At 44.0% G+C, this 56,908-nt stretch carries 62 protein-coding genes and 1 riboswitch; of the genes, 35 read left to right on the top strand and 27 right to left on the bottom strand.

Annotated elements, in window-relative coordinates; translation table 11 throughout:
• Nucleotides 1–121 precede the first annotated feature (121 nt).
• Both motY and L4D12_RS01490 read left to right on the top strand, forming a co-directional pair.
• The gene (gene motY, locus L4D12_RS01495; RefSeq protein ID WP_428446133.1) at nucleotides 122–976 is read left to right on the top strand and encodes a flagellar protein MotY; all 855 of its coding nucleotides are present in this window, start codon (nucleotides 122–124) and stop codon (nucleotides 974–976) included.
• A gap of 254 nt (nucleotides 977–1,230) precedes the next feature.
• Nucleotides 1,231–1,578, top strand: coding sequence for a hypothetical protein (locus L4D12_RS01490; protein ID WP_428446041.1), 348 nt, complete (start codon nucleotides 1,231–1,233; stop codon nucleotides 1,576–1,578).
• A gap of 77 nt (nucleotides 1,579–1,655) precedes the next feature.
• Here the strand turns inward: L4D12_RS01490 and nth are convergent, their stop codons facing one another.
• From nth to rsxA, 7 genes are all read right to left on the bottom strand, one after another.
• Nucleotides 1,656–2,297, bottom strand: a complete 642-nt coding sequence (gene nth / locus L4D12_RS01485) for an endonuclease III (protein ID WP_428446040.1) — start codon at nucleotides 2,295–2,297, stop codon at nucleotides 1,656–1,658.
• 82 nt (nucleotides 2,298–2,379) lie between these two features.
• Nucleotides 2,380–3,075 carry an electron transport complex subunit E gene (locus L4D12_RS01480; RefSeq protein ID WP_428446039.1) on the bottom strand — a complete coding sequence of 232 codons (696 nt, stop codon included), beginning with the start codon at nucleotides 3,073–3,075 and terminating at the stop codon, nucleotides 2,380–2,382.
• A 1-nt stretch (nucleotide 3,076) separates the two neighbouring features.
• A complete protein-coding gene (gene rsxG / locus L4D12_RS01475) occupies nucleotides 3,077–3,709 on the bottom strand; it encodes an electron transport complex subunit RsxG (RefSeq protein WP_428446038.1) in 633 nt (210 codons plus the stop codon).
• A gap of 12 nt (nucleotides 3,710–3,721) precedes the next feature.
• Nucleotides 3,722–4,768, bottom strand: a complete 1,047-nt coding sequence (rsxD, locus tag L4D12_RS01470) for an electron transport complex subunit RsxD (RefSeq protein WP_428446037.1) — start codon at nucleotides 4,766–4,768, stop codon at nucleotides 3,722–3,724.
• Between the two features lie 2 nt (nucleotides 4,769–4,770).
• Nucleotides 4,771–7,317 (bottom strand): electron transport complex subunit RsxC, encoded by a 2,547-nt coding sequence (rsxC, locus tag L4D12_RS01465; protein ID WP_428446036.1) that lies wholly within the window; start codon nucleotides 7,315–7,317, stop codon nucleotides 4,771–4,773.
• Between the two features lies 1 nt (nucleotide 7,318).
• Nucleotides 7,319–7,900 (bottom strand): electron transport complex subunit RsxB, encoded by a 582-nt coding sequence (rsxB, locus tag L4D12_RS01460; RefSeq protein WP_428446035.1) that lies wholly within the window; start codon nucleotides 7,898–7,900, stop codon nucleotides 7,319–7,321.
• Nucleotide 7,901: 1 nt separating this feature from the next.
• Nucleotides 7,902–8,483, bottom strand: a complete 582-nt coding sequence (rsxA, locus tag L4D12_RS01455; protein WP_428446034.1) for an electron transport complex subunit RsxA — start codon at nucleotides 8,481–8,483, stop codon at nucleotides 7,902–7,904.
• 405 nt (nucleotides 8,484–8,888) lie between these two features.
• On the opposite strand from rsxA, the gene cspE reads away from it, so the two are divergent.
• Entirely contained in the window at nucleotides 8,889–9,101 is a 213-nt protein-coding gene (gene cspE, locus L4D12_RS01450) for a transcription antiterminator/RNA stability regulator CspE (RefSeq protein ID WP_428446033.1), read from the top strand.
• Nucleotides 9,102–9,432: 331 nt separating this feature from the next.
• Entirely contained in the window at nucleotides 9,433–9,642 is a 210-nt protein-coding gene (locus L4D12_RS01445; RefSeq protein ID WP_428446032.1) for a hypothetical protein, read from the top strand.
• A gap of 238 nt (nucleotides 9,643–9,880) precedes the next feature.
• Here L4D12_RS01445 and L4D12_RS01440 read toward each other — a convergent pair whose 3' ends face one another.
• The 5 genes from L4D12_RS01440 to L4D12_RS01420 form a co-directional block, all read right to left on the bottom strand.
• Nucleotides 9,881–10,141, bottom strand: coding sequence for a DNA polymerase III subunit epsilon (locus tag L4D12_RS01440; RefSeq protein ID WP_428446031.1), 261 nt, complete (start codon nucleotides 10,139–10,141; stop codon nucleotides 9,881–9,883).
• Nucleotides 10,142–10,446: 305 nt separating this feature from the next.
• Nucleotides 10,447–10,863, bottom strand: coding sequence for a MarR family winged helix-turn-helix transcriptional regulator (locus L4D12_RS01435; protein WP_428446030.1), 417 nt, complete (start codon nucleotides 10,861–10,863; stop codon nucleotides 10,447–10,449).
• Entirely contained in the window at nucleotides 10,860–11,747 is an 888-nt protein-coding gene (gene dmeF / locus L4D12_RS01430) for a CDF family Co(II)/Ni(II) efflux transporter DmeF (protein WP_428446029.1), read from the bottom strand. The genes L4D12_RS01435 and dmeF overlap by 4 nt, the downstream gene beginning before the upstream one ends.
• A gap of 644 nt (nucleotides 11,748–12,391) precedes the next feature.
• Nucleotides 12,392–13,678, bottom strand: coding sequence for a hypothetical protein (locus tag L4D12_RS01425; RefSeq protein WP_428446028.1), 1,287 nt, complete (start codon nucleotides 13,676–13,678; stop codon nucleotides 12,392–12,394).
• 21 nt (nucleotides 13,679–13,699) lie between these two features.
• Nucleotides 13,700–14,890, bottom strand: a complete 1,191-nt coding sequence (locus L4D12_RS01420; protein WP_428446027.1) for a TolB-like translocation protein — start codon at nucleotides 14,888–14,890, stop codon at nucleotides 13,700–13,702.
• Between the two features lie 1,388 nt (nucleotides 14,891–16,278).
• Here L4D12_RS01420 and L4D12_RS01415 point away from each other — a divergent pair.
• A complete protein-coding gene (locus L4D12_RS01415; protein WP_428446026.1) occupies nucleotides 16,279–16,488 on the top strand; it encodes a hypothetical protein in 210 nt (69 codons plus the stop codon).
• A 194-nt stretch (nucleotides 16,489–16,682) separates the two neighbouring features.
• Here the strand turns inward: L4D12_RS01415 and L4D12_RS01410 are convergent, their stop codons facing one another.
• The 3 genes from L4D12_RS01410 to L4D12_RS01400 all read right to left on the bottom strand — a co-directional run bounded on the left by L4D12_RS01410 (nucleotide 16,683) and on the right by L4D12_RS01400 (nucleotide 19,391).
• Complete coding sequence (locus L4D12_RS01410; protein WP_428446025.1) at nucleotides 16,683–17,045, bottom strand: hypothetical protein; 363 nt, start codon at nucleotides 17,043–17,045, stop codon at nucleotides 16,683–16,685.
• Nucleotides 17,046–17,589: 544 nt separating this feature from the next.
• Nucleotides 17,590–18,540, bottom strand: coding sequence for a hypothetical protein (locus L4D12_RS01405; RefSeq protein WP_428446024.1), 951 nt, complete (start codon nucleotides 18,538–18,540; stop codon nucleotides 17,590–17,592).
• A 410-nt stretch (nucleotides 18,541–18,950) separates the two neighbouring features.
• A complete protein-coding gene (locus L4D12_RS01400) occupies nucleotides 18,951–19,391 on the bottom strand; it encodes a Mor transcription activator family protein (protein ID WP_428446023.1) in 441 nt (146 codons plus the stop codon).
• Nucleotides 19,392–19,447: 56 nt separating this feature from the next.
• Between L4D12_RS01400 and L4D12_RS01395 the strand changes: the two genes are divergently transcribed.
• Genes L4D12_RS01395 through L4D12_RS01385 form a run of 3 tightly spaced genes read left to right on the top strand, consistent with a single transcriptional unit; the run spans nucleotide 19,448 to nucleotide 21,289 of the window.
• On the top strand, nucleotides 19,448–20,020 hold the full coding sequence (locus L4D12_RS01395) for a hypothetical protein (RefSeq protein ID WP_428446022.1): 573 nt from the start codon (nucleotides 19,448–19,450) through the stop codon (nucleotides 20,018–20,020).
• Between the two features lie 8 nt (nucleotides 20,021–20,028).
• Nucleotides 20,029–20,640: an AHH domain-containing protein gene (locus tag L4D12_RS01390; RefSeq protein ID WP_428446021.1), complete on the top strand. Its 612-nt coding sequence runs from the start codon at nucleotides 20,029–20,031 to the stop codon at nucleotides 20,638–20,640.
• A gap of 16 nt (nucleotides 20,641–20,656) precedes the next feature.
• On the top strand, nucleotides 20,657–21,289 hold the full coding sequence (locus L4D12_RS01385) for an imm11 family protein (RefSeq protein WP_428446020.1): 633 nt from the start codon (nucleotides 20,657–20,659) through the stop codon (nucleotides 21,287–21,289).
• 401 nt (nucleotides 21,290–21,690) lie between these two features.
• Here L4D12_RS01385 and L4D12_RS01380 read toward each other — a convergent pair whose 3' ends face one another.
• Both L4D12_RS01380 and L4D12_RS01375 read right to left on the bottom strand, forming a co-directional pair.
• Nucleotides 21,691–22,158, bottom strand: coding sequence for a P-loop nucleotide/nucleoside kinase family protein (locus tag L4D12_RS01380; RefSeq protein WP_428446019.1), 468 nt, complete (start codon nucleotides 22,156–22,158; stop codon nucleotides 21,691–21,693).
• Nucleotides 22,159–22,289: 131 nt separating this feature from the next.
• Nucleotides 22,290–22,625 carry a hypothetical protein gene (locus L4D12_RS01375; RefSeq protein WP_428446018.1) on the bottom strand — a complete coding sequence of 112 codons (336 nt, stop codon included), beginning with the start codon at nucleotides 22,623–22,625 and terminating at the stop codon, nucleotides 22,290–22,292.
• A 214-nt stretch (nucleotides 22,626–22,839) separates the two neighbouring features.
• Between L4D12_RS01375 and L4D12_RS01370 the strand changes: the two genes are divergently transcribed.
• On the top strand, nucleotides 22,840–23,181 hold the full coding sequence (locus L4D12_RS01370; RefSeq protein ID WP_428446132.1) for a group II intron maturase-specific domain-containing protein: 342 nt from the start codon (nucleotides 22,840–22,842) through the stop codon (nucleotides 23,179–23,181).
• 86 nt (nucleotides 23,182–23,267) lie between these two features.
• Here L4D12_RS01370 and L4D12_RS01365 read toward each other — a convergent pair whose 3' ends face one another.
• Nucleotides 23,268–23,747, bottom strand: a complete 480-nt coding sequence (locus L4D12_RS01365) for a hypothetical protein (protein ID WP_428446017.1) — start codon at nucleotides 23,745–23,747, stop codon at nucleotides 23,268–23,270.
• Between the two features lie 266 nt (nucleotides 23,748–24,013).
• Nucleotides 24,014–24,775, bottom strand: coding sequence for a LexA family transcriptional regulator (locus L4D12_RS01360; protein ID WP_428446016.1), 762 nt, complete (start codon nucleotides 24,773–24,775; stop codon nucleotides 24,014–24,016).
• 174 nt (nucleotides 24,776–24,949) lie between these two features.
• Here L4D12_RS01360 and L4D12_RS01355 point away from each other — a divergent pair, with 174 nt between their 5' ends.
• The 12 genes from L4D12_RS01355 (at nucleotide 24,950) to L4D12_RS01300 (ending at nucleotide 35,101) form a co-directional block, all read left to right on the top strand.
• Nucleotides 24,950–25,177: a helix-turn-helix domain-containing protein gene (locus L4D12_RS01355; RefSeq protein WP_428446015.1), complete on the top strand. Its 228-nt coding sequence runs from the start codon at nucleotides 24,950–24,952 to the stop codon at nucleotides 25,175–25,177.
• Entirely contained in the window at nucleotides 25,170–26,789 is a 1,620-nt protein-coding gene (locus L4D12_RS01350; protein WP_428446014.1) for a DNA-binding protein, read from the top strand. Before L4D12_RS01355 ends, L4D12_RS01350 begins: the two co-directional genes overlap by 8 nt.
• Nucleotides 26,790–26,801: 12 nt before the next feature.
• Nucleotides 26,802–27,392, top strand: a complete 591-nt coding sequence (locus L4D12_RS01345) for a hypothetical protein (protein ID WP_428446013.1) — start codon at nucleotides 26,802–26,804, stop codon at nucleotides 27,390–27,392.
• Nucleotides 27,393–27,433: 41 nt separating this feature from the next.
• Nucleotides 27,434–28,150 (top strand): AAA family ATPase, encoded by a 717-nt coding sequence (locus L4D12_RS01340; RefSeq protein WP_428446012.1) that lies wholly within the window; start codon nucleotides 27,434–27,436, stop codon nucleotides 28,148–28,150.
• 83 nt (nucleotides 28,151–28,233) lie between these two features.
• Nucleotides 28,234–28,677, top strand: coding sequence for a hypothetical protein (locus tag L4D12_RS01335; RefSeq protein WP_428446011.1), 444 nt, complete (start codon nucleotides 28,234–28,236; stop codon nucleotides 28,675–28,677).
• Complete coding sequence (locus tag L4D12_RS01330; protein ID WP_428446010.1) at nucleotides 28,674–28,979, top strand: helix-turn-helix domain-containing protein; 306 nt, start codon at nucleotides 28,674–28,676, stop codon at nucleotides 28,977–28,979. Before L4D12_RS01335 ends, L4D12_RS01330 begins: the two co-directional genes overlap by 4 nt.
• Nucleotides 28,980–29,048: 69 nt before the next feature.
• The gene (locus L4D12_RS01325; RefSeq protein ID WP_428446009.1) at nucleotides 29,049–29,204 is read left to right on the top strand and encodes a hypothetical protein; all 156 of its coding nucleotides are present in this window, start codon (nucleotides 29,049–29,051) and stop codon (nucleotides 29,202–29,204) included.
• The gene (locus tag L4D12_RS01320) at nucleotides 29,201–29,437 is read left to right on the top strand and encodes a hypothetical protein (RefSeq protein ID WP_428446008.1); all 237 of its coding nucleotides are present in this window, start codon (nucleotides 29,201–29,203) and stop codon (nucleotides 29,435–29,437) included. The genes L4D12_RS01325 and L4D12_RS01320 overlap by 4 nt, the downstream gene beginning before the upstream one ends.
• A gap of 2 nt (nucleotides 29,438–29,439) precedes the next feature.
• Nucleotides 29,440–29,826: a hypothetical protein gene (locus L4D12_RS01315; protein WP_428446007.1), complete on the top strand. Its 387-nt coding sequence runs from the start codon at nucleotides 29,440–29,442 to the stop codon at nucleotides 29,824–29,826.
• 355 nt (nucleotides 29,827–30,181) lie between these two features.
• Nucleotides 30,182–30,496, top strand: a complete 315-nt coding sequence (locus L4D12_RS01310) for a hypothetical protein (RefSeq protein WP_428446006.1) — start codon at nucleotides 30,182–30,184, stop codon at nucleotides 30,494–30,496.
• Between the two features lie 3 nt (nucleotides 30,497–30,499).
• Entirely contained in the window at nucleotides 30,500–31,942 is a 1,443-nt protein-coding gene (locus tag L4D12_RS01305; RefSeq protein WP_428446005.1) for an SNIPE associated domain-containing protein, read from the top strand.
• A gap of 510 nt (nucleotides 31,943–32,452) precedes the next feature.
• A complete protein-coding gene (locus L4D12_RS01300) occupies nucleotides 32,453–35,101 on the top strand; it encodes a hypothetical protein (RefSeq protein ID WP_428446004.1) in 2,649 nt (882 codons plus the stop codon).
• A gap of 279 nt (nucleotides 35,102–35,380) precedes the next feature.
• On the opposite strand, the gene L4D12_RS01295 is transcribed toward L4D12_RS01300, so the two are convergent.
• The 3 genes from L4D12_RS01295 to L4D12_RS01285 all read right to left on the bottom strand — a co-directional run bounded on the left by L4D12_RS01295 (nucleotide 35,381) and on the right by L4D12_RS01285 (nucleotide 36,808).
• Entirely contained in the window at nucleotides 35,381–35,926 is a 546-nt protein-coding gene (locus tag L4D12_RS01295; protein ID WP_428446003.1) for a hypothetical protein, read from the bottom strand.
• Nucleotides 35,927–36,106: 180 nt separating this feature from the next.
• Entirely contained in the window at nucleotides 36,107–36,436 is a 330-nt protein-coding gene (locus L4D12_RS01290; RefSeq protein ID WP_428446002.1) for a Mor transcription activator family protein, read from the bottom strand.
• A 96-nt stretch (nucleotides 36,437–36,532) separates the two neighbouring features.
• Entirely contained in the window at nucleotides 36,533–36,808 is a 276-nt protein-coding gene (locus L4D12_RS01285; RefSeq protein ID WP_428446001.1) for a Mor transcription activator family protein, read from the bottom strand.
• A gap of 1,059 nt (nucleotides 36,809–37,867) precedes the next feature.
• Between L4D12_RS01285 and uvrB the strand changes: the two genes are divergently transcribed.
• From uvrB to L4D12_RS01270, 3 genes are all read left to right on the top strand, one after another.
• On the top strand, nucleotides 37,868–39,904 hold the full coding sequence (gene uvrB / locus L4D12_RS01280) for an excinuclease ABC subunit UvrB (protein WP_428446000.1): 2,037 nt from the start codon (nucleotides 37,868–37,870) through the stop codon (nucleotides 39,902–39,904).
• Nucleotides 39,905–40,270: 366 nt separating this feature from the next.
• Nucleotides 40,271–41,704, top strand: a complete 1,434-nt coding sequence (gene luxO, locus L4D12_RS01275) for a quorum-sensing sigma-54 dependent transcriptional regulator LuxO (protein ID WP_428445999.1) — start codon at nucleotides 40,271–40,273, stop codon at nucleotides 41,702–41,704.
• Between the two features lie 18 nt (nucleotides 41,705–41,722).
• Entirely contained in the window at nucleotides 41,723–42,082 is a 360-nt protein-coding gene (locus L4D12_RS01270) for an Hpt domain-containing protein (protein ID WP_428445998.1), read from the top strand.
• Here L4D12_RS01270 and yvcK read toward each other — a convergent pair.
• The 3 genes from yvcK to L4D12_RS01255 all read right to left on the bottom strand — a co-directional run bounded on the left by yvcK (nucleotide 42,044) and on the right by L4D12_RS01255 (nucleotide 44,090).
• Entirely contained in the window at nucleotides 42,044–42,949 is a 906-nt protein-coding gene (gene yvcK, locus L4D12_RS01265; RefSeq protein WP_428445997.1) for a uridine diphosphate-N-acetylglucosamine-binding protein YvcK, read from the bottom strand. The two genes, L4D12_RS01270 and yvcK, sit on opposite strands and share 39 nt — an antisense overlap.
• Before the next feature lie 176 nt (nucleotides 42,950–43,125).
• Nucleotides 43,126–43,707: an LON peptidase substrate-binding domain-containing protein gene (locus L4D12_RS01260; RefSeq protein WP_428445996.1), complete on the bottom strand. Its 582-nt coding sequence runs from the start codon at nucleotides 43,705–43,707 to the stop codon at nucleotides 43,126–43,128.
• A gap of 155 nt (nucleotides 43,708–43,862) precedes the next feature.
• Entirely contained in the window at nucleotides 43,863–44,090 is a 228-nt protein-coding gene (locus tag L4D12_RS01255; RefSeq protein ID WP_428445995.1) for a hypothetical protein, read from the bottom strand.
• Between the two features lie 226 nt (nucleotides 44,091–44,316).
• Nucleotides 44,317–44,458: riboswitch (molybdenum cofactor riboswitch) on the top strand.
• Here L4D12_RS01255 and moaA point away from each other — a divergent pair.
• The 4 genes from moaA (at nucleotide 44,432) to moaE (ending at nucleotide 46,656) form a co-directional block, all read left to right on the top strand.
• Nucleotides 44,432–45,439, top strand: a complete 1,008-nt coding sequence (gene moaA / locus L4D12_RS01250) for a GTP 3',8-cyclase MoaA (protein ID WP_428445994.1) — start codon at nucleotides 44,432–44,434, stop codon at nucleotides 45,437–45,439. (Overlaps the previous riboswitch by 27 nt.)
• A gap of 43 nt (nucleotides 45,440–45,482) precedes the next feature.
• Entirely contained in the window at nucleotides 45,483–45,962 is a 480-nt protein-coding gene (gene moaC / locus L4D12_RS01245) for a cyclic pyranopterin monophosphate synthase MoaC (protein WP_428445993.1), read from the top strand.
• On the top strand, nucleotides 45,959–46,204 hold the full coding sequence (gene moaD, locus L4D12_RS01240; protein WP_428445992.1) for a molybdopterin synthase sulfur carrier subunit: 246 nt from the start codon (nucleotides 45,959–45,961) through the stop codon (nucleotides 46,202–46,204). Before moaC ends, moaD begins: the two co-directional genes overlap by 4 nt.
• Before the next feature lie 2 nt (nucleotides 46,205–46,206).
• On the top strand, nucleotides 46,207–46,656 hold the full coding sequence (moaE, locus tag L4D12_RS01235) for a molybdopterin synthase catalytic subunit MoaE (RefSeq protein ID WP_428446131.1): 450 nt from the start codon (nucleotides 46,207–46,209) through the stop codon (nucleotides 46,654–46,656).
• Nucleotides 46,657–46,715: 59 nt separating this feature from the next.
• Here moaE and L4D12_RS01230 read toward each other — a convergent pair whose 3' ends face one another.
• Entirely contained in the window at nucleotides 46,716–47,360 is a 645-nt protein-coding gene (locus L4D12_RS01230) for an SGNH/GDSL hydrolase family protein (RefSeq protein WP_428445991.1), read from the bottom strand.
• A 55-nt stretch (nucleotides 47,361–47,415) separates the two neighbouring features.
• Nucleotides 47,416–48,306 carry a dihydrodipicolinate synthase family protein gene (locus L4D12_RS01225; protein WP_428445990.1) on the bottom strand — a complete coding sequence of 297 codons (891 nt, stop codon included), beginning with the start codon at nucleotides 48,304–48,306 and terminating at the stop codon, nucleotides 47,416–47,418.
• Between the two features lie 237 nt (nucleotides 48,307–48,543).
• Here L4D12_RS01225 and L4D12_RS01220 point away from each other — a divergent pair, with 237 nt between their 5' ends.
• The 7 genes from L4D12_RS01220 (at nucleotide 48,544) to L4D12_RS01190 (ending at nucleotide 56,291) form a co-directional block, all read left to right on the top strand.
• The gene (locus tag L4D12_RS01220; RefSeq protein ID WP_428445989.1) at nucleotides 48,544–49,413 is read left to right on the top strand and encodes a MurR/RpiR family transcriptional regulator; all 870 of its coding nucleotides are present in this window, start codon (nucleotides 48,544–48,546) and stop codon (nucleotides 49,411–49,413) included.
• Between the two features lie 210 nt (nucleotides 49,414–49,623).
• Nucleotides 49,624–50,337: an N-acetylmannosamine-6-phosphate 2-epimerase gene (locus tag L4D12_RS01215; RefSeq protein WP_428445988.1), complete on the top strand. Its 714-nt coding sequence runs from the start codon at nucleotides 49,624–49,626 to the stop codon at nucleotides 50,335–50,337.
• A complete protein-coding gene (locus tag L4D12_RS01210) occupies nucleotides 50,315–51,199 on the top strand; it encodes an N-acetylmannosamine kinase (RefSeq protein ID WP_428445987.1) in 885 nt (294 codons plus the stop codon). The genes L4D12_RS01215 and L4D12_RS01210 overlap by 23 nt, the downstream gene beginning before the upstream one ends.
• A gap of 8 nt (nucleotides 51,200–51,207) precedes the next feature.
• On the top strand, nucleotides 51,208–51,681 hold the full coding sequence (locus tag L4D12_RS01205) for a YhcH/YjgK/YiaL family protein (RefSeq protein ID WP_428445986.1): 474 nt from the start codon (nucleotides 51,208–51,210) through the stop codon (nucleotides 51,679–51,681).
• A 14-nt stretch (nucleotides 51,682–51,695) separates the two neighbouring features.
• Complete coding sequence (locus tag L4D12_RS01200) at nucleotides 51,696–53,012, top strand: MFS transporter (protein ID WP_428445985.1); 1,317 nt, start codon at nucleotides 51,696–51,698, stop codon at nucleotides 53,010–53,012.
• Between the two features lie 15 nt (nucleotides 53,013–53,027).
• Nucleotides 53,028–54,128, top strand: coding sequence for a Gfo/Idh/MocA family protein (locus L4D12_RS01195; protein ID WP_428445984.1), 1,101 nt, complete (start codon nucleotides 53,028–53,030; stop codon nucleotides 54,126–54,128).
• Between the two features lie 99 nt (nucleotides 54,129–54,227).
• The gene (locus L4D12_RS01190) at nucleotides 54,228–56,291 is read left to right on the top strand and encodes a sialidase domain-containing protein (protein ID WP_428445983.1); all 2,064 of its coding nucleotides are present in this window, start codon (nucleotides 54,228–54,230) and stop codon (nucleotides 56,289–56,291) included.
• The last annotated feature ends 617 nt before the right edge of the window (nucleotides 56,292–56,908 follow it).

Genomic DNA, 56,908 nt, shown 5'->3' with positions numbered 1-56,908 from the left:
TGTTAAGCAGATACAATACTCTCAAATCAATAAATGCTGCCGCCAACGTTCGGCGGTCTGACCTTGGGCTGTAGTGGGCTGATAAAATATGGCTAATACAACAATGACATTTTACGGTGTAATGGCGATATTGAGCATGACACTAAGCACAAGTGCTGTCGCTCGGCAGTTGTATGTCGCTGAACCGGCTCAATCAAGCTGGAAGGTGGCCGTCGATACGCCCTTAGAATGTAGAATGCTACACGCTATTCCTAATTATGGTGAAGCGCAATTTACGTCTCGTGCCAGTAAGAAAATCAACCTTGATTTTGAATTGAAAATGCGCCGTCCGATGGGTGAAACTCGGGATGTTAATTTGGTGTCGATGCCACCACGCTGGATGCCAGGGGATGCTGCCGAGCGGATTACCAAGCTGACATTCTTCAAACAGTTTGATGGCTATGTTGGCGGTCAGATTGCTTGGGCGATGTTGTCAGAGCTAGAAGATGGTCGTTACCCAACATTCAGTTACCAAGATTGGCAGCAACGGAATAAGTGGGTTGAGGTTTCGTTGTCAGCCGTCGCGTTTCAAACACCTTACAATCAGTTCAGCCAGTGTATTGATAATTTATTGCCTTACAGTTTTGATGACATTGCTTTTACTGTTTTGCATTACGAACAAGACAGTGAAGATCTGAACAAAGCCTCGCAACAACGTCTTGCCCAGATCTCGGATTTTGTCCGCTATAGTGATGATGTCGATCTGGTGTTGGTGGCAACCTATACCGATTCGACCGGGGGAAAGAATACTAACCAAGCATTGTCTGAACGCCGAGCGAAAAAATTGGAAGCATATTTTATGGCGATGGGATTGCCAAAAGATCGGATTCAGGTTGAAGCTTACGGAAAGCGTCGTCCAGTTGCGGATAACAGTACCCCGATCGGGCGGAATAAAAACCGCCGCGTTGTGATTTCTCTTGGTCGAACCTTGCTCTAATGTTGAGCAACGGGTTGGTGGATATCGCAAGAGGTCATGACATTCTGCTGTAGAGTCAGACCGTTCTGTACTGAAATGCATCTGCCATTGCGCTACCGCGATGGCAGTCTTAATTCTGCGGCGGCTGAAATAGCTGCGAGAGCTACATTTATACCCAAGCCACCTCAGTTGCTGATATAGCAAGAGTGTATTAGCTTCTCATTTGGATGTGGACGTGTAGACATTAACCAGAATTAATGTGAAGGGTAGTGGATATGAAAAGAACAGCTTGGTTACTCATGTGCCTGTTAGGCTCAACGATGGCGGTGGCCGCAAATAGTGATGTGGTTGTTAACAGTGATGTGACGAATATCGAGAAAGGACTGGCTGAAGGCGTTAAAGCTAAGATGATCACTGTGGAGCAAGCCAAGGAGATGGGGTTGAATCGTGCGGAAAGTTACAATGTATCGAGTACGGTGAGTGTTGATAACCTTGAGATCCTGATTAAGAAAAAACTGCAAGATAGCAAGATGCCGTATTACTCCATACAGTATAACAATCCAATTAATAATGATGAGGCTTACACTGCCGTGATCACTGAGTATTTCAGTAAGGTTGATTAGTCTTATGTTTTAAAAAACCCGCTACATTAGCGGGTTTTTTATTATTTACCGTGTCTGGAGTGTGCGTGGTAGTTGCATTACTCGTCAGGGTAAACCTTGTCTTTATACTCACATAAATCTTCAATAATACAGCTACCACAGCGCGGTTTACGGGCGACACAGGTATAGCGACCGTGGAGGATGAGCCAGTGGTGAACATCAACCTTGAATTCAGCGGGTACCACTTTCAGTAGTTTTTGCTCGACTTGGTCGACATCTTTACCCACCGCAAATTTGGTACGATTTGAGACGCGGAATATATGGGTATCTACGGCAATCGTCGGCCAGCCAAACGCGGTATTGAGAACGACGTTTGCGGTTTTTCGGCCCACACCGGGTAGTGCTTCCAGGGCTTCACGGCTCTCTGGAATTTCACCTCCGTGCTGCTCAAGCAGGATCTTACAGGTCTTGATTACATTTTCTGCTTTAGAGTTAAAGAGACCAATTGTCTTGATATACTCTTTAACGCCTTCAACACCCAGATCAAGTATGGCCTGTGGGGTGTTAGCCACTGGGTAAAGCTTGTCAGTGGCCTTGTTAACACTGACATCAGTGGCTTGTGCCGAGAGCAATACCGCAATTAACAGCTCGAAAGGGGAGCTCCAGTTCAGCTCTGTTTTGGGATGAGGGTTCTCAGCGCGTAAACGTTCGAGGATCTGAACACGCTTTTCATTGTTCATAGTGACTTCCTGTTTAAAGCTAACCGGGATTATTGTTGTTATAAGGGGCAGTAAGCGCTGATCCGTCAGCGCTCACAAAAAATCAGTTTGTTGTCGTTACTCGCGCTCGCTCAATAACAGGTTTCTCCGGCGTGCTATTGGCGATTTTTTGTTCGCGCTTCTTATCAATAACATTTTTCAGTGCAATCATAAAGCCTACCCCAATAAATGCACCTGGCGGTAAGATGGCGAGCAGAAAGCTACTGTCAAAACTGAAGACTTCAATACGCAGAGATGAAGCCCAGCTTCCGAGCAGTCGATCTGCACCATCAAATAAGGTGCCATTCCCCAGAACTTCGCGCATTGCCCCCAGTACAACCAGTGCGGCTGTCATACCCAGCCCCATCCAAAGCCCATCAAGAACGGCGGGAACAGGGGCATTTTTTGAGGCAAAGGCTTCGGCTCGGCCGATGATAATACAGTTAGTTACAATCAGAGGAATGAAGATCCCTAAAGATTGATACAGGCCATAAGTGTATGCGTTCATTAGCAATTGCACGCAGGTTACCAAGGCCGCAATGATCATCACGAAAACAGGAATACGTACTTCTGACGGTACCCACTGGCGAACCAGAGAGACAATCAGGTTTGATCCAATCAGTACCGCTGTGGTTGCTAAACCCAATCCTAACGCATTGGTGACCGTGGCAGATACCGCCAGTAAGGGACAAAGTCCCAACAGTTGGACGACGGCCGGGTTGTTGTTCCACAAGCCATTTTTCATTAATTCTTTATTCATCTCACTCACCCTGGCAATTCAGTGGCTGCTCGAAAAGTTGCTGTTGGTGTGACTGGAAGTATAGCGAGACATTTTTAACGGATCCCACTACCGCACGAGGTGTAATGGTTGCCCCTGTAAACTGGTCAAATTCCCCCCCATCTTTGCGCACGGCCCAGCGGCTGTCATTCTCGCCGTTGACTTTTTTCCCAGTGAAACTATCAATCCAGTTACTGATCCGCTTTTCGATTTTATCACCTAACCCCGGTGTTTCGTTGTGGCTTAGGATACGTACACCCGTGACGACGCCGTCTGTATTCAGACCAACAATCAGTTTTATCGCACCGCTATAGCCATTAGGGGCAATGGCTTCAATCGCCACACCGGTTTTCTTCCCCCCTTTCTCCGCGATATACGCGGGCATCGGGCTGGTTGTTCCCAAAAACTGCTCATTGGTAACAAGGGTACAGCTCTTATATAGCTCGTTATCATGGCTAGCGGGTGGGATTACTTGATTGAGCACTTTAAGCAATTCTTGCTGCTGCTGTTGTTCAATTTTGTTGGCGGTCAGTAAATGTGTGACGGAGACTAACCCCGTCGCAAGCAGTGCGAAGAGCGCAAGTATGCCACCATTTTTTTTCATTGCGTTTAACATGGTCGTTCCTAATTAGTGGCCAAAAGTGCGTGGACGGGTGTAGTAGTCAATTAAAGGCACACACATATTGGCGATTAGCACACCAAACGCCACCCCATCAGGGAAGCCGCCAAAGGAGCGGATCAAAAAGACCAGCACACCAATTAGCGCCCCGAATACGAGCCGACCTTTCACCGTGGTTGCCGCAGACACCGGATCGGTTGCAATAAAGAATGCACCAAGCATGGTTGCACCAGAGAATAACTGGAAGATCGGCGAGGCCGAGTTATCCGGGTTGATCAGAAACGCGATTGAGCTGCAAACGAACAGTGCGGCGAGCATTCCCGCGGGAATATGCCACTGGATAACCCGCATTTTAAGCATGATTAAGCCACCGATCAGAAAGCCGATGTTAACCCATTCCCAGCCAACCCCAGCAAGTGTGCCAAACACGGGGCCTGACAGGATTTCCGTGGTGGTATGGCCGGTCGTCAATGAGGTTTTGAGCGTATCAAGTGGTGTCGCCATGGTCACGCCATCCACTGACATACGGAGTTGATAGACACTGAAACCGTCGTGAGTAAACCCCGTCATGATGGCCGACAAACTATCCATAAAGCTGACAGGTTCGGCGCTGAGCGATGACGGCGGTAGCCAAGTTGTCATCTGCAACGGGAATGAGATCAGCAGTACCACGTAGGCGATCATAGCGGGATTAAACAGATTCTGCCCCAGTCCACCATAAAGGTGCTTGGCGATAACAATGGCAAAAAGAACCCCGATAACACTGATCCACCATGGTGCTAGCGGTGGAATAGAGACCCCGATCAAAACCCCGGTAAGTAATGCGCTGTTATCTTTCAGATAGGGTATCAGTGGACGATGACGCAACCTCAAAATAGCCGCTTCGGCGATCACTGCGACAAGTCCGGACAAGGCGACTTGGATCAAGACGCCCCAGCCAAAAAAGTACCATTGGGCAGCAATACCGAAGGCTGTACAGAGAATAACCGTTCGCATCAGGCTACTGGTGTTACGGCGACTGTGGGCATGGGGTGAACTGGTGATATTAAAAGCCACAGTTAGTTTTCCTCATTATTTTCTTGGGCATGATTGGCTTGCTGGGCCGCTTTACGGGCCTTAGCTCGTGCGACGGCAGCGGCAACCGCGGCTTTCTTCGGGTCAACCTCAGAAGCTGGTTCCGGCTGTGATTCAGCGGGTGCTTCATCGGCATCATTAGCGGGCGCAGACTCAGCCTGTTGGGCGGCTTTGCGGGCCTTAGCTCGTGCGACGGCAGCGGCAACCGCGGCTTTCTTCGGGTCAACCTCAGAAGCTGGTTCCGGCTGTGATTCAGCGACTGCCTTATCAGCAGCGGGCGCAGACTCAGCCTGCTGGACGGCTTTGCGGGCCTTGGCACGCGCTACCGCAGCAGCAACCGCGGCTTTCTTCGGGTCAACCTCAGTAGCTGGTTCCGGTTGTGATTCAGCGGGTGCCTTATCGGCATCATCAGCGGGCGCAGATTCTGCCTGCTGGGCGGCTTTGCGGGCCTTGGCACGCGCGATAGCAGCGGCAACCGCGGCTTTCTTCGGGTCAACCTCAGATGCTGGTTCCGGCTGTGATTCAGCGACTGCCTTATCAGCAGCGGGCGCAGACTCAGCCTGCTGGACGGCTTTGCGGGCCTTGGCACGCGCGATAGCAGCGGCAACCGCGGCTTTCTTCGGATCTGCGTCAGTGGCCGGTTCCGGCTGTGATTCAGCGACTGCCTTATCAGCAGTGGGCGCAGACTCAGCCTGCTGGGCGGCTTTGCGGGCCTTGGCACGCGCGATAGCAGCGGCAACGGCATCCTTTTTCGCATCTGTAGCGAATTCGACCTTATTGGTCGGAACCGTGATGATACCTTCTTCTGCCAGCTTCGCCGCTTTACGTTCACGTGCTTGGCGTTTACGTTCTTCACGTAATGCCGCCATTTCGCGGTTATCGGGTTCAGACGAGGTGGATGGGGTAGCGTGTGCCGCTTCAGCTTGCTTGGCTTTTGCCCGAGCAATCGCAGCGGCAACGGCTGGCTTTTTATCTACATCCTGACCTGCAGCCGCGGCTTGTTTAGCTTTTACTCGCGCGATGGCGGCTGCCACTGCATCATTACCACCTGATGACGCCATTTCTTGACGGCGATCTTCGGCGGCTTGCTTGAAGCGGTTTTCTCGTGCCGCCTTGTCACGCTCAAAGCGTGCTTGCTTGGCTTCAAAGCGCTGTTTTGCGCGCTCGGCATTGGCTTCATCTTGGCGGCGCGCATAAATTTCAGCTTTTGCCTGGCGGTAGTAATTAACCAGCGGGATTTCACTTGGGCAAACATAAGCACAGGCACCACATTCGATACAGTCGAACAGGTTGTACTCTTCACACTTGTCGTAGTCTTGATCTTTGGCGTACCACTGCAACTGTTGCGGTAGCAGTGAACTAGGACAAGCATCGGCACAGGCGCTACAACGGATACAAGCCATCTCATGGTTATAGAGTGGGAGTTCACGTCGCTTAGGGGCCAGAATACAGTTCGTCATTTTGGTGATGGGCACATTGGCATGCGGTAAGGTAAAGCCCATTAATGAGCCACCCACAATCACCCGAGGGTATTTTTTATCTGGCTGGTAGCCGTAGTTATCCAGTAAATAGGCAATGGGTGTTCCAAGGCGCGCAAAGACATTTCCGCGGTGCTGGAATGCTTCACCCGTCAAGGTAACAACACGCTCAATCAGTGGCTCGCCATCGATGATCGCGCGTTTAACCGCAAAGGCGGTTCCCACGTTCTGTACCACAACACCAACGGCGGATGAGCGAGCTTGACTCGGGACTTCACGGCCAGTGAGGATCTTGACTAGCTGCTTTGAACTGCCGGACGGGTATTTGGTCGGGATCACCCGGATCAGGATGTTATCTTCCGTCGAAATACACTGTTCCAGTGCCTTGATCGCGTCGGGTTTGTTGTCTTCAATACCAATCAATGTCAGTTTAGGTTGCACAATATGGCGAAGGATACGTATTCCTTCAACCACGTCCTCTGCGCAGTCTTGCATTAAGCGATCATCGGCCGTGATATAGGGTTCACACTCGGCAGCATTGATGATCATGATATCGGTCAGACCCAGGCTACCTTGCAGTTTTCGGCCTGTCGGGAATCCGGCACCACCCAGTCCTGCTATCCCGCTTAAGCGAATAGCGTCAATGAGATCAGCGGGATCTTTCGATTCATAATCAGGGATTTTATGCTGCGATCCCCATAAGTCTTCACCATCGCTTTGGATAACAATGCAGAGATCACTCAAACCAGAAGGATGGGCAGTTGTTCGCGGTTCAATGGCCGTAACCGTGCCAGAGGTTGGAGCATGAATGGGTACACACATGCTCATATCGCTCTGGGTTAATGGCTGGCCTTTGAGGACGCTATCGCCAACCGCAACTAAAATATCACCTTTGGTACCAATGTGCTGTTTTAGCGGCAATACCAGCTCATCAGGGACACCTGCATCGGTAATCTCGCTTTGGTTTGACAAGCTTTTGTTTTCGGGTGGATGGACGCCACCGGGGAAGTCCCATAGCTGGCCTTGCTTGATTTGTTCGATTATTGACAGCATGTTACTTCACCGCGCTTTCGTTATTGTTCACTGGAATATTGATGACAGGGATCTGGTTCAGGTCCCATTTCCAGCTTTCTGGTGTCGTTTCAACCGGTACCATTTCAATACAGTCAGTCGGGCACGGTGCAACACAGAGATCGCACCCAGTACATTCATCTTTGATCACGGTATGCAGCGCTTTGGTACCGCCGACAATGGCATCGACCGGACATGCCTGAATGCATTTTGTACAGCCAATGCACATATCTTCATGGATAAATGCGACTCTTTTAATGCTCTTTTCAGCATCGTGTGCCGACTCTTGAACGTCAACTCCCATTAAGTCAGCCAGTTTTTCAATGGTCTGTTGACCGCCAGGCGGGCATTTATTAATACTGTCGCCATTGGCAATCGCTTCTGCGTAAGGTCGGCAGCCCGGGTAGCCACATTGGCCACATTGCGTCTGTGGCAAAATGGCATCAATCTGCTCGACGATAGGGTCAGCGTCCACTTTAAAGCGAATAGACGCAAAACCCAAAATCAGGCCAAAGATGGCAGCAAGGGCAGCGATAGCAATCACGGCTATGATTAATCCGCTCATCTTATAGTTTCACCAATCCAGTAAAGCCCATGAAGGCCAGAGACATCAAGCCAGCCGTGATCATCGCAATTGACGCCCCTTTAAATGGCGCAGGCACGTCAGCCGCCGCAATACGTTCACGCATTGACGCAAACAATACCAACACGAGCGAGAAGCCAACCGCAGCCCCAAAGCCATAAATAACCGACTCAATAAAATTGTGGTGTTCATTAATATTAAGCAGAGCCACACCCAGTACGGCGCAGTTAGTTGTAATTAATGGTAGGAAGATACCCAGCAGGCGGTAGAGTGTCGGGCTGGTTTTGTGCACGACCATCTCAGTAAACTGCACCACAACGGCAATAACCAAAATGAAGCTCAGAGTGCGAAGATATTGAATGCCAAGCGGAACAAGAATATATGTTTCAACAAGATACGCGCACACTGAAGCCAGTGTTAGCACGAATGTAGTTGCTAAGCCCATACCGATAGCGGTTTCCAACTTTTTGGAAACACCCATAAAGGGACACAGGCCCAAAAATTTCACCAGTACAAAGTTGTTTACCAACACTGTACCTACAAGGAGGAGGAGGTATTCAGTCATGCTGCCGAAATACTGTTTGCAAAAGATCTTTGTATTATCATCCTTTGTTGAGGCTATAACAACTCCCAACGAGCAGGGTTTTTGTGGTAAAAGGCCATTTCTTCGCCGAATAGCGCTTTGATGAGATGAATATTCTGACTGTTGAACAAACCCCTTATGTTCATATGGTGAAATTTATTTTCAAAAAAAACTTTACAACAATCGAAACTAAGGTATTATTCATCTCGCTCTGTTGTTCAGAGTTATTAATGAAACATCAAGTAAAAGTAAGCCTTAGAATTTCTTCGTTATTGTCGTTATCCTCAGTGTTTCCCTTAGCTTTATCGTCACATTCAATAATTCAAGCTTTGAGCGCATCGCAATATTGCGAAAATTTTATGAATTTAACTAATTAAGGGACATCACATGTCTAACAAAACAACTGGTATCGTTAAGTGGTTCAACGAAGAGAAAGGTTTCGGTTTCATCACTCAAGACAACGGCGGTGCTGACGTATTCGTTCACTTCCGTGCAATCGCTTCAGAAGGCTTCAAAACTCTTGCTGAAGGCCAGAAAGTATCTTTCGAAGTAGAGCAAGGCCAAAAAGGCCCTCAAGCAGCTAACGTTGTAGCGCTTTAATTTCGAAAGTTGACGTAAATGGTATGATTACCATTTACGTCAATCTTTAATCACATTTGTCATTCATTTATACCGTATCTTCGAAAAAAATTAACATTTCACACATCTGCTTTTGTATTTGTCGTAACATTTTTAATTCCCTTCGTTATATCACTATAAATTAAATCACAACATTACATTTCAGCACCTATAAATTATAGATAAATAGAAATTTATTATGGTTTAGATTGGGTGTAAATAAGGATAAACATGTCTCGTTCAGTCGGTCGTAAACGCTTTTGGTTCCAACAGTCTCGTGAAGAAAATAATACAACAAAAAAAGAGGTAATAAATGGTAGTAAACTTTAATATTTTTAAAAATGCAGTGTCTTGGAATGCAATTATTCATCAGCTAAATGGTGATATATTATTGCGACATGTTTTAATGAAAGGCAACGTTGATAATCTCGATATTAACTTTTCCTATTGTGAAGAGTCAGGAGAAGGTAAGATCACTAATAGCGATGATACCCTTATCGGAAATTTCTTAGTTTCTTTCTAATCCGCCTTTAACTGCTCGCATTATTTAATCGTCTCATTTCTTAATGACATGCTATCTAATTATTATTAGAGGCAAGCGTTATTACATGTTTATAATCTCATTATATTGTTGATTGAATACAGAGAATTATCTGGATATCAGCGAAGTTATAAAGAATGAGAAATAAATAGTGAGCTGAGAGATTACATCATGAATTTTAATGATAAAATCCCTACCTATATTAGGCAGGGATTATAAATTACTGCGCGTCTTCCTCATCGCTAAACGCCGCTTCAATTCTTTCTAGCTCTTGCTCTTCTTTACGTTTGATTTCTTCTTGAAGTGCCGCTCGTCTTTCTTTGAGAGCACGTCGCTCAGATTTAGTCAGAAATTTAACCGCTTTCTTATTACCAAGCGCATAGGCGACGACGTCTTCACCTTTTTCCCGACGCTCATTCACACGCTGTGAAAAACGTTCATCATCACGTGCTTTACGCTGCTCAGCATTTAACTTGCTCATATCTCTCTCCTCATCAGTTAATCATGGTAGGCATTCCCTACGCTCAGTCAAACAAATGAGATGTATTGCACATTCATATCGCTGAGACGGGTATTTTAGCATAATAGTCGGAGCTCACAGCATGGTATATAACCGCAGATAACTTTATTTGAAGTGAAATATGGCTTCAGCTATCGAAATGGTGAGCACAATTACCTAACGAATAACACGCCATTAATAGCGACTTGCGCTTGATGCATGCTACCCATTTTAACCCGATGAAAGGTCAAAAAGGGCAGGGAATGCTGTCAGCCAAGAAATAGGCTTTAAAACTCTTGATTCATTTTTGTTAGAGATTGAATCAACAGAGTTTGCTCACCTTCTTCAATGTTAGCGGTAATATCAGCGATTAATTCAAGGTGAAGCTGGTTATGATGCTTATGAATAGCCTGTCCCTCTCGCGTTAGCGCCACGACAATCGCTCTACGATCATCGGGATGAGGAAGACGTTCGATCAAACCCGCTTTAACTAACTTATCCACCTGAATGGTCAATGTACCCGTTGTAATACTCAGTTTATTGGCTAGTTCCTTCATTCGGAGCTGACCACTAACGCCAAGCACTTCTATAGTATGTACTTGTGCGAGCGAGTAACCCGTTTCTTTTACGACAGACTGCTCCCAAGAGGACATTTTGTCATAAAATTCAGTGAGCAATTGATTCAATGTTTCGAGATTATTCATACATAATGTACTTCTAACGTTAGATGGCTGATCTTATGGAACTTACTTAGCTTCTCTTTAAACTGCTCGACCGTCAACTCAGAATTTGACATCAGTGTTATCGCTGCACTGTAATGATGCCCACTCACCTTCCATACGTGTAAGTCCGTCACTTCCGCTTCATCGGAAAGCGCGCTAGTGATTTGCTCACGGTAAGAGTCTTCAATATTTTCATCCAACAATATTGGGCTAGTTTGTCGAAGGAGGTTAAACGTCCATTTCGCGATAACCAATGCGCCAACCATTCCCATGATTGCGTCTAGCCAATGCCATCCTAAGAACTTACCGAGGAAAAGCGCGGCAATCGCTAACACTGACGTTAAGGCGTCAGCCAACACATGGAGGTATGCCGCTCTGAGATTATGGTCATGGTTGTGTGAATGAGCATGATTGTGATCGTGGTGATGATCATCTAACAAAAACATACTCGCAACGTTAACGGCTAGCCCAATAAAAGCAACGAGTATGGCCTCATTAAACTGAATCGAATGTGGATTAAATAGTCGCCCCAGAGATTCAACGAACATCAATAATGCAACGATACCCAATACGATTGCACTCGTGTAACCCCCTAATACACTGACTTTGCCTGTTCCAAAAGAGAACTGTTCACTGTTTTGATGCTTTTGTGCGTAATGGTAAGCAAATATAGTGATACAAAATGCCGCAGCATGAGTTCCCATATGCCAACCATCGGCCAATAATGCCATTGAGCCGTAGACGGTACCTGCTGTAATCTCGACGACCATCGTCACGAGAGTGAGCAAGAGGACATAATAAGTGCGTCTTTTCCCTGTTGTATTGTGTGAAGAAAAATCATGGTTATGTTTAAGTTGATGTTTCATTGTGGCGCTCTTTTAGTTTGATACTCAAACTAAATATAGGTACAAATATTTTGATAATCAAACTATTTATGTGTGCAAAATATTTAAGAAGAAACTAAACATGAAAGCTTCTATTTCTGATGCATTATGGTAAGGTGTTGATTTTAAAGTGATAGTCTCATTGGTTGGGACGGTGTGAAATCAGTGACTAGGTATAAAAAAGTTGCCCTATGGTGGGATTGATCGGGAAAGATCGTACGTTTGTAAAAACGATACGATGATCATTTTCTAGTCGCTTTACTGTGTATTAAGCAGTAAGCAGTAAGCAGTAAGCAGTGAGTAACTATTACTACATTAGGCAAGCGAGATGATTCTCACTGAAAGACGGATAGGGCGCTGTTTATTCTCGAAACAAAGAAGCTAACACTTAAAACGAGTAAGTTAAGTGCATGCTAGCCGGGAAATCCACGAGTAGAGCTCATAATTCATTCCCTTTAACAAAATCACCATTGTTGGCAAAAGCGTTATAAAGAGAAGCGCCCTGTACCCAATTGTTCCTATTTTAGGCATGTACTCTGTGTGGATCCGCATGCAGGGGTAGCTGGAGGGTAAATACCTCCGGCTACCCGGTTAGCTTACTTTACTTGGTTTGTATTTTATTCAATCTATCTAATGTTTTTATACTTTTGGTTGTATTCATTAACCTGATCATCGTTGGTAAATATCTTATCCATATTATATTCACGCACACAGGATTTATATGAATACCGATTTTTACTACATTTTATCCGTAGTTTTTCTCTAACTCTATGAAAAGAATCAATATACTCTTGATCAGTAATACTTTTCGGTAAAAATAAAGCGTAATCAATAGAGTCTAGGTCATGATTTATATTGCTAGAAAAGTATAGGTTGGTCGATACTGAAGAGTAGTCATAATTACCATTAGCTCTTCGAGGTGATACCACACTATATCCATACCTATATCCACTTTTCTTGCTGTAGATAGCATTGTGGCTATTTTTACTGCTATTTATATTAATGTATAAATCATTATTTTTTAAATTAAACTCTATTGGTTGTTCTAATTTTGCTTTGTAGCATTGAGGGTGACTATTGGAAATATAGTTATTTAAGCAAGATGCATTTATTGATAGATCGTCTTTATTGCTGTGGCTCAAATATTCCATATTTGATAAATTAAATTTCGCAATTATATGCTTGTATTCTTCATCATTATAGGAGTACCCTACGGAACCTAACTCTCGAATCATAAGATCCCAGTATAGGTAGTTATTGAGAACATCAACGTAAAATTTACCTGTTGGTTCGATAGCTTTACCATCAGGAACCTTAATATCATCAAAAATTTGTTTCCCTCCTATCTTTATTTGTTCACCAGTGCCTAAATCAGTCTTTACAATATGGTAAATATTATCATGGTTATAACTGTAGACTTTATTATCAGAGGCTGAAAATACACCACATCTATCAATATCTATAGTTTGTCGGGTAAGTAGGTCAAAAGTTATACATTTCCCATAAACATTTAAATAGATATAACGTCCATCGTTTGAACGTGAAATTCGAGCACTATATGAGTCATGGGAATTTAACTCTGGTAATTCAAAGTTAAATATTAAAATACGGGCATTACTACCATCCATATTTGCAATATAATAATTACCTCTAAATCCAAACATCTGTTGTGGTTGACTATGTTGTGCATGCCAAATTTCCAAATCTGGTTTTTCTGGTATAATAATGTAAATCTCTAAAAAAGGAGTGTAGGAATAATGGCTATTTTTTGAAAACTCGCTGTTTGTAACCATAAAATCAATATCTGTGTTTCTATGTATACCAGAGTATTTTATTATATTAGGTACAATCCATATTGTTGTTATCATCATTGAAATTAAAGCTATTATTATAATAATAAAGTATTTTTTCATTTTAAATTTCTCGCTACTTTATCATTCAGCTGCTGAAAAGCTTGGTGATTTAAGTAGGTCAATATAATGTTTAAATTGTCGATTATAAGAAGCCCAGTAATCATCTATGGTAGGAATTGGTGGAAAGTAGGGGCCAAATTTACTTTCATCAAGCTTTCCCTGTAGAGACTCTGAAACATAACCCTGAGGGTCAATACTATCAAGTGTTGTTGTATCGTTTTTATTATGCAAAACGTAGTTATAGTGTAATGTGTCAAATAATCCATTCTCATCTGAAGTACGATGACGGGCGATAACCCAATCCCAAGAATACGCGCTCATATACCATATGTCTTTTTGGATAGTGTAATTGTCAACACGATTCCCATAGTGATTTGTCAGGTCATATTCATTTCGAATTGCTATATTTTTACCTTCACCACAAAAAAGGAACTTAGAATAGGAGTTTGACAATAACCGTCCTTTATATTTACACTCGCTATTATCGCTTTGGGGAATCTTGTTAGGAGAGGAAAGACTTATCGTATGGACTGAGTCATCCTGAGACCAAAAAATGCGATCGTTTTTTTCATCTAATTTAAAATAAAGCTTTAAATTTGTATCAAGCCCTTCAATATGAATAGCTTTCTCTTCTAAGTTGTATAGGTTTAGTTGGTAAAGTGTGCCTTCACGCATGATATAGGCGAGTTTGTCATCAGAGGAGAAGCTGCTTAAATGGCTATTCTCTTTCATCGTTAAAATTTTATTCGTCTTTAAATCATAGAGTGTATCACCTGCATAAAGAAAGCGACCGTTAGGCGAACGAATGATGAAGAGGTAAGACTCATCATTGGTTGGAACAGGGAAACGCCTCACATTCGTGCCATTAAAATCCATCGTATAGAGTGAATCTTTAGGGGCATAGTAAAACATCAATTGAGGCAGTGTATGAATAGTATCCCATTTTTCAATAGGATGTTCTGCTGACATATCTACATCAATATACCAAATAGTATCGTATTTATTCAGCCGTTCTTTTAGCGTTTCTCCTTTCTTTTTTGGAAAGGCTCCATCTCGGACGAGTTCATCGAGTTGGTTTTGAAAGCTTTCACTTTCACGTGAAAATTGTTGCTGAAAGCTTGATTGTTCGCTTGCTGAGCTTAGTTTTGGGAAAAGTAATAGCAGCCAAAGCCCGGTATAGCATAGGCGAAACGAATTTTTAGAACTGTTCATTTTTACCACTGATAATTGGTTAACTTGATGAGAGAAATATATAGTAACAAAATATGAGTTATAATGCTTTGATAGATTATTAATTATCTTATTTTTATATTTTATGATGTCATCATCAATTTATCTACCACAATAGATCAGATCTCATGGCCTTAGCATTTCAAAAAAGTTCACTAATTTAAGCTACAATGCCAAGGCATATAAATATTTTTATACCAAATAGCAGATTCAAGATCTCAATATGCCCTTAAAAACAGCGCTACAAAACCACTGGTTCAAGAAACTATCTTGTCATCGTAAATCTACATTGATGTTAAGTGACATTAGTTTTTCTGCGATTTTTTGTGAAACTACAGGGAAAAACTATGAAATATAAAATCACTTACTATGAATGGTTTATTTCATTTATCAGCATTAGTGAAAAATATAGGTCTATCACTCAAAGCTAATTTAGTAAATCTATAATGACGGCGACCAGTATCTAATAGATAGTCTACTACTCCATTGTAGTCATTAGATGCTTTTATCACTGAAAATTGATTACTTCCAAATGTTATGGCTTGTTCTGCACTTGAAGTACATATGTTACTTTGACAACGCGCCATTCAGAGGGAAACAGCTTATGTAAGCCGTCGAAATGAATAACGCGCAAGTGCGCAGTTTCCTGCAATTTTTACTGCGTCTAAATAAACCGTTTTCATCCTTAAATATGCCGTGAACGGGGATATAGCCAGCTCAATGAATTGTTAGAGAAAGAGCTGATTCGGTTAGGGGCGTGTTACAACCAGCTGTTATGTGAAGCTATCTATGCAAACTTTCTCAGTCAACGCAGCTCTATGAATCAACTGACCACCGCTTCTGTGATAAGTTTCTGCTTTGAGATGGATTAGTTGACCACATGCTCTACAAGCTAAATAATTATTTACGATCTCGCCCCAATACTTACCATTAGAAAATCTAGGAAAAGGCTCACCAAAAGCACCGTACCCTAGGTATTTAAGAGTTTTAGCTTCGATGTTTATTCTGACAAGGATAATTGCTTCAACCAGGTCATCTGGGTTACTGATTTTCAATTTAATTTGTTTGCACCTATCACAACTCATCCTGCTTAGCTACATAAACAGCACGATCGCTTTCACATAGCTGTCATACTGGTTCTTTTATTATACTATAACCACAAAAATGCTATGCAGAACAAGCAATTTCTGTCTCGTTAATACCTAGTAGTGATTGGAGAATAGCTAGTTTTTGATTATAACTGTATATACCTACAGCACACTAGGAGAAGTCGTCATGGGTTAAATGGTTGGCATACCGTTCATTACCCTCACACAGCGTAACTTACGGCATCAGATGCATGTTTCTACGCTGAAAGGATGCTTAATCACATGGAGGGATTAAACGTATATGCTGCAATCGTGGAGCAGCTTGAAGAAGCACCATTAAGCCGCTATGAACTCAACTACTTGCTTGGCTGTCGTCATGCGAAAACGTTGCAGTATTATTTACAAACCATGGTGAAACATGGCTTCATCTATCGAGATGGTAAGTACTATTATTTAACGAATACCACGCCATTAATGGAGCCTTGCATCTGATGCATGCAGCCCATTTTAACCTGGTTGAAAGACCGAAAAGGACAGGAAAAAACTCTGAAAGGTGTGCATAAACCTCCTCAGAACTTCCTAAATCATCAACCGCTTCAACATCACTAAGGTCTGCTATTTCGGCTAGATCTTGTGTAGGTTTGAGAACTATCATGTCGAAGCTCATACTTGAATTCCTTTTCGCGCTATCCCTGATGATTGGCCTTGTTATGTATTTTGGCCACGTATCGCTTATTTGAAGTAACACCACGAGGAGCTGACCAGCCTTCTGACAAGTAAGCTGCCAAACATTCTTCAAACTCCGCGTCATCTTCGAATGAGTACATGCGATCATCCACGTTATCCAGAAGTTCAGTCCACACTTCTACTTTGCCAGATTCTCGATACGTCACTTCAGAAACCTGCCATGCAAAATAATCACCTAAAGAGTCAGAGTGGAACTTCATGAACTCCCCGACCCTTGGTACACAAGGTAGATGGATACTCTTTAGCAAGTGAACCCACTTGTCTTTGGTTGCCATCCAAATACTAAACTCGATTTTTATCAACGCAGCTCCTAACTAGTTGATGCCTAATAGTGTATTAAACAGCATGCTCGCTTTCACGTAGCTGCTACACTGATTCTTCCATCACACCATACTCACAAAAGTTGTTTTTTTCAATTAGTTGAACCATTAAATCGTACGGGTAAGTGCACAATGGATACAAAGAGGGTTTGTTTCAGTGACATTTAGCAATGAAAACCATCTTTATCCTAAAACGACCCGATACGCTGTCACTTTCAGATACAAAAATACCGTCTCAATGGACGGTATTTAACAGAAAAGTTATTTATTCGTTGTGTTGTGTGAGGTCTCAGGTTTTGATGTTTTTCTTTTCGAGAATGACGACCACGCAATTATAGCCAATATAATAATGTAAATTAAATTTGTTATTAATACGCTATCCACCATCAAGTTGTTTCTTTCGGCGATGGCATTAACACATACACCTCCAAACGAGGATGCATTCTTTTCATCAATTGCAACCCCTGCACCTACTGCAATAAACACCACAAAATTACAAAGCATTAATGTGGTAATTAATATTTTTTTAAAAAGACCCACCAGATGTACCACCTGAATATCCCGAACTTTGACCAATATAACCCACACCTCTACCAGACGTACCTAAGGATTGAGGAGGGTTTAATCCCTTATCTTCTGGAGCTTCACCATTTGAATTATCAAGCTTATCTTTAAACCTATGAGTCATATTGATCACATTCATAGAAAAACTATCGCTCTTCTGGTTTAAGAAATCCATTAACGAGGAGGGGATCATAAAGTCTTCTGAGTATTTAACTACGCCTAGCCAATCAGTATTAAAAACTCGTGAATCAGCTTTTTTTAACGAATCAACAGTATAAGTCGTACAGTTGTTACCAGTTAAATCGTATCTATCAACAACTTTCCCGTTTTGTTTTACCCTATCAGGTGTTTTCGGGCTATCTGGCAACTCATCACTGGCACTAAGTATTCCATCAAATACATCTTTGACCTTAGCAATGGTGACATCGGTAATTAAGTAAACTTGTGCCTGGTATTTGTACAGGTTAACCTTCATATACTCAATGGCATTGTTACCTATATAGCGAACCAGCACACCTTCACCAGTTAAAAAACCGTCAATATTATCGTATCGACCGTACGAATAGAGAGTATGATTCCCGTTTTCAAATGTAGATATAAACGCATGGCCTGTTTTTGTTGTCTCAACCCAAATATAAACCCCATCCATAATAATATTTTGTTGTGCGATTGCAGTAGCTGGTCGCTTAAAAAGCCAGTTTGTGACGGAGCGATCGACCTCGGCCTTCGTGGCGCGCTCTTCCCCTCGTTCCACTCGGCCTGCCAACACTTTTTCATGCAGCGCTGTGCATTGCGCCTCATTCGAAGGCATAGAACTTAATTCTTCTTGTCGCTCTCGTCGGTGCCGTGCGGCGCGTTCTTTGGTCGTTTCTTGCTTCTCTAGAGACAATAAAGGGGCGGATTGGTATCGCATCTCGATCACTCTGCGGGGAAAAACGACAGAATACCAAAGTTTTATCTTACCGAAATACGCTCATCGAAAAAGGCACACAATCACTAGAAAAACAGGTATTTCGCCACCAATAAAAGAGACTTTTCAACTTTGCGGCTACAGATGTTTGTTTATCCCAATTTAACGTGTCTTGCTTCTTTCCCAGATTAAACTGTCTTCTTTCAAGGTAGTTCATCCGGCCTCGATACTGGCTGTAGAGTAGGGAAGTCCAGTCTTTTTACTACTGGCTTTGAACTGCTATGGATGAACGAGTACCGGATTGATGCCCCGTAATTGTTCGATGGCTCGCTGTTGCGCCTTCCTTTTGGTAAGTAAATCGCACGGCCACCACAGTAGAATGAAAGCGCAAGTACGGCTGTTTTCGCCAGCGCTTATTGATGGGTATCAGTGCCAAGGTCCACAGATACAATGGCTTTTAAAATGCTGTCATAGAGCTTGACGAGGGTCAAAGGCCAGAATGTATCTGTATTGCTTTTGCCTGTTTCTCTGAGTGAGGCTTGTTCACACTGTATGGTTGAAATTTGGCGATTTGAAAGTTCGTATTTTGGGGCCAGTTCGCGGGTGGTGAATACGTCTCGAAGGCTGAAAATTTCACTATTACGAATGGCAAGATGAATGGACTGGCCTTTAGGCAGGTAAAAATCAGCGCCTCCGCAATGCTCTGATATTCCCAGCACCACGGCTTTCACCAGCTCATGACGCACTTCTTCAGTCAGCTTGGGGTGTTTTCGCTTAAATTCAGAGAGTAATACATCATAGATAGTGGCCAGTGATGATGGCCAAATCTGACGCTCGTTAGTGGGGTGCAACACATAGTGAGGCCATCCGGCTGTTGCCTAAGCGGTTGGCTGAAGGTGATATTGATGCGGTGGAAACGTTCGTAGACACCGTGCTGATGGAATTTGATGCTGAATGGGCACTAGAAATTAAGCAATATGAAAACTACCCGAAAGCACTTGCCATCATTGAAGATCACACAAGCGCATTAACTTACCTCGCATACATCTCGTTGATGGTAGAGGCAGTTCCTCCCAACTTTTATAGCTACTACGGGGGGAAAGCGGGCGCATTCCTGTTCCTCGAAGTTATTCTCACCCTCGTTTTGGGCCTGTTAACCATGGGTACTGGTGTCGCAGCTCGTATGACAGTTATCACAGCAAAGTTAGCGGTCGGAACAAAACGCATTCATGGATTAGCACATGCGGCAAAAGCATTGGATTCGTTTACAAAAACACTCGAAGGCTTGGTTGATGTTCTGAGTGACTATGATCGTTTGGCAGAAAAACTCTCCAAACGTCCACTGGGTCAATATCAACACTCCCCTGCGCAGACACTAACAGTCAGAAAAGCCAGTATACAGCGCACAGGTGAATGTCGCCGTTGCGGCTCTGAAGATCATAAAACACCTCGCTCTCAGCGGGGAGAGATTGAATATATTTAGGTGATATAATGGGATACCGAGAGAATGTGTTAGGACCCGCGCAGAACGACCCTAAACATCCGATTTATCATGGGTTTAAGATGCAGGTCCATCACTTGTTATCAAAGCAAGGAGTGAATGATTCGGGTAAAGGCTTAAAATTAAAAGCTATGGGGTACGACATAAACCTCGCTGGTAACTTAGTTGCTTTACCTTCAACACTAGAAGGCGCCTGTCATTTGAAAGTGCAGTTACATAGGGGAAATCACCCAAAACAGCTACCTGTTGATACAAATGACGCAGATTTAGAGCACAGTGATGACTACCACGAACACGTAAAAAAGATAACTAAAAATGCCTATCAGAGTATAAAAAAAGAGTGTAAAAAGAACGACCGTGAGGCAGTTCAAGCATTTATAAACTATCAAAGCCTTTTAGTGCTTCTTAGAATTAAGAACTTTAGTTTAAGGCTAACCACTATTCATGACTTTCTTAAAGAAGGAAATTCAGGCTGCCTAGGTGCTAAAAGTATACCAGAACATGAAACGACTCAGAAAAAAATAGAGCCAAATGTTTGTGTAATAATAGAGAGCATCCAGAGTTTGAGTCTTTCAGTAGTAGTCTTATTCCTTATGAGCTAGAGTTGGGGAAATGAAAATGCCATTGATGGAAGAATGTTACTATATAGTTTTTAAAGACTATAAGTTTTCTGATTACAATAACAGTATTAATGCAAGTGAAAGTACATCTAATCGAGATTGGGAGTATGAAAAGTTAGATTTCGGTGCCGAGGCATTGTCTTTTTATAGCAAAAATGACAATTTTGACTTTTTAAATAGTGAATGCCTCATTTTATTTGATTCTCCAAATTTCATTGTTGATGAAAATTTAAAAAAATTAATGGAATCTGGACTTTATGGTTCTCAATTCTATCCAGCCGTGATAAGAGACAAGATAAATAACAAAATCATCAAGGATGATCTTTGGGCTTTGAACACTTTCGACACACTAGATTGTCTTGATATCGACAGAAGTGAGGTTTACTTACCAGAAGATGGTTCAACTCATATCGGAGGAATTAGAGTTCTTCCTGATGTATACAGCTATCGATTTAATAGTAAGTTAATGAATGAAATAGCAGAAAATGAACGTTTAATCTTCCAAATGGGAGGTGCGACTACAAATGAGATCTTCATTCATGAAAAGTTAGTTAACATATTGAAAAAAATGAAGGTTAAGGGAGTTAACTTTTTCAAAGTTGGCGATTATAAGGCTGGTGACGAATTTTAGGTGCAGAGCCTAGAAAGAAAGTTATTCAGGCTGTAATCAGTCACTAGGTATGAAAAAGATACTCAATGGTGGGATTAGGTGGGAAGGCTCGGGAACTCGTGAGAACGATTCGATAATTAGATGCTCGTGAGGCCAGTAATGACGGGTGGTGAGAGAATTTATCCACTGGGTGTTCTAACGTGATTTAGCCGCTGTTTATGGGGGGATCTGATTCATCATCGGAAATCGGCTAAAATGGAAAAATCATCTTGAAGTCGATCCTATTTGGGATGATTTTGAAAAACCGTGCATTTTGAAAAATGCGCGGTTTTTGCGTTAACAGTCGTTGAACTATTGTGGCTGGATAGCATGAGTTAAATTAGGGATAATGCCGCATTAAGTGGTGAGCAACGTTATAAGTACTAAACCCTAACAACATTTTCATTTGGAGCAGGAACCTCAAACCACGACCAGAATAGCTCAAGCATTTCCTGCGTCATTTCATAAGATTTACCGCTTAAATCTGAGTTGCGAACAAATGCCCTCTGCTTACAGATGTCAAAAGGAACATCCAGATAATGAACTTCACTATCAACCCCCACATTCGATGCCCATTCAGTAACAGCATCTCGGTCAGCTTTACTCCAGAAACCAAAGTCAAAAATAACGGGAACATCCAAAGAAAAAAGCTGTAGTGCGGACTCTTTGAACAGCCCTTGAAGAGTAGCTAAGCGGCTATCAAAAACCTCACGATCCATATGTTCGCCATATAGAGGGATCATCCATTCATCAATAGAGAAACGAAATGCTCCATGTTCATCGGCAAGGGCTTTGGAATAAGTTGTTTTACCCGAACCAATAAAGCCACATACGAAATAGATTTTGGTCATAATTCCTCTTTAGCTTATAACGCCTCAAATACCGGCTTGGTGAAGTTGGTGGATTTTTTGGAACAAAAAAGGTGACAACTTTGCCAATTCCGGGTGCTTTGACTTGTTACAAGACTGACCTCGCAGACAACTCATTTTAGCCATGACGGAACCTCAATTTCGTTTTCTGGTGGCAATACAACATTTAGATTGGTGTCAGCTGGAAATTCAATAATTCGACCTGACTTAATGCCGTATAGTCTTCCCGTTTCTTTTGCCCAATCATCGAAAGTATTAATTCTTTCTCCGTACCGATCTGGAAAACTAAAGCAGAAGAAAGAAATGGATTCGTTGATTGTCAGAGCATCACCTTCGCTCCATCCAAAGCCTTCAGTGAGATTTCTTTCCTTGAGCCAAGCACCAAATTCCTTGGCCAAACTTGCCCAGGTGTCACCATCTTTTATCTCTATATATCGGGACTGAGCCATATTAAGCCTTGTAACAGTGTATTAAACAGCATGCTCGCTTTCACGCAGCTGCTATACTGGTTCTTTCATCACACTATACTCACAAAAATAGTTTATTTTCAATAAATTAAAGCATAAAAGCGTACAGGTAACTGTGCAATGGATTCGGACGATTTTGAAACAAAAGATAAGGCGGCTAACAAACCGAAACTGGGGTGTCAGTATGAGTTATTAACTGTTCAAACTACGACAATACCAGCAAGGCTGGATTAACTATTTTGGTATCACTAACGCTTATCAAGTGTGTGTCGATTTAGACCAGTGGATCCGTCGGCGAGTACGTATGTGCTACTGGCGTCAGTGGCGTAAACCTCGGACAAAGGTGCAAAATTTACTTAAACGTGGTGTCTGGATCCAAACTGCCGTTGGTTGTGGAATAACAAGCAAAGGGCCGTGGCGAAGTTCGAAAACACCGGGAATACAGCAAGCGCTGAGTAATGATTACCTTAGGAAAGCGGGATTATTTTCACTAAAAGACGGATGGATCGCTGTTCAATATCCTAACCAGAAGATCTAAGTTAGGCGTTCTGAATGAACCGCCCTGTTCGGATCCGCATGCAGGGTGGTGTGGGGGCTGGAGGGGAAATACCTCCGGCTACCCGATTATGTACGAGCTTCAATGTACTGGTTTAGTATTTCAATTTGCTGGGCGTGTAAATTTAGTAAAGGGCTGATTAACATAGCCTCTTTACCACCTTTTTTAAGTGACAATAGCACTACTTTTGGATCGCTATACAAATTAAGGAAAGGAAGACCGACGCTTTCGAAGTAGAGCTTCAATCTACGTGCAGAACCTACAGCATCGTCATACGATTCCACTGGAAAGCGTCGTTGCCCAAAACCCTCTATGTTTCCAAGCTCAGCACCAACAATTTTCAACTTCTTCCTTTTATCTAAAAATTCAACAGCAACATCAGCTGTTGCATCAAAATCTGACGGATGATTAATACAACTAATATGTAAATACCAATTGCAATTACCAGACTTTAGCTTAAAAGTGCGTTGTGATTTAACATACTTCCACTCAGGAAGAAGAGAGCCCAGTTCCGTCAGAAATACTTCCTGTAATTCAAAAACTTTCATATTCCCTCAAGTACATAACAGTGTATTAAACAACATGCTCGCTTTTACGCAGTTGCTGTATTGGTTCTTTAATGACACTATACTCACAAAAAAAGCTTATTTTTAATGAGTTAAATCATTGAATCGTACGGGTCACTGCGCAATGGATTCGGGCAATGGCGTGTTACGCCATTCCGCTGTAACACGTAGCTGAACAGAACCAATTTATGGCAACCTGTCACATCGAGGAAACGAAACTGACAGATTGCATTCAGACTAATTTATTTTTAAAGGTCAGTGGAGCGCTGAACTACTTGCCCAATAATGCAGAGCTGATCGAGTTGTTCAACTGGTACTTCGATAGGGCTGTATTCTTTGTTGTCACTGATCAGGCGAATCGAGCCGTCGAAGCTTTTTTGAATACGCTTGGCATACAGTTCATCACCCATACGCACGACGAAGATCAGGCCATCTATCGGTGTAGTCGAATCCAGATTAACCAGTAAAGAATCGTTATCCTTTATTGTATCTACCATCGAATCCCCTCTAGCAAAAACAACAGCGAGTTGTTTAGGGTTCAATCTTCGGTATTTAAGGTACTTACGCCGAAAAGCCAGATAGCGCTTGGGTTCTTCGTCAAAAGCATTGCAGCCATTACCCATTGACACCTGAATATGATAGCCAGGCACCATTACAAACTCTTCTTCGAAATCAGGTTTGTCTGATGGACAAGCCGTGATGAAATCCGGCTGTTCGTTATCACTACGATAAGGGGCTTTGGGGCCGTATCCCGTTACGAACCATTCAAGTTTCACATCACATGTTTTACAGATACGCAGTGAGATATCTAAGCTAGGGGCTGTTTCCGCCTTCAGATATTTCCTGATAGCTGTCTCTGATACGCCCATCTCTAGTGCGAAACTTCGCACCGATTGCACACCAATAAGCTCTTTTAGTCGATCCGGTAGTGATCCGATTTCGTTGTTCTGAATCGGATCCGCGATCCGATTACCAGATGACGATCCGTTTTCATTTTTTTTATTATCCATATCAACAGCTTACCATTTATTATATGTTTTGATGCGCATTTTTAGATGCATATCACTTCAAATGTGTTGATGTGCGAACATTTACGATCTAGATTGATTGCATATGTTCGCAGTGCGAACGTATAAATTCTGGTTGTTCGTAGTGCGAACTTTTAAAGGAGTGTAACTGATCCTATGAAGATAGTCACCGCCATCGATATTCGCGTAGCGCTTCTACAACAAGGCTTTAGCTGCCGTAGTTGGGCTAGAGCTAATGGATTTAACCCGAGAACCGTTCAAAAGTGTATCCGTAATCATGCGCCAAAAAAGCAGCATAAAGTACGTGGTGCGGTGTATTTAGAGATACTTCACAAACTATCGCATACGTTAGGTGTTGATTTAGTCGGGGATGAACATGAATAACGAGTGGTTCACCTCTTCTCAATTGGCGGATTTGCCTGGATTGCCTAAATCAGATCGCAATATACGCATTAAAGCTAAAAAGGAAGGTTGGGTTTCACGTCCTCGAAAGAGAGGAAAAGGAAACGAATTTCACATTAACAGTTTACCGAATGAAACCAAGGCGTATTTAACCAAAAAGCGGATTGAAGCGTTGAGCGTAACGGATAAGGCCGCTCATGACGGACGTATCGAAGCCAAAGCGATAACCCGCAAAGAGGTGGTGGATACGGCAGATAAACAGCAGGCTAAAGCCGAATCGTTGATGGTGTTTCAAACATTGTCACCCGAGCAGCAAACCCGAGCCAATGCCCGATTATTGATCTTAAAATCACGAGAAACGTACCTCGCTCCGTATAAGGATATCAATAAGCTGACGCTTGGCGAAAAGCTCTTTGATGAAGCCTATAACGCTCAGCAGTTTGATTTTGAACTATGGGTATATCAACAGGTTGAGAAAGTCAGTTGGCAGAGTTGCCGCCGCTGGCTAAAGCAGCTTGATGAAAAGGGGTTGGCACGACTTGCGGGTAACTACCATCACAACAGACGCGCCAGCCTGATAGAGCAACAGCCCGATCTACAAAATTACCTTTTTGCAGTGATTACAGGTAAACCGTATTTAGCTGCTCGGCCCTATGTGCTAGAGCGAATGATTAACGAAAAATTGGCTCAATATCCTCATTGGCAGATACCAAGTCCGAGTTCGATCAGCCGTTGGATAACACGCTGGAAAGCCGATAACGGGGCCGCGTTTGCCTACATGACGAATCCCGACGACTACAACAATAAGCACCGCCCATTGTTTGGGAAAATGTATCCCTGGGTACAAGCCCCGAATGATTGCTGGGAGTTTGATAGCACCCCAACTGATGTGCAATTACGGGTTAATGGCAAGTTGGTGCGCCATAGCATCATTGCCGTTATCGATGTGTATACCCGACGGGTCAAATTGTTGTTATCGCCCACCTCTAACTCTGAGGGGATCTGCTTGCTGCTTCGTAATTGCTTGATGGAGTGGGGCATGTTGAATGATGGCGGCGTAGCGCGAACCGATAACGGTTCAGACTATGTTTCAAAACGAGTCACCGCGATTTTTGACATGCTCAATATTGAGCAGTCCCGTGCAAATGCTTTTTCTGGATGGGAGAAACCCTTTATTGAGCGTTTCTTTCGTACCCTCAGCCAAGGCTTATTTGAGTTACTGCCTGGTTATATCGGTCACTCCGTCACGGAACGGCAGCAAATTAAAGCGGTAAAAACATTCGCTAAACGTATTGGTGAAGGAAAGAAAAAAGCCGAGCAAGAAGCGATTGAACTTGCTCTAGAGCCAGCCGAACTCGAAGAGATCATGAATGATTGGTTAGAGCATCGTTATCACCAGTTGAAGCACTCAAAGCTAAAGGGGAATTCACCTTATCAGCAATACGTTGAGTCGGGGTATCGCCCCCGCAAAGTGAAGGAGGTACACAGCCTTGATTATCTTCTTAATTTTGCCGGAGAGGCGACTGTGATCCGAGGTGGTGTCAGTACAGGTGGAATACGTTACACCGCACCGGAGCTGATGAACCCTGAATGAGATCGCAAACGGGTGAGAGTCTTTCTTGACCCTACCGATGTCGGCCGCTCTACCTTATATCCCACCGAGAGCTGGGGGAGTTACGTCGAAGCAATTAATGATGAGTGGATAGGGCGAACCGTCGCACCAACGGCCTACCGTGAGCAACGTAAGCAATACAAAAAATCACTGGGCCAGTTGCGTAAAAGCGCAAAGAAGTTTCAGCAGGAATTTGGGATAGACAGCCAATACGCCGAAGCATTGGCCGCTGATAAGGCCAAAAACAACCTATCAACATTGTCGCTTCCAGCGTTACCCACAACCAATGAAGCGCTAAAAGGATTAGCCAACGCCTTACCCACAGAGGCGAAAGGATACAGCGAGAAAGAATTAGAACAACTTGCGCAGCAGCGTGAAGCGATGGCGCGTCGAGAGGCCAGCCTCGCAGAGCAGAAAAACGTTCTGTTTCGTAATTTACATGAGAAGGCGAGTTATATCGCCGGACAGTCACTACAACGTGAGTTAACCCAAAAGGAAAAGGAATTTATTGAGGATTACAAAAGTAAGAACCAGATAGGAAAACGCATTATCGAAGAAATAATGGCACGAAGCCGCCAAGCATAACGTGCCATTGAACACTTATCATGCTCAGAAGGAGTCTAGCAATGAAACCCGTTGTCGCACCAGTTAAAAATGTTTCCGCGACGCAAATCGCGTTTAGCACCCTGTTTCAACGTGCCTACGGTGTACCAGGGATCGGTTTAATTCATGGCCCGTCCGGCTATGGCAAAACGACGACCACCACATACCTTTACAACCAGGTGAACGGTATTTACGTCAGTGCGCGCGCCCATGACACCACCCAGAGTATTACCAGCCGAATCGTTGAAGAGTTGGGATCCGAACCTTGCCGCAACATTAATAAAAACATCGATTTTATCATCGAGCAAATGAGCATGTATGAACGCCCGTTGTTCATTGATGAGGCCGATTACATGATGGGTGACGTGCGGATGCTTGAAACTGTCCGTGATCTTTACGATGGCACCGAAGTACCTGTGATTCTGATTGGCATGGATCAGATTGCCCGTCGTATCTCTACACGTAAGCAGTTCTATAACCGCATTTCTGAATGGGTCGAGTTTAAACCCGCTGATCTGGAAGACGTGCAAATCATGGCGGATAACCTGCTTGAAGACGGCGTAACCGCTGATGAAGCTTTGCTCGACCATCTTCGGCATTGTGCCTGTGGTGAAATGCGACGTATCACCATCGGCCTAACCAAAATTGAGCACCTGGCACTCGCTAATGAGCTTGAGGTGGTTACGTTGGCCGATTGGGGCGATCAACCGTTTCATGGGCTTAGAGCGCCAATGGCTTGATTGGAGGCTGTATGTCGAAACGCCGTTTGGCATGGAAGTACATATGTCACTTCGACAACGCGCCATTCAGAGGGAAACAGCTTATGCAAGCCGTCGAAATGAATAACGCGCAAGTGCGCACTTTCCTGCAATTTTTGCTAGATGAAAAGCGGATCGCTCTCTATGACAAGGGCGGCTGTATTTTAAGTAATCGCTATGTGCTGGTGGATAGCTCTCCAATTCCGAATCGTCATTCACGCCGTCGCAGCAGGCGGCCCAAGGTACTGCAACGGGTGTGGAATACCTGCCGGATTATGAAGGTGTTTTCCATTTTTGACCTACGTTCAACGGCTTGTGCCGGAGAGGTCACGACACGCCGTTATATCCGCGCCTTAGAGCGTGCTCGGCTAGTGCGCAGGGTCAACATTGACGATGACGAGGTGTATCGCCTGAATGTTAATACTGGACCTGTCCACCCCGTAGTCACAGACGATGGGATGCACTGCCCCAACAGAGGGGTGTTCTATCCCTTTAAGGAGGACTCATGAATCAGCCTGAATGGCTTGACGTATTGCGTCAGGAACTAGAAGTATCGGGGCGATCTCAAAATCAATTAGCCGCAGAGCTGGGGGTCAGCCCCTCGCTATTGAGTCAGATGTTGCGGGGAACATATCCAGGATCAACAGAAATGCTTCAGATTAGCGTTGAGGGGATCCTGATGCATCGTGAGGTGATGTGTCCCATCAAGGGCAGTATCCCCGTTAACGAGTGCGCAGGGCATCAAAATAAACCGTTTTCATCCTCAAACCGAGAGCGTGTGAAGCTTTATCGGGCCTGTCGTTCGGGCTGACCACACTCTCGGCTGGAAGCCACCGCCAAGTCGCAGCGTATTGATATACGCGCCAGCAGTGAAGATGAAGTGTACAACCTGGAAAACCAGCTGGCCTACCTCAAACGCGCCGCGAACGGGGATATCGCCAAGCTCAATGAATTGCTAGAGAAAGAGCTGATCCGGTTAGCGTCACGTTACAACCAGCTGTTATGGAAAAGAACGTATTCAAGGAGGAAGTCATGACACAAGGGCAATTACAGCAACGCCAACAGCGAATTAATCGAGTAGTGAGCCAGCTTGAAAAGTGTGGCTTCGAGGTGAAATCAACTAAGGTTGGCCGCCTTCGACCAGTCATTGAAATAGAGCGGCCAATGATGATGTGTCAGGGTGTCGCTATCACCCTTACAGAACGTAATTTACGGCATCAGATGCATGTTTCTACGCTGAAAGGATGCTTAATCACATGGAGGGCTTAAACGTGTATGCAGCAATCGCAGAGCAGCTTGAGCAAGCACCCTTAAGCCGCCATGAACTCAATTACTTGCTTGGCTGTCGTCATGCGAAAACGTTGCAGTATTATTTACAAACTATGGTGAAACATGGCTTCATCTATCGCAGTGGTAAGCACTATTACTTAACGAATACCGAGCCATTAATGGAGCCTTGCGCCCGATGCATGCAGCCCATTTTAACCTGGGCGAAAGACCGAAAAGGGCGGGGGAAGTGCTGCCAGCCAAGAAACAGGCTCCATATCGTTCAGCGCGCTTATCCGTCGGTACTGCATCATTCGAGAACATCAAGGATCATGCAACGGCCCTTTACCCCGCAAGCCATTGCCGATGTTTATCAAAACGCTAACGCGTAAGCGGTGAATGACAGCCTTGCAATACGTTTATCGCCCTGCATGTGCAGGGCTTTTTATTGGTGTATGAAGGAAGTTAGCCGCATAGCTTGAGAAACAGTATTCAATGTTCAGTAAGTTGAAAATGGATAAAGGTGAGTTAGTGAGATCGTCGCTGACTCATTTATGCGGAAAAATCGATTGGATTCAGTGTGTTATATGGCTGATGTCGCATGTGTTTACCCTACTAAAAGTAATCCCTTTTATACGCCATAAATCCTAAAAATATTCCATCTGTTTGATAAAACTACCAGTTGCACATATTTGATTGTGCTAGCATCCAAAAAGTCAGCATTACACCACTTTAAAGGAGAAACTATTGGCTAGACGAGGTAGTGGTTTACGAACGGCTATAAAGGTTGTTAAGGCAATAGATAGAGCCAACAAGCAAGCTGCTCGTGAATCCCAGCGTAGGCAAAAAGCTCGTGAGCGAGCGCATGCTCAGGCAATAAGAGAACACGAGAGAGAAGAGCGAGAAGCTCAGCGCGAATTACAGAGGCAAGTAAGACTAAATAAGTCAGCAGCAAAGCAAGCTTTTAAAGACGCTGTAGCTAACGCCGCAGAAGAATACCAGGAGCGATGTGAAGAGCGAGCCGCTCTTAGGAAGCAATTCATACAAGAGGTTCTAAAGTAATCAATGGATAATAATTTACTGATGTTGGCAGGCTTATCATTAGTAGCTGTCGTATTAACTTATATTCTAACAAAACGCTCAGCAGACAAGAAAATCGAGCAATATAAGTCGCTAGATGAAGCACTAGCAAAAACAAAAGAGGAATATGATTCAGCGTGTATAAGCCGAGAAATAATAATTGCTGCCAATGAAACCGCAAAGCGAGAGCTAGATAAAATCAATGAGGAAACTGCTGAGCTTCAAGCTTTGAAAGGACAAGATGATGCTCTAAAACGGAGCATTCAAGAGCAGCAAGCGACCTTAGAATCGACTAAATCAACATTAGATGAACTTAACTCAAGCATTGAAAAAGGCGAGCTTGATCTAGAAGAGTTAATGGGTGATCTCGACTTATATTCAAGGCTTGATGAATACACTGCTCATGGTCATTTTGAAATGCCGCAGTACCTTTATGAAACATCTATTCGATTCGCTGAAGAGATCAAAGACGTTAGGCAGCAGCAAAAAGACATGATCAAAGATAAAACAGCGATCTCTTTCCCAGAGTCGACGGTAATATCTAACGACAAGTCATTCAATAATAAAATTCTAAATGGTCAGGTTAAGCTCATGCTTACTGCTTTTAATATTGAATGTGACCTTCTTATCGGCAAGGTGTCGCCGAGTTCGTTTGGGCGTACTTTAGAACGTATAGAAAAACTTGCCAATACACTAGAGAAGTCAGCAGCGACTTTAGAGTGCGGATTTGATATAGATTACATCGAACTTAAGTTCGAAGAGTGTAAGCTTCAATACCAATACACACTTAAAAAGCAAGAAGAGGTCGCTGAGCAGAAGCTTATCAAAGAGCAGATCCGTGAAGAACAGCGAGCTATTAAAGAGTTTGAGAAAGCGATTGCCGATGCCGAAAAAGAAGAAAAAATGTACCGCAATCTTCTTGATAAAGCACAGCGAGAACTTGCTAAGGCTACTGAGCAGGATCGCTCTGAAATGGAGCAACGCATAGCAATCCTTGAGCAACAACTCGCTGAAGCAGAAGCCAAAGAAGAACGAGCTAAGAGTATGGCGGAACAAACTCGTAAGGGGCATGTTTACATCATCAGTAATATTGGTTCGTTTGGTGAGGATGTTTACAAGATCGGTCTTACTCGCCGTCTAGAGCCTATGGACAGGGTTAAAGAACTAGGCGATGCAAGTGTACCATTCCCATTTGACGTACATGCCATGATTTACACCGATGATGCTCCAGCTCTTGAAACAGCGCTACACCGCGAATTCAATTCTAAACGTGTAAACGCTGTAAACCTTCGCAAAGAGTTCTTTAATGTCGACCTAGCATCTATCCAAGAAGCCGTAGAAAAGATGGCTGGAATAGGAGCCGAATTTAAAATGACTGCTTTGGCTGAGGATTACTATGAAAGCTTGAGATTAAGTGAAGCAGCATAAAGGCCATGTAGCATAATGTGAAAATGTACTGTTTAGTACGATCTCCATCGTCAGGCTTTTCCAAAATTCAACTTACTCGAAGTTAATGGTTTAGAGTTTCAATCCTAAGTTGTTTTCATCCAGCATTGAGCTAGCTACCGTGGCTAGCTCAGTTCTGCCCCTTTTTTTGTTAGGGCTATTGCTCATACACATTCTGTTCATCTGGATTTACCTTACACAAGCTAATGCGCGGGCAAAAGGAAAGACCTGACCCCATCTGCTGCTTTCTGCACATTTGATGCGCTTAGCGGCGTGATATGTTTACGCAGCTGTTTCAATCTCCCAAACAATTGACCGTAAAGTGTCTGTCCTTTTAACTTCTTCATTTTAGCTTCTAGTGGAGAAGAAAAAAGATAATTACATTTCAATACATCATGTTTTAGAATCAACCAACATTTTCTCTAAATGGTTGGTGTAGCATGTGTTTCTGCGTTTCGGCTCCAGCCTTTCAATAAGCAGGAGGCTGGCTTAATGTCACAAGTAATGAACTGGTACGGCATTGCTGAAAAACTGTTGTCTTCACAATCTGATGAAGGGTGTAAACCTTTCTTGGATGCTTACGACAAGCTCAAGCTCGGTGATATTTGTGGTGCTGTATCGGCACTAGACGAATTAAATGAACTGCAATACTACTTGAGCACCATCATGCTTGAAATTCAGTTAGTGGAATTGGATGGGGATGTCACGCAATTACCGTTATTCACACAGGGCTTACGTGAAAATGTGCCTGTTGGGTCGGTGGACACCTGGGGGATTTATCATGATCTGATCAGGATTTGGGAAGAGAAAGTTGGTGTTTTATTACCTTATGATGAGGTCATGTATCGTAACCAATACTCCAATAGTGATGGCACGTTACAGGGAGTGATTTACGCTCTTTGCGAGCAAGGTATGCACGAAAAAGCGATACCTTATGCCAAGGCATCTAATACCCACAATCGAGAGTATCTGGCAGAGTCATGGGCTAAAATTATCCAGGGCTTAGCCGACGGAGAGTTTAAAGATCGAGCAATTTGTTCCTTGGCTTCTCTTGGAGCACTTAGGCCAATGATTCAAGATGGCGGGCATGAAGCGGCTGCATATGGTACAGCCATTGAAACATTCGCAGCTATCCGCTTAGACTGCAACCATCCTGAAGTGCAGCGTTGCTATAAAGGATTATTGCGCCTTGCTCGACATTATGCGCCTAGAGATGCACGTTCTGGCGGTACGTTCTGCGCAGCAGTAGCTGCGGCGAGGCTGGCTGGAAAGCAAAATCACGAGGGCTGGTATGAAATTGCTGAAAATCTAACTAAGTATATCTGGAGTGATGATCTAAACCACAGAGCTCGTGTGGCCCTAGAGCTGGCATCCTGTCAAATGGAAAAGTGTTCAATTGAGAACTTAAAGGAACATGTTGAATTGATTGGGTATGCTTGGTCGACTATTGATGACCCTGTTTTCATTCTCAATCAATATGTAGATAGCAAAAGCCAGCAGAAGCAGGATGCCGATACTGAGCTGGCAAATGCTGTCAAAGCTGGTAAAGATGTTTCTGCGCTAGTTGAACAAAGAATGGCTGATGAGGACAGAAATAACCCATATTACACAAAAGAAGGCAATCGGTTTGAACTAGGGTGCAAACTTTGTCTGCCAGATGATGAATTAGAAAAACTCTACTCGGCAATTTATCCATCCTGGCAAAAGGAATCTCTAATAAAAGGCGTCGCGCGCGGCTTTAATGGACAACCAGAACGTGTCTTACCCTATCTAATTAGGGGGTATCCGGAAGGTGATGAATTTGGTATCTACACAAAGCATCTTCTCCCCTACTTAACCAACGAGTTGTTGGATAAGGCGGAAAAATTCTATATAGAGAATGAAAGAAGCGAACCTTTAACATTACTCGCTGCTTATTGGTTTACAAATGGAGATTTGCAAAAAGCGACAAGAATTATTGGTAAACTTGGTGAGGCGACGTCCGTCGAAGATTGGACGCCGTATTATCGTAGAGGGTTAAGTTCCGACAAACCGTTCATCACTATTGCTGAAATCGAAAGTAGTAAGAATGAATTGCCTTTTTTAGGAGATGTTGCAGATATTCCTTCGGTAATTAAAACATGTAAAACCGCAGCCACTTTAGCAGAAGCAGTCAAGAAGCACTGGCAGGATAAAGCGTTTGTTAATGCTGCATTAAAAGCCGCTCAGTTGAAGAAATATCAAAAAACCTATGACGATCGCTGTGATTTGATTCAACTGTTTGTTGTCGCTGGTAAAATTGATCATGCTGTCGCACTGTTACCTTCAGTGAACAAAGGGAAAAGTAAGCCAGGCGATGGTGATTATGCAGTGGAACCTCTAAAGACGATTCTCGGTTATCTGCATGACTATCCTGAGCAAATAACTCCAGAATTGTTGGCTTCATTATTGAGTGAAGTTGCTAAAGTCTTCCCTCAGTATGTATGGCGGTTATTTTTCCAGTTGAGTCGATTAAGTTGTCGGCTTCCTATGGCATCTCGTACCAAGCTGTTGACTGAAATACTGGCAGTGAAACGGAAAGTCTATTCACGTCATATTGATCATGTGCCTTTCTACTTGGGAGTACTAAAAGGCACGTTAGAAGTTGAAGGGTATAACGAAAATAATAAATCAGATATAAAAGCCTGGTTTATGACCCTGAGTGATTTAGTTCGTAAAGACTCTATCTATGTCAGTTCACTATGGATTGTCAGCCAGTATGCTAATCTGAAATTTCATTTGCCAGAGGATATTTGGCAACAATGGAGCGTAGATGTATTGACTGTATTGTACCGACGTGAACTTAAAGGATTCATTGGACAAATCAATGCGTTACAACTATTTGAATATGCGTACCGACATTTATGGTCTGTGAATGATGACAGGATTATGAGTGAGTTTTTACAGTCAGGGCAACTACCTCAACTTCTTCACGCGGAGATTTGTAGGAGTATCTGGAAAGACATTCATCTAGCACCTGATCCGTTCACAGTATTAATAATGACACAACCTGTTCAAACGTCGACAGATGTCATGAAGCAGGAATTCGTTGAAGCGTTAAGTCGGGTTCTTATTCAGGAAAATCATCCGGATGCGGATCGCCTTAAAGACTTAATTGCATAGACCGAGGAAATCGCGCAAGGGCGAATAATCTTTGTAGTCTGACTTGGATTTGGTGCCAACCTGGAAACGAGAGCGGCTGGCTTAGATAAATTTCTAATCATGGGGTCAAGTCTTGCGTTTTTCCAAATGCAACTTTCCCTAATCCAGCTTTTCCGAGCTAGAGCAAAGCCTCTAGCTCATTTATGTCCAGAAGCAAGCCAGATCATGTATCTTGCTCTTGTCATAAACGACGAGGGGCGCTATTCAGCGCCCCTCGTCGAGTATCATCGTGTTATGCGGTTATAGTTGCAATTCCGCTACAACTTTATCCCAGTGCGCGACGAACGCATCACCGCGTAGTTCACCGTATTGCTCCGTCATGGCAGCGCCCATGCTGTAGCCCCACCAGTTACGGCTTGCACGTAAGTGCTGGCTTACCACTACAAAGTCTTTCAATAGCTCGATGTGTTCAGCGGATAGCTGTCCTAACTCTTGAATAATGGTGTCGTACTTTAAGTTCAGAAGCTGGTCAGTCAATTCCTTGATTTGGCGTAGGATTGGCTCTTTATTGGCACTATGGATATAACTGTTAAGGTTCGAGACTAACGTCGAGGTATCATCCAGTGCCGTATTGGCCTCATCAAGCAACTGCTTCGCGGTTGTGATGTCTTCGGGGGTAATGACTAAACAAAGATCCCTTTGTGCCTGGTCGCGCTGAGACTCTAATAGAGGCAGTGAGGCTTTTAGCTGTTCATATTGCTCACTCTTCGCGGCAATGTCGGCTTCAAGGTTAGCAAGTGTTTGTTTTGCGGCAGCAAGTTGGGTCTGTAAGTTTGCAAATGGCATTTGATGTTCCTTATCGTGTGCGAGAGTTGGCAATGTAACCGTGTTGCTGGCCTCAATCTGGGTTGAAATAAGGCAGGTTACGTTTTGGGTGCTCCCAGTGAATTTGTGCCTTTATTTTTTGTTGCGTGCGGTTGGCTCTTTTGGCTACTAGGCGTGCGCGATGACGACGTTTAAGTGACATTAGTGATACTCCATATGCGGGGTAATACGGAGGTTACGGCGTCGTGCCGCATGCATTTGTTCGGAAATGTGATTGATTTGTCTATCGCTGAGGTTGTATTTGGCTGCCAGTACACAGCTGGGGTATTTACCGATTTGGCTGAATATCTCGTTATTACGCAGTGCGCACTTAATGCGCCTTCCTTTCGGTAAGTAAATCGCACGACCACCACAGTAGAATGAAAGCGCAAGTACGGCTGTTTTCGCCAGCACTTGTTGATGGGTATCAGTGCCAAGGTCCACCGATACAATGGCTTTTAAGATGCTGTCATAGAGCTTGACGAGGGTCAAAGGCCAGAATGTGTCTGTATTACTTTTGCCTGTTTCTCTGAGTGAAGCTTGTTCACACTGTATGGTTGAAATTTGGCGATTTGAAAGTTCGTATTTTTAGGCTAGTTCGCGGGTGGTTAATTCGTTTCGAAGGCTGAAAATTTCACTATTGCGAATAGCAAGATGAATGGATTGGCCTTTAGGCAGGTAAAAATCAGCGCCTCCGCAATGCTCTGAAATTCCCAGCACCACTGCTTTCACCAGCTCATGACGCATTTCTTCAGTCAGCTTGGGGTGCTTTCGCTTGAATTCAGAGAGTAATACATCATAGATAGTAGCCAGAGATGACGGCCAAATCTGGCGCTCGTTAATTTGTTGTTCTTGAGTATTCATAATTTCTCCCAATATGGTTCAGACCAAAACTTATCCCTTCATCGTCAATGAGATAATTGGATGCACTTCGGGAAAAGAGAGAAATGCAGACAATACTCATAACAATTAGCTTTTGCATATTAGGAGATGTTTCAGTAATACGGCTAGGTTTGAGTCGGCCTTTAGGAAGAGGGGGAAACAGGAGAGCAGTGGCAGTACAGGTTTAGTGTTTACAGCGTGTTTAACGGGTATTTAAACGTGTTGATAATAATGGTGCGTAAACAGCAGTGCGAACAAACAGGGTCAGGGAGTCGTTTAAACCAAGCGGATAAAATGAAAAACTTTTCAAACTGCCCGGTTTCGTTTTTCAAACCTTCCGCGTTGCTACAGTTGCTACACATACACTTTGATAAGTAAATTATTTCGTATCGTTGCGTAATTTTTATCGAAAAATAAGTCTTGCATTTGAACAGCCTTGATAAGACAAGGGCTTAGCATACTTATCCACGGAAACTGTGGATAACTGTGTTAATGGATGCTTGAAAACGGTGATTAATGCTTACCTGACTAGCGTCTTGTATGAAAAGTAATCGTTATTGTATTGGGAGTAACATGCTGTAATCGGGGCGCTATTACTGGGTATAGTCAGAATATGAGAATACGTCAGAGTATGATTAATAAGGTTAAAAAAAGCGCAGGAATAATGTGAATTGATTTAAATCAAATCTTGAATAAGCTGTGAGCAAAAAACGAATATATCTATTTCGGAGGGGGGATAATTAAAAGCATTCACAGCATTTTGAGAGCACTGTAAAAGGCTAGGGCGGTGATAATACGCTTAGCTTGTTTCAGGATCAAGTCATAATCGTGTGTTTTGTGGCGAAAAATCACACAGTGAAGTTGGCTGTATTGCGCTATACCCAAGTTAGCACAAAATGCGGTCTCACATGGTGGCTTGAGTATAGTGATTGTCGATGCTATTTCTCAGCCATAATCGACAAATTTGATGATAGTGTTGACATGGCTCTGTGGCGTAGCAAAATGGGTGACTACTGATCATTTGGCCAGTCCGGTATCGATATGGAAAAGTCTAGCAACAAAACGTTTAAACTTTCTTCGCGCTATTCCCCTTCGGGTGATCAGCCAACAGCCATCGCACAGTTGCTTGAAGGCTTAGATGCCGGCTTAGCGCATCAAACCCTGCTGGGGGCGACGGGCACAGGCAAGACATTCACAATTGCCAATGTCATTGCGCAAGCTGACCGGCCAACCTTGATCATGGCGCCGAATAAAACACTGGCTGCGCAGCTATACGGTGAGATGCGGGAATACTTTCCTGATAACGCCGTTGAGTATTTTGTCTCATATTACGATTATTATCAGCCAGAAGCTTATGTGCCAAGCACCGATACTTTTATTGAAAAAGATGCCTCGGTGAATGCCCACATTGAACAGATGCGCCTGTCTGCGACCAAAGCCCTTATGGAACGTCGCGATGTCATTATTATCGCTTCTGTATCCGCGATTTATGGTTTGGGTGATCCGGATTCTTACCTAAAAATGATGTTGCATGTGCGCCGTGGTGACTTTCTCGATCAGCGCGATATTTTACGACGTCTGGCCGAGCTGCAGTATACCCGTAACGATGTGGCGTTTGAGCGCGGCATGTTCCGGGTTCGTGGGGAAGTGATTGATATATTCCCTGCCGAGTCTGAAAAGGATGCGGTGCGGATTGAGCTGTTTGATGATGAAGTGGAGTGTATTAGCGCCTTTGATCCACTGACCGGGGCGATACTGCAACGGGATTTGCCGCGCTGTACGATTTACCCTAAAACCCACTATGTGACGCCGAGAGAAAAGATACTTGATGCCATTGAAGGCATAAAGGTTGAATTGGAGCAGCGCAAAAAGCAGCTGCTTGATAGTAACAAGCTGGTGGAAGAGCAGCGGATTGCTCAGCGTACGCAATTTGATATTGAAATGATGACCGAGCTGGGTTTCTGCTCTGGCATTGAAAACTATTCCCGTTACTTGAGTGGCCGTGCAGAGGGTGAGCCGCCACCGACGTTGTTCGATTACTTACCGGCAGATGGCCTGCTGATCATTGATGAATCTCACGTCACTGTTTCTCAGATAGGTGCGATGTTCAGGGGCGATCGCTCCCGCAAGGAAAACCTGGTTGATTACGGTTTCCGGCTGCCTTCTGCGCTGGATAACCGGCCACTCAAGTTTGAAGAGTTTGAGTCGTTGGCACCGCAAACACTCTATATATCCGCGACACCGGGGAAATATGAGATTGAACAGTCAGGTGGGGAGATCGCAGAACAGGTTATTCGTCCGACAGGGTTGCTGGATCCGCAAATTGAGGTGCGCCCTGTGGCGACTCAAGTCGATGATCTACTTTCTGAGATCCGTATTCGTGCAGCGAAAGGTGAGCGGGTATTGGTGACAACGCTGACAAAACGCATGGCTGAAGATCTGACGGAGTATCTCGCCGAGCATGGGGTGAAAGTGCGTTATCTGCATTCCGATATCGACACTGTCGAGCGGGTAGAGATCATTCGTGATTTACGCCTCGGTGAGTTTGATGTGTTGGTCGGGATCAACTTGTTGCGTGAGGGCCTTGATATGCCAGAGGTGTCGTTAGTGGCCATTCTGGATGCCGATAAAGAAGGCTTCTTACGATCTGAACGCTCGCTGATCCAGACCATTGGTCGCGCGGCTCGAAACCTTGAAGGGCGTGCAATACTTTACGCCGATAGAATAACGGGCTCGATGGAGCGCGCGATGAGTGAGACCAATCGTCGACGTGATATCCAGATTGCCTACAATGAGCAGCACGGCATTACCCCTAAAGCACTGGATAAAAAAGTGTCAGACATTATGGAACTGGGTGGTTTAGGAAAAGGCAAAAAAGTGAATAGAGCAGCTCAGTTACATAAAGTGGCCGAGCAAAAAGCGTCTTATAGCACCTTGTCTCCCCAACAGTTGGAAACTGAAATTCAGCAGTTGGAAAAAGCCATGTATGACGCCGCTCAGAATTTGGAATTTGAGGCCGCTGCTGAGATTCGGGATAAGATCCATGCAATGCGTGAGCAGTTTATCGCGAATAGTTAGAAAGGGTTAGCGGGCTGCGATATTACGAGAAAAAAAAGCCAACCGATAAGTTGTTCGGTTGGCTTCATTGTTTTAGTGAAAAAAATTCCACAAACAACGTCAGTTGGCTAGGTTGACTCTCAGGAAGAGTCATATTAGATAATGCAGGTGGCATGCCAACTTTTATATTCATCTTTAATTGCACTTTTTTGGTGGTATTGCGCAAAATTTGTGATGTAAAAGTAACAGTAATGGACATGTTATTTGCATTATGCAAATCATTATGCGAATCATTATGAAAAAGCGTAATAATTATGCCACAAAAAAGTGCTACCCTTTTTTGTCTTTTGATTACAATTAATAAATGAAGTTGGATTTGGAGGAGCAATGGAAAGCAAATCAAAACAACGCCACGTCTTAATGGTTGAAGATACTGCGTCAGTTGCTGCGCTGTATAAGTCATACCTGAATCCTCTGGGAGTTTCAGTTACGCTGGTCAGCTCTGGGAGCGAAGCGTTAGAGAGTGTGAAAAACGCAACACCGGATTTGATTTTACTGGATCTTCGATTACCGGATATGACGGGCATGGAAGTGCTCGAAGCGGTGAAGCGGGATTATGGTGATATTCCTGTCGTGATCATGACGGCCCATGGCTCGATTGATGTTGCGGTAGAAGCGATGCGTTACGGAGCAAAAGATTTTCTGATTAAGCCGTGTGAGGCCGACCGATTACGGGTGACGGTGAATAATGCCCTGAAAGAAGAAGACCGAAAAACACAGGGCAGCACGTCATCGAAGCAGGGCGGGGCGCAGTACCAAGGTTTTATTGGTAATAGCTTGCCGATGCAAGCGGTATATCGTGTTATCGAATCAGCCGCAGGCAGTAAAGCAACGGTCTTTATTACCGGAGAAAGTGGCACGGGCAAGGAAGTGTGTGCCGAAGCGGTGCATGCTGCGAGTCCGCGAAATGATCAGCCGTTTATTGCGTTAAATTGTGCGGCTATCCCTAAAGAATTAATTGAAAGCGAGCTTTTTGGTCATGTAAAAGGAGCGTTCACCGGGGCTTCTACCGAACGTCAGGGGGCTGTTGAGTTAGCCAATCAAGGGACACTCTTTCTCGATGAGCTTTGCGAAATGGATTTGGATTTGCAAAGCAAGTTACTGCGATTTATTCAAACAGGGACTTACCAGAAGGTGGGTTCATCTAAAACACATTCCGTTGACGTTCGCTTTGTTTGTGCCACAAACCGTAATCCTTGGCTTGAGGTGCAAGAAGGTCGATTCCGGGAAGATTTGTACTATCGCTTGCATGTGATCCCGGTGGCGCTGCCGCCGTTGCGAGATCGTGGTGATGATGTCTTAGAGATTGCCCATGCGTTGCTGGCACTTATGTCACTGGAAGAAGGTAAGAACTTCAGCCGTTTTTCTGCCGAAGTCCTGCACTTATTTAAGCAGCATCATTGGCAAGGCAACGTGCGTGAGCTGCAAAACGTCATTCGTAATATTGTGGTACTCAATGCCGGTGAAGAAGTGACATTGCAGATGGTTCCGCCACCGATTAACAATAGTGGTGTCAAAATTGCATCTTCTCACAGCACAGGGGCGGAGCATCCGTTAGACACCGAGATCCCCCGTGATAGTTTGGCCGGTCACATGGTAAATAAATCGCAAGTAGAACCGTTATGGGCGGTAGAAAAGCGTGCCATTCAGACAGCGATTGATGCTTGCGATGGAAATATTCCACGGGCTGCGGGTTTGTTGGAAGTTAGCCCGTCAACGATTTATCGGAAATTACAAACCTGGCAGGAAGCCCAAGGTTAATTGTAGGGAGAGTATTGCATGGCAACAATAATTAATGCTGAAACAATCAAACGCATGGCTGATGAAGTTGGCCATGAAACGTTATTGCTACTTTTGAATGTATTTAGTGATGAACTTGAACAGTATCAGCATCAACTCTCAGCTCAACCGACGATGAGTCAGATGGGAGAGATTAGCCATTCGATTAAGAGCAGTGCAGCCAGTTTCGGCGCAGATGATCTTGCGTCGATGGCGCAGGAATGTGAATTTCGGGTAAGACAGGGACAAGAAAAGTGGATGCGGGACCACCTGCCCGAGTTCAGGCAGATGGTCGAAAACATGGCCAATGAGTATAAGCGCTTAGCCAGCCATGATAATCCGATCAATTGCTTGCTTTAGCTTTTCCCGATCATGACGCCATTCATGGTTATTGGATGCAAGCTCTTCAACGTGCTGGTGGTATTTCGTATCAAGCTCTTCATGATAGTTATCGCTTAGAATGCTATTGACTTGACGTCCGCCCATTGCACGTTCACACCAATACAGCATTTGCTGCAGGCTCATCATACCTGCTGGCCCTTTTTCTTTGTCGAGATTGGTGACAAAGATAATTTTGGCCTTACATCCTCGAAGTGCACTCTCTGTTTCTTTCAGTAGCAGCGGTGGCATGACACTGGTAAGAAAGCTGCCGGGGCCAAGTAAGATAAGATCGGCTTCTTGAATGGCGATGACCGCTTCTTTTGTTGCGGGAACGGCAGGTTCGACATAGAGCCGCTGTGGAACGTCATTTAATTCATCAATACTGGTTTCGCCACAAATAATATCCCCTGTCGGAGTGAGAGCAGATAAGTCGGCCGGGTGCTCTGACATGGGTAAAATATGGGTTTTGACCTTTAGCATATCACGGATGAGGTTGATAGCCTCCAGTGGGCGAATAGACAGATTATCTAAGGCCTTCAACATCAGGTTGCCAAGGTTATGCCCATTCAGTTCGCCATTACCGCGGAAGCGGTATTCAAAAATCATGGAGCCAATTGACGGCTCGGTGATCAGCTGATTGATACAATTGCGTGTATCTCCCCAGGCGATACCGCCTTGGCAGGCACGGATACGGCCTGTCGACCCACCATTATCGGTTGTAGTCACGATACCGGTGATATTTTCTCCGTACTCGGAAAGGGCTGATAATATACGGCCAAGTCCATGACCACCGCCAATGGCGACGATTTTTGCCTGTGTTGGATCTTTCACTGTTGTATTTGACATTGTCTAAATCAATATGTGATCTGAATAATTCTGTGGGCAGTGTATCGGTTTGATCGCTTAGAATACAGTCATTGGCCCCTGAGATGTCTTATTAATCACGTTTAGTATGTGCATATTGAATGAAAAGTGCCCGCTTAATCCGAGACGGGCATATCATCACGACGGCAATGGCAAACTTAGTGGCTTTTTTGCATGATACTGATCAGGTAATCATAGGTATTTTGACAATTAGGTGCACTGAGTAAAGCTTGCTTCTCACTGGTAGGGACAGGCAGCAGCTCCAACCACCGCTGACAGAGCCAGCTTAGATCATCAAATTGTGTATTTTGGTGAAGCCCGTTAAGTTCTGGGTGTTTTTTGAACATGAGCTTGAGTTTATCCGCGAGCACTTGCTGATCCTGACGCACTTTAGTTTCTGGCCACAATGGAATGGTTTCGCATTGAGCTGAAAAATACCCGTCATCGTTTTCTTCAAGGTGATCAATTCTAAACGTTTCATGGCCGACAACGGTCACAATCAGCGCGCCATCAATCGGGGAGGTATCGAAGTCTTCAACGGTAACGCGGGTACCAATGTGGTAAAACTGGTGACCATGCTCATGTTGGTCAAACATGCAAACGCCGAAGCTATCGCTATCCCCACCGACTAGCGCGGCCTTAAAAGCTTCCATCTGCGTCCCGGGAGCAATACGTAACGGGATTCGGCCACCTGGGAGAATATGACGTTTTTGAAAGAGTAGCGGTATGTCGTGTTTCATAGTCTGCTCCGGTTTTTTGTTTGCCTGATGAAATAGACATAGCAATAGTAATGCCGGAAAAAACATACCGCGTGATAGCTGGGGGGTGAAACGTTTACCGTCCTGTCTGTCTCATTTTGCAATGAGAATATGCATCGTATTTTGTATTTTGCGAATCATTTTTGATTTGCGATTAGCCGAAGTGCGGTGTCACTTGGCAGCAGTTCAAGGTGGCTCTGTTCATCAAAATACCAGCCTTTAATTAATCCTTTTTTTTGCATGTCGATAAATCCATCAACAACACTTTTGGCTTGTTGATGGGCATGTTTAGCATCAAGGCCTTCTTCACGCTGCAGATAGAGCGCAATATCACCAATTGATGCAGATTCGATAATGTTGGACATAATATCCTCACTGATCATCAGAAAATCTTTATGTATTCCCTTTAGTAGTATTGTCGTGAAATCCCGTGAACGGTAGAATGCAGCACGAAATTTTTGTTGTAATTTGCCTCTCTGGCCGATTTTCTGATATTTTTATAACTATTACGCTGTTGTGCTCAGGTTGATTTTTTAGTCAATCACTCGTTTGACTTTTTAGATCGCCTGTTTGATTTATAAATCATAAGTACAATTGCCATAGCTCCGAGCTTGGTTTGCTAAGTTCCTTTGTTGAGGAATACGCAGGTCAAGCCAGTGACAGACTGTCACCAGGGTCGATAAAGAAATGCATCGGCCTCCCGTACTTGGAAAGGTGTTCCGTGGCGAAACAATTTGAAGATAATTTCCATCGCAAGTTCTATTACTTGCGCCTGTCTGTTACAGATGTCTGTAACTTTAAATGCACCTATTGCCTTCCGGATGGCTACCATCCTGGCGAAAAGAAAAAGAAGCCCTCTTTTCTTTCTCTGGAAGAGATCCAGCGCGTCACCGGTGCATTTGCTCAATGCGGTACCTCTAAGGTCCGTATCACCGGTGGTGAGCCAAGCTTGCGTCGGGATTTTACGGATATTATCCGTACGGTTGCCGAACAACCGGGGATCAGCAAGGTTGCGACCACCACCAATGGCTATCGAATGGCTAAGCATGTGGGTGAATGGCGTGACGCTGGGCTGACCAATATCAATGTCAGTGTTGATAGCCTTGATCCTAAGATGTTCTACCAAATTACCGGTGAGAATATGTTCCATCAGGTGATGGAAGGGATTGATGCCGCCTTTGATGCTGGCTTTGAGCAAGTGAAGGTGAATACGGTACTGCTTAAAGATCTGAATGCACAGCAATTACCCCAATTTTTAGGCTGGATAAAAACACGGCCTATTCAACTACGTTTTATTGAGCTGATGCAAACCGGAGAGATGGATGAGCTGTTTAATAACCACCATGTGTCGGGTACCAGTATCCGCAATTATTTAATTGCTAATGGTTGGCTATTGAAGATAAAGAGCAATAACGACGGTCCCGCTCAAGTATTTTGCCACCCTGATTATCAGGGCGAGATCGGCTTGATCATGCCGTACGAGAAAAACTTTTGCCAAAGCTGTAATCGACTTCGGGTTTCTGCTCTGGGTAAGTTGCACTTGTGCCTATTTGGCGAGCAAGGTCTTGATTTGCGTGATTTGCTGCAACGTGATGATCAGCGCGATGAGCTGATTGCACGTATTCAGGCTGGGCTAGACCACAAGGCGGTGAGTCACTTCCTTGATCAGGGCGTGACAGGCATGACCCCTAATCTGGCTTCGATTGGCGGCTGAGCCCGCCTTACTCCCCATTTTACATTTCGCTTGGAATAAACGGATGAATCAATTTACACATATAAATGCTTCTGGTGAAGCGAACATGGTCGACGTGTCTGCTAAAGCTGAAACAGTGAGAGAGGCGCGAGCAGAAGCCTTTGTTCATATGGCACCAGAAACACTACAACTTATCGTCTCTGGTCAGCATCACAAAGGTGATGTTTTTGCGACTGCCCGTATTGCCGGTATTCAAGCAGCGAAGAAAACCTGGGATTTGATCCCGTTATGTCATCCATTGCTACTGTCTAAAGTGGAAGTACAGCTGGAAGCTATCGACGCTGACAATATGGTTCGCATCGAATCATGCTGTAAGCTTGCGGGTAAAACAGGTGTTGAGATGGAAGCACTAACGGCTGCTTCTGTTGCCGCGTTAACGATTTATGATATGTGTAAAGCGGTACAAAAAGACATGGTGATCAGCCAGGTGCGCTTGTTAGAAAAAACAGGTGGAAAATCAGGTCATTTTAAGGTGGAAGCATGATTAACGTACTTTTCTTTGCTCAGGTAAAAGAGTTGGTGGGCGTTGACCGCCTTGAAGTGGCTGCCGAGTTTACAACGGCGGAAGCACTACGTCAGCATCTGGTTGCGCAGGGTGGCAAATGGCCATTGGCATTAGAGTCAGGTAAATTGCTGGTGGCCGTTAATCAGACTATCTGCCCACTCGATAGTGCAATTAAAGCCGGAGATGAAGTTGCCTTTTTCCCACCAGTGACCGGGGGTTAATGATGATTTCTGTACAGTTTGAAGACTTTTCGGTAGCAGACGAATATGGGCTGCTTGCTGAAGGTACAGACGCTGGCGCGGTCGTGACTTTCATCGGTAAAGTGCGCGATTTCAATCAAGGTGATAGCGTTACAGGCCTTTCGCTTGAGCATTATCCGGGAATGACTGAGAAATCGCTGGCTGAGATTGTCGAGCAAGCGAAAGCCCGCTGGCCTTTGCTGAAGGTTAAAGTGATCCACCGTGTTGGTGATCTGGATTTAGGCGATCAGATTGTTTTTGTCGGGGTGACGAGTGCTCACCGCGGTGCGGCATTCCAAGCGTGTGAATTCATCATGGATTACCTTAAAACGCAGGCGCCGTTCTGGAAAAAAGAACAGACCGAGAGTGAAACCCGTTGGGTTGATGCTCGCGATACCGATACCTCTGCGGCCGATCGTTGGTCACAGAAATAATAAAAATGATGGCATCCCGTCAGGCGATGCCATCAATATATCGAACGTCCATCAAAAGCTTAGCGATTTGTTAACTGTTCATGTGCAAACAATGCCTGAACTTCTACCGCTAATGCATCCGCGAAGCGCTGATGTTGCTCTGCTTGCCAGTGAATGCCTTCGCGCTCACATGAAACCACCACAGAGCCTGCATCAAAATAGGCACAGCCTAAATCGTCAGCACATCTTTTATAGTATTTGGCTAATTCTTGTGATTTTGCTTCCCCCCCAGCAAACATGGCGGCGGTATAGCCCACTTCATAGATAGGAGGCGGGCTGATTAATAACACCTGAGGTGTTGTGTCCTTGGCCGGGCTTTTGAACGCGAGCGTCTCAGTCACGAGGCGTGAGACACCGAGTGATATATCATAAGCTGAAAGAGCAAAGTGATGTTTTAACTCATTTGTCCCTAGCATGATGATCACCAAGTCGGGGGTGTGTGAGGCTAAGCAAGGCTTTAAATACTGCAGGCCATTTCTGCCATCGACAAAAGGATCGTCGTGAACCGTCGTGCGGCCTGACAGCCCCTCTTCGATTAATTCGAAACTATCGGGTAAGCAGTGCCTTAACCGGGTAGGCCAGCGCTCCTCCACACCGTATCGACGGGTAGATTCAGGAACAGTACCCCAGGTGTTGGAATCACCGAAGCAAAGGATGACAGGCATGATGACCTCTACGTTATTTTATAGGTAAGGCGGTTACGATACGGGCTTAAGGCAATCAAAGAAAGCCTGCGGCCTGCATTTTGTTACAAACGATTTCTTTCTGCTCTGGTGTCAGAGTCTTGAGCGGAAGCCTTGGATCGCCCGCATCAATGTCATGGAGTCTCATTGCGACTTTACCTGCTGCGACGCCACCAAATTCAACCAAGACACGAATCAACGCAATAACCGCATCCATTTTTTGGTTTACTTCCGTCATTTTCCCAGCATTGAATGCATCAATGATGGCGTTAAAGTGGTTTGCAGCATAGTTATAAGTACTGCCTACGGCACTGACCGCACCGACGGCAAGAGCGCCGGGCAAGAATTCATCCACACCCCATGGAATATTGAATTTCCCATCAAGTACGCGAAGGCAGCGCTGGTATTCATAAAGATCAACGTGGTTGAACTTCACACCGGCTAAGTTCGGTATTTTCTTATCGCCTTCAATTAAGAATTGTTCCATGTCGACCATGACACCGGACATGCCTGAGTGGTAGTAATAAAACTCTTTGGATGGTGCCGCTGCTGCAACGACGGCGCAGTAGTCAACTAAATCGGCAACGGAGCCCGGTTTGAAGAAACATGGTGCAATCACGGATGTTGCAAGGATATCGAGTGTGTCAGCATGGCGGGTGAGTGCCAGCGTGTCGACGATAGATAGGGCACCAGTATGAACAATAATATCCATTTTACCGGCTAAGGCGGCCACCCATCTTTCTGCAATCGCTTTACGTTCTTCAACACTACACTGGATACCTTCGCCCGTGGTACCACAAACGTATACCCCTTTAACCCCAGTTGCGATCAAGTGCGCAGCTATTTTATCAATTTCAGCGTAATTGACTGACGTATCTTTATTGAATGGTGTATGTGGTGCGGCAATTAGCCCTTCTAATCGTTTCATTGGTCAGCTCCTTGAAGTAATGCTTCGAATTGTGTTTGATGGATGAAGTTAAACTAGATATTATAATGTTTAGTTACCCTTTCAATACGCGAATGATAAAAATGTGATAGAGGTATCTAAGTGAAATTTTCCGTTCAGTTGTCAATCTGTTCGAAAGTTTTATTTTTTATTTGAAGTTTTACTTCACTTTAGGTTGGTGCTCAACCTAATTAATTAGGATGGTCATGGGGGAAATACATGAGTGAAAAGCGAGTGAAAACGAGCGCAGGGGCTATCATTCCAACGATCAATAGTGTCTATGACAGCTTGTCACCGGCACAGAAGAAGATAGCCGATTTTGTACTGGCCTCACCGGGCGAAACGGCGGAAATGTCGGTCTCAGATTTATCCAAGGCGACGGACTCGAGTGATGCATCGATCATTCGTTTTTGTCGATACATTGGTTTCGATGGCTTGAAAGATTTCAAACTGAATCTGGGGATCGAGATTGCTAAGCTCGATATGGATGAATCGATCCTAGATACCTGTATCGAGCATGATGATCCCTCAAATGTTGTGGCCATGAAGCTGAAATCGCGTCTCGACAATGTGATTACAGAGACTATCAGTTTATTGGACTTTTCCGATCTTGATGAAGTGGCCAAGCTTATTAAGCATGCCGGGACGGTTGTGACCCTTGGTGTAGGCTCATCAGGTATTACCTCGTTGCAGGCAAAGCATAAGTTCATGCGTATCGGGATGAATATCGACTCGTGCACCGATCGCCACACGATGTATATGAAGACGTCGCTGCTGAAAAAGGGCGATGTCGTCATTGGTATTACCCACTCAGGTACCACAGAAGAAGTCGTTGAATCGCTTAAAATTGCGAAAGAAAATGGAGCGACAACGGTAGCCATTACCCATAATCCACGCTCGAAAGTGGTGAAATTTGCAGACTATTTATTGGTAAATGGTAATAAGCAGAGCCAATTACAAGGTGATTCAATTGGTACTAAGATAGCTCAACTCTTTGTGATTGACCTGATATATAGTGTGCTGGTTCAGGCGGATATGCCTGACATGATGAGTAAAAAATCGAGAACAATTAAAGCCGTTGTGAAGTAATATCTCCCCCTCTCCATACCGATCACTAGTGCGTACAAAATCTACGTGCTAGTGATACCTACATGCCATTCAATATACCTCTCCCATTTTTTCTGCGCTGTTAACTGAGATCGATGTCAATTATTTCACCATTTAAAGTTGAAGTTTTATTTCATAATCATAATATGAATTAAAACTTAGCAACACCATCTGAAAATGGAGTTTTATTTTATGTCGGAGCATGTTCTTACCCAATTGAGAGGTGGCTTTGTCTCTTCATGTCAGCCTCTTGATGAGAGCCCAATGAACAAACCGAGCATTGTTGCTGCAATGGCATTGTCTAGTGTGAGTGGTGGCGCTCGAGGTTTGCGTATAGAGGGGATCGCGAATTTACAGGCTGTAAGATCGCTCGTTAATGTCCCTATCATTGGGATTATCAAGCGAGACCTTGATTCTTCGCCTGTCAGGATTACGCCGTATGTGACTGATGTTAACGCTTTGGCTGAAGCGGGTGCCGATATTATTGCTGTCGATGGTACAGACCGGGTTCGACCTGAAAGTATAGCGGCATTAATTACGGCGATTCATCAATCTGGTTGTCTAGCCATGGCCGATTGTTCAACAGTAGAAGAAGCTTTGGCCTGCAAGCAGTTAGGGGCCGATATATTAGGTACGACCTTGTCCGGTTATTGTGGGGATGTGGTTCCGGTTGATCCTGATTTTGAATTTATCGAAGCACTGACATCGTGCGGCAGTTTTATTATGGCTGAGGGGCGATTCAATTCACCGGAATTAGCCGCAAAGGCAATTTCATCAGGCGCAGATTGTGTGACAGTCGGTTCTGCTATCACACGAATTGAATATATTTGCCGTTGGTTCTCTGAAACAGTCAAAGAAGCACATGATTGCCGAGAGGAAAAAAATGAAAACCTATCTGTCTATTGATATTGGTGGTACTAAGATTTCAGCCGCCATGATTAATGATGGTGTGATATCAGACATTGTGAAAATACAATCACCCAATACATCAGGAGATCATCGCATTATTGAACAGGCACTGCGTGATTTAATTTACCCTTATAAAGGGATGGTGGATGCCTGTTCTGTCGCAACGGCTGGTATCGTTTCAGATGGTAGGGTGCGGGCAATGAGCCCATCACGGCTTTGGGGGCATACTGAATTTAATTTAAAAGGCCTTATTGAAGGTCTGCTCGACAAACCGGCATACATTATTAATGATGCCCAAGCAGCAGCCTACTGTGAGTATGTGACCAGCCAAAATAGTGGCGATATGGGGTATATCACGGTATCAACGGGTGTCGGCGGCGGTTTGGTTATCAATGGCAAGCTTCTCACTGGATCAACGGGACTGGCGGGACATATTGGCCATGTGAGTTCGAATATTATCGCGGATGATGAGCCGTGTAACTGTGGACGATACGGGTGTGTTGAGTCCATTGCTTCTGGTACGGCGATTGCGGCATCAGCAGCGAAAATATTAGGAGAAACGTTCACAGCGAAAGATATTTTTAAACAGTATTATTCCGGGGATGAGATTGCAGCACAGATTATTAATCGCTCTGCTTTGGCGATTGCTAATGTTATTGCTGACATGAAAGCTACATTAGATTTAAATCGCATGGTTATAGGTGGAAGCGTAGGCCTTGCAGATGGATATATTGATTTGGTTGTTAAACATATAAATTCCATGCCAAGTAACTTTATGATTCAGGTTGAGCGTGCAGCATGCGCTGAATCATCTGAATTACTTGGTGCATATTATTGGGCAAATAATCACATGAGTTAGAGGTTAAAATGATATTAGGCCATATTAATGATAAGAATTTGAAATATAATCTGCCATCCAAAATATGGGATGCAATCGAAATTGTACGTGAACATGGATTTGATAAATTAGAAAATGGAATAACGAAATTTCGTGATGACTTGCTTTATATCAATGTGATGACGGTTGATAGTGTCTCTAAAGAATCTAAATCTTGTGAGGTTCATAACTATTATACGGATGTGCAAATCCTGCTAGAAGGTGAGGAGTTAATGGAATTTACGACAGATTCCATTGCATGCAAACCCGTTACAGATTATGACGAGATAAATGATTTTCAATTGGTTGACCCCATTGATTCAATATCAACCTGTATATTAAAACCCAATATGTTTGCTGTTTATTTTCCAGGAGAGCCACATAAGCCAACCTGCTTTATTAATGAAGCTAAAACCATAAGAAAAGCCGTAATTAAAATTCATAATCAACTTTTACATGGATAAGTTTAGGAGTCGTTATGTTAGGTAATTTATTCCCCTGGTATCGCGAAGTCACCTCTCCGCAGAAGAAAGCCTTGTTCTCTGCATGGTTAGGATACGTGTTTGATGGCTTTGATTTCATGTTGATCTTTTACATTATGTTCCTGATCAAAGCCGATCTGGGTCTAACCGATGTAGAAGGGGCATTCCTGGCAACCGCAGCGTTCATTGGCCGACCATTAGGTGGCGCGATCTTTGGTTTACTTGCCGATAGATATGGCCGTAAGCCACTGATGATGTGGGCTATTGTTGTCTATTCCGTCGGGACGGGATTGAGTGGACTAGCCACTGGCGGCTTTACGCTGGCCATTGCCCGTTTCATTGTCGGTATGGGGATGGCGGGTGAATACGCTTGTGCGTCTACTTATGCCGTAGAAAGTTGGCCTAAGCACTTAAAATCGAAAGCGGGTGCATTCCTTGTGAGTGGGTTTGGTATCGGTAACATAATTGCCGCTTACTTTATGCCATCTTTCGCTGAGGCCTTTGGATGGCGAAATGCTTTCTTTGTCGGCCTGCTACCTGTACTTCTCGTGCTTTATATTCGCTCTCAAGCACCGGAATCAAAAGAGTGGGAAGCTTCACGAGAAGACAAAGCAGAAGACGGGTCACGTAATCAAATCGGCTTAATGACCGTGTTATGGCATGCCCTGAAAGGGTTATTTAACCCAACTCAGCTGCCTGTTACGCTTATCGTATTACTGGTTTTATTCTCAATCTTTGGCGCGAACTGGCCGATCTTTGGCTTACTGCCAACCTATCTAGCCGGTGTTGGATTTGAAACACAGATCATTTCTAACCTGATGACGGCTGCTGCTTTTGGTACGGTTTGTGGCAATATTTGTTGGGGGTTACTGGCTGATCATTTCGGTCTTAAAAAGACCTTTGTTTTTGGCCTCTTTGCGTCCTTCTTCTTCATTATACCGCTATTCCTGATCCCAGAAGGTAACTATGTCTTACTTGGTTTGTGCCTATTTGGATTGATGTTTACAAATATCGGTGTTGGCGGGCTGATTCCGAAGTTTATTTATGATTACTTCCCAGTAGAAATTCGTGGCTTAGGCACGGGCTTAATTTATAACCTAGCTGCCACATCAGGCACTTTTAACTCGATTGGTGCAACGTATATCGGTATGACTTATGGACTGGGTACGGCATTAACATTCGTCGTCTCATTTTGGACATTCACATTGATGACTCTGATTGGCTTGGGCATTCCTGACTGGTTAAAAGCAAGAGCGGATCGTAAAAAAGCATTGCAATTGGAAACACAAATACTTAATTCAAAGACTGCGTAATAAGGAATGACGAACATGATTAGATACGGTGTAGTAGGAACGGGCTATTTTGGTGCTGAGCTGGCTCGCTTCATGAGCAAGGTTGAAGGTGCAAAAATTACAGCGATTTATGATCCTGAAAATGCAGCCGCAGTCGCTGAAGAATTAAACTGTGTTGCAGCAGAAAGCATGGAAGCATTGGTTTCGCGTAATGACGTTGATTGTGTGATTGTCGCAACGCCAAATAACCTGCATAAAGAGCCTGTATTGGCCGCGGCAAAACAGGGTAAGCATGTATTTTGTGAAAAGCCGATTGCTTTAAACTATCAAGATTGCAAAGAGATGGTGGAAGCGTGTAAATCCGCAGGTGTGACCTTTATGGCAGGGCATGTCATGAACTTCTTTAATGGTGTTCGTCATGCGAAACAGTTAATTAAAGAAGGGGTGATTGGCGATATTCTGTCGTGCCATACCAAACGTAATGGCTGGGAAGATGAGCAACCGACCATCTCATGGAAAAAGCAAAGAGCAAAATCGGGTGGTCATTTATATCACCATATTCATGAGCTAGATTGTGTGCAATTTTTGATGGGATCAGCCCCTGAAACTGTCACGATGACCGCGGGGAATTTGGCCCACAAAGGCAAAAACTTCGGTGATGAAGATGACATGTTATTCATGAACTTGGAATTTGAAGATGGTCGTTTTGCGACCCTTGAGTGGGGTTCTGCTTTCCATTACCCAGAGCATTATGTGATGATCCAAGGCTCTAAAGGTGCGATTAAAATTGATATGCAGGAAACCGCCGGCACATTGCGCTTGAACGGTAATAATACCCATTTCTTAGTGCATGAAACCCAAGAAGAGGACGATGATCGCAGAGCCGGTAATACCAATTCAGAAATGGACGGGGCGATAGCCTACGGTAAACCGGGTAAGAAGACACCGTTATGGCTTTCTTCCGTGATGAAGAAAGAAATGCAGTATTTACATGATATTTTAAATGGTATGAAGCCAAGTGAAGAGTTTGTCGCTCTGCTAACGGGTGAAGCGGCGACCTCGGTGATTGCTACCGCTGATGCCGCGACCCGCTCGCGCTTTGAAGACCGAAAGGTAAAAGTGGCTGAGATTAAATAAATAATCATTTAGAAATAAATATTAAAACGATTAAAAACGGTTATTTACATAACCGTTTTAATTATGTAATAAAATCCATACACATGAACAGAGGCCGATATGAAAGCAATATTGGGTGCAATGCTTGTGTTTTCTATCTCGACACAAGCTGTAATTGCCGATGAATTAAAAGAACAACAACTCATACCAATGAGTATTGAGAAGGTAAATAAGCAAGCTACTCTCTCTACTATTTCTTCACCTATATATGAAAATACCCATTTGGTATTTAATACGGCGAATGATGCGATCGCATTGCCGCAAAGTACCGTTGATCAAATTAAAACGCTGAATGCAATGACTGTGTTTGCCAAAATAAACCCTCAGATTGATGGTTATCATTCTATTTTTGGTGCCAGTAATAGCAGCTCGGGAACACCAAATTCTTATTTTCATGTTTATGTTTCTGATTTGAAACTTGGTTTTGAAATAAGGCGGCAATGGGGCGGTGATATCTATAAAAGCAGCAAGGTTGATATCAATCTTGTCAGTGGGACGGATAATGCCCTTGCGTTTTCAGCTTCTGAGTCAACAGGTTATCGACTTTTTTTAAATGGTGAGAAGATATTAGACATCCCTGCGCCGACTAATTATAAGTTCATTAAAGATATTTCAGGCATTAATAATGCCTTTATTGGTAAAACAACGCGGCACTCTGCAAATAGCTATGAATATTTAGGCCGTATTGATGATGTTGAACTTTATAACTATGCGCTCGATGATAATACTCTGATCCAGAAAACAATCATGGATATTTCCGATCGCGCACCTGTGCAGAGTTTTAAATTATATGACAAAGAGGCGTGGAATACTGCCGCATTTAGGATCCCTGCACTGATAAGAACAACCAGCAATACCATTATTTCAGCGGCTGATATTCGCTATGGTGACAGTAATGATTCGCCTAATAACATTGATGTTGGTATCCGACGCAGCTCGGATAATGGATTAACTTGGACCGATCCTGAAGTTATCTTAGCCTTTGATGATTACCCGCGAGTGCCAACAAGCCAGATCAGAAACAGTGCTTCTTATATCGATTCTGTGATCGTTGAAGGGCATAACAATCGTATTTTCTTATTTGCAGATGCCTTCAAAGGGGGAATTGGTCAGGCGAATTCTATCGCTTCTACCGGGTTTGTGGAGGTGGGTGGTACCAAATATCTATCATTAACCGGCTCTACCAGTGCTCGGACTCAATATTATCTGGGTAATGACAATACCGTCTATACCATGGATGGGAGTGCGACGAACTATACCGTTGGTGATGGTTTCGCGTTATTTGAGAATGGCATTGAAATCAGTAATATTTTTTATAAAAACTCACCGTTGGTGGTCGATTCGACCTCATTTATTGTGATGATATATTCTGATGATGAAGGCGCGACCTGGAGCAGCCCGAAAATCATTAATGATCAGATAAAAACACCGAATATGACGTTCTTAGGTGTCTCACCAGGTGGTGCAATCACGATTAAAAATGGCGAGCATCGCGGTAGAATTCTCGTTCCTATCTACTACAGTGCAACAGATCACAACGTTGAGTATGCCAATGCCATGTACAGTGATGACAATGGCGTAACATGGCAGTTGGGGGAGTCACCAAACGATGGGCGGATTGGCGGTGCAGAGAAGTTACATGAAGCACAGTTTGTTGAGATGCCAAATGGTCAGATAAAAATGTTTGCGAGAAGTGTTGGCCGTGCGGCAATTGCAACAAGTCTAGACGGGGGGCTAACGTGGCTCGACACGGTAGAATATGACAATACACTGGTGATGAGTAATACAACTGGGTGCCAATTATCGATTATTAATTATTCCGGTTATGTTGATGGTCAGCCAGCAGTGATATTCAGTAATCCGGCGGCCACCAAAAGAGCTAACGGTACTATTCGTGTTGGCTTAATTAGCGAAAATGGTTTTTATGATAATGGTGAACCCATCTACCGTATTACTTGGAAATATGCCCGTATTATCATGCCGGATGAATTTGCCTATTCGAACTTGGCTGAGTTAGAAGGCGGTAATATCGCTATCTTGTATGAAGACAGTAATACGCGCTATAAATTATTCCATTTGATATACAGTGAATTTACTGTTGACTCACTAAAAGTCGGTCAGTAATGTCAGCATATAACTAAAAGTAATATCTGGTTAATAAGATAAAATAAAAAGATCCTCACTATGAGGATCTTTTTTTGTGGGTACAAGACAACGTTACAAAGTGACTGGGTATAAAAAATTAGCCCCTCATCTGAGGGGCTAAGGGTAATGTTGCTAACGGATTACTTTGTACCGTTGGTGCCATCTTTGGTTTTATGTGGAATAGGCACATAACCGTGGCGAACACGGGATGGGCTTGGGCGTGAAATGCATCCTGCTGGTCTCATGTAATTTAACTCTCAACACGGAACGGGAACGGATTGTGGCAACACCTTGAATAAAGAGGTGTTTAGCTGCAATAAATAATAGCGTGATTGATTGACTAGAAAAATGAGCTGGGTAACAAAATCTTACTATGTGAGAACATAATCTATACGCACTTTTTTATATGTTTTTTAGTTATTAGCCGTCGCGGAAGGGGGCGTGAGCGGGATCGTTATTCCTGTGCCATATTTTATAGGTGCTGGTAGTGATTATCGATAAGCCGCTAAACCGTTGGTGGACTGCTGGCAAGGGGCAATGGCTGCGAAGGATAATAAGAAGCTGCTTTGTCAATAAAGGCTATGTGCTGCAATGTG

The organism is Photobacterium nomapromontoriensis (assembly GCF_050336815.1).
GTDB classification, from domain to species: Bacteria; Pseudomonadota; Gammaproteobacteria; order Enterobacterales; family Vibrionaceae; genus Photobacterium; species Photobacterium nomapromontoriensis.
Note: the sequence above shows the minus strand (reverse complement) of the source record. Positions and strands in the feature narration are given on the sequence as shown.

Excerpts from the sequence above, each read along its gene's own strand:
- L4D12_RS01270 (WP_428445998.1), top strand. The coding sequence starts at position 41,723 with ATGGCAACAATAATTAATGCTGAAACAATCAAACGCATGGCTGATGAA.
- yvcK (WP_428445997.1), bottom strand. The coding sequence starts at position 42,949 with ATGTCAAATACAACAGTGAAAGATCCAACACAGGCAAAAATCGTCGCC.
- L4D12_RS01215 (WP_428445988.1), top strand. The coding sequence starts at position 49,624 with ATGTCGGAGCATGTTCTTACCCAATTGAGAGGTGGCTTTGTCTCTTCA.
- L4D12_RS01420 (WP_428446027.1), bottom strand. The coding sequence starts at position 14,890 with ATGAACAGTTCTAAAAATTCGTTTCGCCTATGCTATACCGGGCTTTGG.
- dmeF (WP_428446029.1), bottom strand. The coding sequence starts at position 11,747 with ATGAAACATCAACTTAAACATAACCATGATTTTTCTTCACACAATACA.
- L4D12_RS01260 (WP_428445996.1), bottom strand. The coding sequence starts at position 43,707 with ATGAAACACGACATACCGCTACTCTTTCAAAAACGTCATATTCTCCCA.
- L4D12_RS01350 (WP_428446014.1), top strand. The coding sequence starts at position 25,170 with ATGAATAACGAGTGGTTCACCTCTTCTCAATTGGCGGATTTGCCTGGA.
- L4D12_RS01300 (WP_428446004.1), top strand. The coding sequence starts at position 32,453 with ATGTCACAAGTAATGAACTGGTACGGCATTGCTGAAAAACTGTTGTCT.
- L4D12_RS01190 (WP_428445983.1), top strand. The coding sequence starts at position 54,228 with ATGAAAGCAATATTGGGTGCAATGCTTGTGTTTTCTATCTCGACACAA.
- L4D12_RS01205 (WP_428445986.1), top strand. The coding sequence starts at position 51,208 with ATGATATTAGGCCATATTAATGATAAGAATTTGAAATATAATCTGCCA.
- L4D12_RS01390 (WP_428446021.1), top strand. The coding sequence starts at position 20,029 with ATGGGATACCGAGAGAATGTGTTAGGACCCGCGCAGAACGACCCTAAA.
- rsxG (WP_428446038.1), bottom strand. The coding sequence starts at position 3,709 with ATGTTAAACGCAATGAAAAAAAATGGTGGCATACTTGCGCTCTTCGCA.
- L4D12_RS01330 (WP_428446010.1), top strand. The coding sequence starts at position 28,674 with ATGAATCAGCCTGAATGGCTTGACGTATTGCGTCAGGAACTAGAAGTA.
- L4D12_RS01385 (WP_428446020.1), top strand. The coding sequence starts at position 20,657 with ATGCCATTGATGGAAGAATGTTACTATATAGTTTTTAAAGACTATAAG.
- moaE (WP_428446131.1), top strand. The coding sequence starts at position 46,207 with ATGATTTCTGTACAGTTTGAAGACTTTTCGGTAGCAGACGAATATGGG.
- L4D12_RS01225 (WP_428445990.1), bottom strand. The coding sequence starts at position 48,306 with ATGAAACGATTAGAAGGGCTAATTGCCGCACCACATACACCATTCAAT.
- L4D12_RS01415 (WP_428446026.1), top strand. The coding sequence starts at position 16,279 with ATGGAGGGATTAAACGTATATGCTGCAATCGTGGAGCAGCTTGAAGAA.
- L4D12_RS01490 (WP_428446041.1), top strand. The coding sequence starts at position 1,231 with ATGAAAAGAACAGCTTGGTTACTCATGTGCCTGTTAGGCTCAACGATG.
- L4D12_RS01255 (WP_428445995.1), bottom strand. The coding sequence starts at position 44,090 with ATGTCCAACATTATCGAATCTGCATCAATTGGTGATATTGCGCTCTAT.
- L4D12_RS01340 (WP_428446012.1), top strand. The coding sequence starts at position 27,434 with ATGAAACCCGTTGTCGCACCAGTTAAAAATGTTTCCGCGACGCAAATC.
- moaD (WP_428445992.1), top strand. The coding sequence starts at position 45,959 with ATGATTAACGTACTTTTCTTTGCTCAGGTAAAAGAGTTGGTGGGCGTT.
- L4D12_RS01375 (WP_428446018.1), bottom strand. The coding sequence starts at position 22,625 with ATGGCTCAGTCCCGATATATAGAGATAAAAGATGGTGACACCTGGGCA.
- L4D12_RS01210 (WP_428445987.1), top strand. The coding sequence starts at position 50,315 with ATGAAAACCTATCTGTCTATTGATATTGGTGGTACTAAGATTTCAGCC.
- uvrB (WP_428446000.1), top strand. The coding sequence starts at position 37,868 with ATGGAAAAGTCTAGCAACAAAACGTTTAAACTTTCTTCGCGCTATTCC.
- rsxC (WP_428446036.1), bottom strand. The coding sequence starts at position 7,317 with ATGCTGTCAATAATCGAACAAATCAAGCAAGGCCAGCTATGGGACTTC.
- L4D12_RS01195 (WP_428445984.1), top strand. The coding sequence starts at position 53,028 with ATGATTAGATACGGTGTAGTAGGAACGGGCTATTTTGGTGCTGAGCTG.
- L4D12_RS01335 (WP_428446011.1), top strand. The coding sequence starts at position 28,234 with ATGCAAGCCGTCGAAATGAATAACGCGCAAGTGCGCACTTTCCTGCAA.
- L4D12_RS01440 (WP_428446031.1), bottom strand. The coding sequence starts at position 10,141 with ATGAGCAAGTTAAATGCTGAGCAGCGTAAAGCACGTGATGATGAACGT.
- L4D12_RS01380 (WP_428446019.1), bottom strand. The coding sequence starts at position 22,158 with ATGACCAAAATCTATTTCGTATGTGGCTTTATTGGTTCGGGTAAAACA.
- L4D12_RS01360 (WP_428446016.1), bottom strand. The coding sequence starts at position 24,775 with ATGGATAATAAAAAAAATGAAAACGGATCGTCATCTGGTAATCGGATC.
- L4D12_RS01305 (WP_428446005.1), top strand. The coding sequence starts at position 30,500 with ATGGATAATAATTTACTGATGTTGGCAGGCTTATCATTAGTAGCTGTC.
- luxO (WP_428445999.1), top strand. The coding sequence starts at position 40,271 with ATGGAAAGCAAATCAAAACAACGCCACGTCTTAATGGTTGAAGATACT.
- L4D12_RS01425 (WP_428446028.1), bottom strand. The coding sequence starts at position 13,678 with ATGAAAAAATACTTTATTATTATAATAATAGCTTTAATTTCAATGATG.
- L4D12_RS01365 (WP_428446017.1), bottom strand. The coding sequence starts at position 23,747 with ATGAAAGTTTTTGAATTACAGGAAGTATTTCTGACGGAACTGGGCTCT.
- L4D12_RS01285 (WP_428446001.1), bottom strand. The coding sequence starts at position 36,808 with ATGAATACTCAAGAACAACAAATTAACGAGCGCCAGATTTGGCCGTCA.
- L4D12_RS01230 (WP_428445991.1), bottom strand. The coding sequence starts at position 47,360 with ATGCCTGTCATCCTTTGCTTCGGTGATTCCAACACCTGGGGTACTGTT.
- nth (WP_428446040.1), bottom strand. The coding sequence starts at position 2,297 with ATGAACAATGAAAAGCGTGTTCAGATCCTCGAACGTTTACGCGCTGAG.
- L4D12_RS01355 (WP_428446015.1), top strand. The coding sequence starts at position 24,950 with ATGAAGATAGTCACCGCCATCGATATTCGCGTAGCGCTTCTACAACAA.
- L4D12_RS01445 (WP_428446032.1), top strand. The coding sequence starts at position 9,433 with ATGGTAGTAAACTTTAATATTTTTAAAAATGCAGTGTCTTGGAATGCA.
- L4D12_RS01435 (WP_428446030.1), bottom strand. The coding sequence starts at position 10,863 with ATGAATAATCTCGAAACATTGAATCAATTGCTCACTGAATTTTATGAC.
- cspE (WP_428446033.1), top strand. The coding sequence starts at position 8,889 with ATGTCTAACAAAACAACTGGTATCGTTAAGTGGTTCAACGAAGAGAAA.
- rsxB (WP_428446035.1), bottom strand. The coding sequence starts at position 7,900 with ATGAGCGGATTAATCATAGCCGTGATTGCTATCGCTGCCCTTGCTGCC.
- L4D12_RS01220 (WP_428445989.1), top strand. The coding sequence starts at position 48,544 with ATGAGTGAAAAGCGAGTGAAAACGAGCGCAGGGGCTATCATTCCAACG.
- L4D12_RS01480 (WP_428446039.1), bottom strand. The coding sequence starts at position 3,075 with ATGAATAAAGAATTAATGAAAAATGGCTTGTGGAACAACAACCCGGCC.
- motY (WP_428446133.1), top strand. The coding sequence starts at position 122 with ATGGCGATATTGAGCATGACACTAAGCACAAGTGCTGTCGCTCGGCAG.
- L4D12_RS01295 (WP_428446003.1), bottom strand. The coding sequence starts at position 35,926 with ATGCCATTTGCAAACTTACAGACCCAACTTGCTGCCGCAAAACAAACA.
- L4D12_RS01405 (WP_428446024.1), bottom strand. The coding sequence starts at position 18,540 with ATGCGATACCAATCCGCCCCTTTATTGTCTCTAGAGAAGCAAGAAACG.
- L4D12_RS01200 (WP_428445985.1), top strand. The coding sequence starts at position 51,696 with ATGTTAGGTAATTTATTCCCCTGGTATCGCGAAGTCACCTCTCCGCAG.
- rsxA (WP_428446034.1), bottom strand. The coding sequence starts at position 8,483 with ATGACTGAATACCTCCTCCTCCTTGTAGGTACAGTGTTGGTAAACAAC.
- moaC (WP_428445993.1), top strand. The coding sequence starts at position 45,483 with ATGAATCAATTTACACATATAAATGCTTCTGGTGAAGCGAACATGGTC.
- L4D12_RS01320 (WP_428446008.1), top strand. The coding sequence starts at position 29,201 with ATGACACAAGGGCAATTACAGCAACGCCAACAGCGAATTAATCGAGTA.